This window comes from Micromonospora sp. CNZ299, from assembly GCF_002754415.1.
Genome location: NZ_PEFG01000001.1, coordinates 3,532,246 through 3,589,916 on the forward strand (window position 1 = coordinate 3,532,246; position 57,671 = coordinate 3,589,916).

Here is a 57,671-nt window from a genome sequence, read left to right on the forward strand (position 1 = left end):
GGCCAGCCCGCCGAGCCCGCCGACCTGGTCGACGTGCCGCGCCTGGTGACCGCCTACTACGCCGAGCATCCGGATCCCACGGACCCGGCGCAGCAGGTCTCCTTCGGCACCTCCGGGCACCGCGGCTCCAGCCTGCGCAACGCGTTCAACTCCGACCACATCCTCGCGGTCACCCAGGCGCTCTGCGACTACCGGCGGGAGCAGGGCCTGGACGGGCCGCTCTTCCTCGCCCGCGACACCCACGCGCTCTCCGCGCCGGCCGCGGTGGACGCCCTGGAGGTGCTCGCCGCCAACGGGGTCACCGTGCTTTTGGACAGCCGCGACGGCTACACCCCCACGCCGGCGCTGTCGCACGCGATCCTCACCCACAACCGGGGCCGCACCAGCGGGCTCGCCGACGGCATCGTCATCACCCCGTCGCACAACCCGCCCGACGACGGCGGTTTCAAGTACAACCCCACCAACGGCGGGCCGGCCGACACCGACGTCACCAGGTGGATCCAGGACCGGGCCAACGCCATCCTCGCCGCCGGGCTCAAGGAGGTCCGTCGGATCACCTACGCGCGTGCTCGGGCCGCCGACACCACCGGGGAGTACGACTTCCTCGCCCACTACGTCGACGACCTGCCCTCGGCGATCGACGTCGACGCCATCCGCGATGCCGGGGTCCGGATCGGCGCGGACCCACTGGGCGGGGCCAGCGTGGCGTACTGGGGTGAGATCGCCGAGCGGCACCGCCTGGACCTGACCGTGGTCAACCCGACGGTCGATCCGACCTGGCGGTTCATGACCCTGGACGGCGACGGCAAGATCCGGATGGACTGCTCCTCGCCCAACGCGATGGCGTCACTGATCGCCGCCCGCGCCGACTACCAGATCTCCACCGGCAACGACGCGGACGCCGACCGGCACGGCATCGTCACCCCGGACGCCGGCCTGATGAACCCCAACCACTACCTGGCGGTGGCGATCGGTCACCTGTTCCGTACCCGTACCGAATGGGGTCCGGACGCCGCGGTGGGCAAGACGCTGGTCTCCTCGTCGATGATCGACCGGGTCGCCGCGGACCTGGGTCGGCCGCTGCTGGAGGTGCCGGTCGGCTTCAAGTGGTTCGTGCCCGGCCTGCTCGACGGCGCGGTCGGCTTCGGCGGTGAGGAGAGCGCGGGGGCGTCGTTCCTACGCCGAGACGGTTCCACCTGGACCACCGACAAGGACGGCCTGCTACTCTGCCTGCTCGCCTCCGAGATCCTGGCCACCACCGGGCGCAGCCCCAGCGAGCACTGGGCGGAGCTGGCCGAGAGGTTCGGCGCGCCCTCGTACGCCCGGATCGACGCCCCGGCCACTCGGGAGCAGAAGGCCGTGCTCGGCAAGCTCTCGCCGGACCAGGTCACCGCCACCGAGCTTGCCGGCGAGCCGATCACCGCGACGCTGACCACCGCCCCCGGCAACAACGCCCCGATCGGTGGCCTCAAGGTCAGCACGAAGTCCGGCTGGTTCGCCGCGCGCCCGTCCGGCACCGAGGACGTCTACAAGATCTACGCCGAGTCCTTCCAGGGCCCCGACCACCTCAAGAAGATCCAGGAAGAAGCCAAAGCCCTGGTAGACCAAGCCCTAACCGCCTAACCCCGGACCCCGGCTTACCCAGTTGATCAAGAGGTTTGAGTCACGTCGGGCGGCGTGTCATGACGCAAACCTCTTGATCACCCGGGTAAAGGGGTGGGGTGGGTTAGCAGGGTGGGGGGATTTCCTGTTGGGTGCGTCGGCGTAACTCCTCGGGGAGCAGCTCGCGGAGCTGTTCGGGGAGGAACGGCAGGTCGAGCAAGGTCATCTTCAGCTGGTTGCGCTCCTGGTAGCGCAGCGGGTCGAAACGGACCACCAGGCCGGCGTTGCGGCGGTACGTGATGTCCACGGCCCCATCCGTCGCCGCGTCGCGGAACACCAGCCCGTCCATCTCCACCACGACCGGCGACGAGTCGGGTCGGATCTCCAGCCGAATCTTTTCGTCCGCCGAGAGCACCACCGACCGGGAAATGCCGGCCATCGGCGCCGACGGCGTGATCACCACCGAGTCGGCGGCGGGGGAGATCAGTGGACCACCGGCGGCGTAGCTGTAGGCCGTCGAGCCGACCGGGGTGCTGACCACCACGGCGTCGCTGCGGTAGTAGCCGTACTGCTGACCGTCGATGGCGAGGGTGACGCTGACGAAGCCGGACCCGGGCTGGCGCACCAGCGCGATGTCGTTGAACGCCACGACGTCGTCCCCGCACACGTCGCACGCCAGGCAGGCGTGCGACTCGATGGTGAAGTCCTTCGACAGCAGCCGGCTCAGCGCGTCGGGCAGTTCCGGCGGCTCGATCTCGACGAGAAACCCCAGATGCCCCAGGTGTACGCCGAGCACCGGCTTCGGGTCGCGGATGGCGGAGCGCAGCGCACCCAGCATGGTGCCGTCGCCGCCGACGCTGATCAACGCGTCGGCCCGGGCGGCGACCTCGTCCGCCGGCACCGGTTCGACGCAGGACGGCACCCGGTGCCGGTCCTCCTCGCGCACGATCAGCGTCTTGCGGTGGCGCGTCGCCCACCGTTCGATGATCCCGACCACCTCGGTGACATCCCGGGTGGGGTGCAGCACAAGTCCCAGCCCCGACACCCGTACAGCTCATCACATCGGTGGCGGGCGCACCCGGCGTACACCGGAAGGTGTGGTGGCACGCCGAGGGCGTACCCGCAGGTGTACGGCGGCGACCGTGGTCGGTCCGGAGCGGAGCGGCGCTCGGGTGTTCCGTCACCTCGGCTCGACGGGATCGTTACGGAGGTGTTTGATCCGATCACGTTGTGCCATGTTCTCCGCCGATTGCTCAGTAAGTGAGGTCGACAGGTGCCCAGTCGCGTTCGCACGATGATCCGCAGGGTCCAGGACCACCTCGCCGGCTCCCGTGATCCGGAGGCGTTCGCCCGGTCACTTGGTGTGAAGCTGAACGGCCGGGTCAAGTTCTACGCGGTGAACCGTGCGATGTTCGGGTCCGAGCCCTGGTTGATCACCATGGGGGACAACGTCTACATCACCGCCGGGGTCCAGTTCGTGACCCATGACGGGGGCACCCTGATCCTGCGCAAGGACCATCCCGAGCTGGACTGGACGGCCCCGATCACCATCGGCAACGACGTCTACATCGGCATGCGGTCGATGATCCTGGCTGGGGTCAATATCGGTAACAGGTGCGTGATCGGGGCGGGGTCGATCGTCACCCGCGACATCCCGGACAACACCGTGGCGGCCGGAGTGCCGGCTCGCCCGCTGCGCACCACCGACGAGTACCTGAAGCAGTTGCAGGCCAAGTCGCTGGGCATCGGCCATCTCGCCGTCCAGGCGAAGCACGAGGCGATCAAGAAGATCTACGGGGTCACGACGGTCTGACGCTGCCGACGTCCCACCAGCCCGGGCTTTGCGACGCGCCCTAGGCCCGCCGGTAGGCGACCCGGGGCGGGGGCAGTTGGTGAACGCCGTCGATCGTGATCGTCCCCAGTGCGCCGGTCACTCCGGTCGACTCGTAACCGAACCGATCGCCGGTCATGGCCGCCGAGCTGGTACCGAGGTTCAGCGTTGCGGCGCTGGCGGTGGCAATGGCCCGCAACGTGGGCGGGGTGGTGGGGCCTGCCTGCCACACGTGCCCGTACCAGTGCCAGCCGACTGGTAGGACCACCGGGGCGGCCAGGACAGATTCCTTCACCCCTGTGGACGTGACGTCGAGTGTGCCGAAGTCGGCGATCGGGCGAACCAGCACCGGTCGGCCGGTCGTCGGGTCGTGGCTGTACACGCCGTGCCGCAGGACACCTGTGCCCGCTCCCGTCACCTCGATGCACACCCGGTCGACCGGGGTGGCGTCGGCCAGGTACATCGGATGCAGCAGGAGGCGCTGGTAGGTGCCGGTGTAGGTGGTGCTGAGGGTCGCGCCGGCCACGGGCAGGAAGTAGCTACCCACCCCGTCCGTCGCCCCCGGCAGGGCCTCCATGCGTGGCCGGTCCGGCTCCGCGCGCCACATGCCGTACCCGGGGGACGTCGACACCTCGTACGGGATCCCGTCGGCGGTGATCCGGTCCGGGACCCGGAGGTTCGTCGGCCCGGCCGGAACGAGCTTCCGGTTCAGCAACTCTGTCGCCAGCATTCGAGCGCCCTTGACCGCACCGACCCGTTCGATCATGACGAAGTCGTGGGTACCGTCCGACACTGTGATCTCGGTGGCGGTCATGGGTGGGGCCAAGTACCGGCGGTAGGCGGTGCCAGCCGCCGACTCCCCGGGTTCGAGAGTGCGCCCCCACACCAGCTGCGGATAGTTCTTCTTGAAGCTGGAGCTGATGAACCAGCCCTTTGCAGTGGTGTGCCTGACCCGAATCTGGGGATGCCCGTCACCGATTGGCAGCAGGCCGACGGTGATGCCCCACTGCGGGATGCCATTCGCGTCGACCGCCCACTGGGTCATGCTGCTCGCCGGCATCAGCGGGTTCTTCAGGGTCGCCGGGGTGATATCGGTGAGCGCGGGAAGCGTGTTGATATCTGCCCAACCCGACCAGTCCAGGGTGCCAGCGACTCCCACGTTCGGCATGAACTGCCGGCGGGTACCGCCCGTCGGCGCGGTCAGCGGGAAGCACTGGGTGACACCCATGTTCAGAGTGAACTTCTGCAGAGCGGTCACCCGCTGGGCGACGATCAGCGTGCCCCGCGACCAGCGGTACATATTGGCGACGTGGCACAGCGAGGGTACCTGCGACATGATCGTGGAGATCGGTGTGCCGATGTTCGCCTGCGCGGTGTCGATCATTCCTTGGTACGACGAGATGGTGTACGACTCCTCGATCGTCAACGCCTGCCCCGTCGACGTGCCGTCGGGGACCGGCCGGCCGTCCAGCTCGACGGTCACCGTGCGGGAGTGGGTGGCGGGGAAGATCTGCACGGCCGGAATGAGGATGTTCTGGATCGGCACGGTGGCCGCGTGGGACGCACCCGACAGGTGGGTGAGCTGCGCTGATGGTGGGGTCATCACGCCCCGGGCGATGCCGTCGATGACCGTGTACGGGTTACCGAACAACAGGTTGCCGCCGTCGATGATTGCCAACAGGGTGTAGACGCGCGTCCCGTCGGTCCACCGCGAGCCCACGTCGGCCGTCGTCTTGCCGTGGTTGGCCAGGGCGATCCGGTTGCCGATGCTGTAGCCGTGGTTGCCGCCGACGTACGACCAGCCGGTGTTGATCGGACAGTTGTCGTCCGACGTGTCGTGGATCTTCGTGCCGATGGTCGAGGGTACGACCGGCCAGACCTGGGCGTCGGTCGCGGTCGTCGGTACGAGCATGACCTGCGGGAGGCCAGCGTGCCACAGGCCGACCATGGCGGCGGGAGGGTACGCCAGATTCGCCGGCATCATCACGTCGCGGGTGTTGTCGAACCGGGACCGGATGGAGAGTGTGTTGCCGCCCCGGTACACAGTCAGATCGATCATGGTTAACACCTCTGGCACTCATCCTCGCCCCGCCTCGTGGCCGCTGCCATCGACGAAAGGGTGAGCTGCGCTCCCGTTCGTGTTGGTGCTTGCGTCAGTTGCGCCGTCTAGCCGGATTTGCCCCTCTACGTTGCGGGCTTCCCGTTACTGCACGCTGCCTCGCTCGATGTACAGGTGGTCGGTCCATACCCCCGAGAGGTTGTTCATGCGCATTCTGATCACTGGCGGGGCCGGTTTCATCGGTTCGAACCTGGCCCGCGCCGCGTTGGTCGATCCTGCGGTGAAGGAGGTGGCCATCCTCGACGACCTGTCGGTCGGACTGCGGGGCAACCTCGACGGGCTGGATGTCGACTTCGTCGAGGGGTCGATCCTGGATCCCGGTGCGCTGGACGCCGCGATGGCCGGGCGGGAGGCCGTCGTCCACCTGGCGGCGCTGCCCAGCGTGCCCCGTTCGCTGAGCGACCCGCTCGCCTCCCACCACGCGAACGCGACGGGCACGCTCATGGTCCTCGAGGCGGCGCGACGGCACGACGTCGGCCACGTCCTGGTCGCCTCCTCCTCGTCGGTCTACGGGATGAACCCCGCGCTGCCGAAGGAGGAGCTCACTTGGACTCGGCCGATGAGTCCCTACGCCGCCAGCAAGCTCGCCACCGAGGCGTACGCGCTCGCCCACCAGGCATCGTTCGGTCTGCCGACACTGGCGTTCCGGTTCTTCAACGTGTTCGGCCCCGGGCAGCGGCATGACCATGCCTACGCTGCGGTCATCCCCCGGTTCGTCCACGGCGCCCTGCGCGGGGAGCCCGTGGTGCTGCACGGCGACGGCACCCAGTCCCGCGACTTCACCTTCGTCGGCACCGTGTGCGAGGTCATTCTCGACGCACTCCGTCGGCGCGTACACCACCCGCACCCGGTCAACCTTGCCTTCGGCGCGCGGGCGAGTCTGCTGCAGGTGCTTGACGAACTCACCGAGTTGCTGGACCGCCCGATCGCCCGCGAGTATGCGCCGCCCCGCGTCGGGGACGTCCCCCACTCGTTGGCGGACAACACCACGCTTCGGGCGCTGTTCCCGGACGTCGTGCCGGCCGACAGGACCGACGGGCTCCGGGCGACGATCGAGTGGATGGCCGGGCTGTTGCACGTCGAACACGCCGCACAGCGGTGACCCAGAAGTCAACGAGCAGGGCAGAGCGGGCCCAACTCACCGCCGACCCGCCCCTCCCACCCCCCGACCCCGGCGCACCGGCCACGACGGAGGTCCAATCCCGACGCGGCCTGTCGCGGCTCCTGTCCTCGGGACGCGACCACAGACTCAGCGTGGACATCGCCACATCCCTGGTCGCCAAGGGGGTCGGTCTCGCCGCGCCCCTGGTCATCACCCCGGCGTGCTTCCGGTACCTCGGCGACCAGCGCTACGGCCTGTGGATGGCGATCACCGCGCTCACCGGGATGGCCTGGTTCGCCGACCTGGGGCTCGGCAACGGCCTGCTCACCCGGCTCAGTCTTCTCGCCGACGACCCCCGCCAGCGGGCACGGGAGATTTCCAGCGCGTACGCCACACTCGGTGTGGTCGCGTTGGCCCTGCTGGCCGGACTCGTCCTGATCGAACCCGTGGTGCCCTGGTCCCGGATGTTCGGCGTCACCGACCCCGCCATCGCCGCGGAGGCGTCGGCCCTGGCCCTGCTCTGCTTCGGGGCCTTCGCGATCAACGTTCCGCTCTCCCTGATCCAGCGGGTCCAGTACGCTCGCGCGCAGGTCATCCAGAGCAACGCGTGGCAGGCGGCCGGTGCCCTGTCCTCGATGGTGGCCGTGCTCGCCGCGATCGCCGCCGGGAGTAGCCCGCTGACGGTGATCGCCTGCGCCGTGCTGGGCGTCCCGCTGACCAACCTGATCAACACCGTCGTCTACTTCTGGCGGCAGGAGTCCACCGCACGACCGCGACCCGGGCTGGTGCACCGGGCCACGGCGGTGGGTCTGCTCCGGCTGGGCCTCCAGTTCTTCGCGCTCTCGGCGATGTCGTCGATCGCGCTGAACGTGGACAGCCCGCTTATCGCACACGTGCTCGGGCTCAGCGTCGCCGCGTACTACGCGGTCGTCGGGAAGCTCTTCGGCGTCCTGTCACTGTTCGTCGCGTTGGTCGGGATGACGGTCTGGCCGGCAAACGGGGCCGCCCTCGCCCGCGGCGACACCGCCTGGGTACGCCGGACCACCCGACGGATGGTGCTGCTCAACGGCCTGATCGTGGGGACAGCCGGGCTCGTGCTGGTCGTTCTCGGTCATCGGCTGCTCGACGTGTGGGTCGGTGGGGTCGACACGGCGGTGGTGCCGGTCGCCGTCCTGGCTGGGCTTGCGCTCTGGTCGTTCCTGGTCGCGGTCGCCTCCCCGCTGCTTCTCGTACAGAACAGCATCGGTCTCCTCCGCCCGCAGTTCGTCGGCTGGGCGGCCTTCCTGCTGCTCGCGACGGCGCTGAAGCTCGCAGGGCTGCGGGAGTTCGGGCTGGTGGGCCTGCCGCTGGCCGGCTGCCTGGCCTACCTGCTCACCATCTGGCCCGCCGCCATCGCGGGGTACCGGCGCGCACTGGCCAGGTCGGACCGTGTCACCACGCGCAGCGGGTCCGAGGTGGCGGTGTGACCGTCCGCCGTCCAGGCCGGCGGGGATCGTCAGCCGGCCGGTCCTCTTTCAACAGCTAGGGGAGTCCTTCGATGAAACAGGCGCAGATCGTCATCGACGCCGCGGGCGGGGCGGGCGGCGGTGCCGGACGTCTCAAGACGGAACTCGACGCCTTCCTCGCCGATGGCGCCGCCCCGATCCGGGTCATCGGACGGGACCGCCACCTCACGCCGTCGTGGCTGGTGCGGCGCGAGGTCGTCGCCGCAGGCGCCCCCGTGCTCGTCTCGCTGAACAACGTCTCGTTCGCCTGGCGCGGCACCGAGCGGCGGGTGCTGGTGCACAACGCCCTGCATTTCCTGGCACCCAGCGAGGGGCGGCTGTTGACGCTGCAACCCCGGTCGCTGCGGGCGCAGATTCCTGTGGTCCGGCGGATGCTGCATCGGGCCGACGTGATCGCCGTTCCGTGCTCGGCCATGGCGCAACGGGTTGCCGACCGGGTGCCGGCGGTACGCGACCGGCTGCTGGTGCTCGCGAACCCGGTCAGCCCGGTCGGCCCCCGGGTGCCCACGGACGAGGTGTCGATCCTCGTCCCGGTTGTGCCGTCACCGTTCAAGAACGTGGTCGCGGAGGTCCGCGTGCTGCTCGCCGCGCTGGACCGACGCCGGCACCCGGCCCGGGTCCGGATGACCGCGCACCCCCACGATCTGCCGGATGACCTGGCCCGGCATCCGCGACTGGATCTGCTGGGGCAGCTGTCGCACCACGAACTCTCCGAACACTGGCGCCGGACGACGGCCGTCTTCTTTCCGTGCCTGGTGGAGTCCTTCGGCTACCCGCTGGCCGAGGCACGCGTCTACGGCCTACCGGTGCTGGCACCGGACAGCGCGCAGTCCCGCGAGGTCGCGGGCAGTGCCCTGACCCCGTACCGCACTGCGGACGTGGCGAGCCTCGCTGACGCGCTCGACGAGATCGACCGGACGGTGGTCCCGGAACCGGACGCGTTCGAGCGGGGCGCGTACTTCACTCGGCTGCTGGGACTGGATCGGGAGCGGCCGGGCCGCCAGGTCGACAGGTCGGCGGCAGCCGTTGCCCGGGCGGTCCGCCCGTGACGAGCAGCCGAACGGCAGCACAAGGGGGCGGAATGTCCGAGGACGTGTTCGGCAGCGTCGGCGTCGGCCCGGGGAGTCGGAGCGACGACGGCCGGTGCCGGGTGCTGCGGGTCCTCGGCGAGCTGAACTTCGGGGGTACGGAGATGCGGACCGCCGAGTTGCTGCCCCGTCTCGCAGCCGCCGGGACGGAGGTCCACTTCGTGACGCTCAGCGACCGGATCGGGCCCGGGCCCCTGGCCGAGGCGGCCGTCCGACACGGTGGGTCGGTCATCCCGATCCCGCTCGACGCCCGGTTCCCGCTGCGCTTCCTCCGGCTGCTGCGGCGGCTGCGCCCGGACGTGGTGCACGTGGACTGCGCGAACTTCTCCGGCGTGCTTCTCTGCCTCGCGCTGCTCGGCCGCGTACCCACCCGGGTCGCCCACTTCCGGGGTGACGACAACCAGCACCGCAACCTGCGTCGGCGGGCGCAGCGGTGGGTCTGGAGACAGCTCCTGCGAGCGTCGGCCACGGACATCCTGGGAGTCTCGCCCAGCGCTCTCACCTGTGGCTATCACCGGGCCTGGCGCGACGACCAGCGGTGTCAGGTTGTGCTCAACGGTCTGGACCTCGACCGGCTCCACCGGCCGACCGGTCACCACCTCCGGGCCCTGACCGGGGCCGGCCCGGACGACCTGCTCTGCGTGAGCGTGGGCCGGGCCTCGCCGGAGAAGCGGCGCTGGCTCCTGCCACCGATCCTGGCCGGTCTGCGCGATCAGGGCGTCGACGCCCACGTCGTCCTCATCGGCCCCTCGGACGACAACGACGAGGCCCGCGTGCGAGCCGCCGCCGCTGAACACGGCGTCGCCGACCGGGTACACCTGCTCGGCCCACGCGACGACGTGGGCGGCCTGCTCCGCCAGGCCGACGTTGTCGTACACCCGTCCTGCCTGGAAGGCCTGCCGGGCGGTGTGCTGGAACCCATCGCCCTGGGGATCGGCACTGTCGCCGCCGACCTGCCCGGTGTGCGCTTCATCGACGAGCACCTGCCCGGAGTCACCATCGTCGACACCGACGCGGCGCCGGCGGTGTGGGCGGCGGCGGTGGCGAGCGCCGCCGGCCACACCATGGCGACCGATCCCGACACGGCTGGCAGACGCTTCCAGTCGAGCCCCTTCGCGATTGAGGCGGCAGTCGAGACGCACCTGGCGATCTACCGGCGGCGGCTGCCCGAAGGCCCGCCGTCCGTACCCGTTGTCAAGAACAGAAGTCGGCTGCCCGCCGCTTCGGAACGGTGAGACAGATGAACGACCAGACGACGGTGCTCGGCACCGACCACGGGAGGCTCGACGGCCCGGCGCGGCGGACAGAGCAGCCACGTCCGCTCCTGATCGGCCACTACCGCTTTCCGTACGGTGACGCCACCTCCAACCGGTTGCTGCAACTCGCCCGGTGTGCGGCGCCGCACGGCACCCACACCCTGGTGGTCAACGACTGGCCGTCCGACGGGTCCGTGCCACCGCAGCGCGACGAGGTCGCCGGCATCGAGCTGATCACGCTGCGGACCTCGGGCGGGAACCGTGTCACCCGGATGTCGGCCCGCCTCGCCCGTCCGGTCCGGGTGGTGCGGGCGATGCGCCGTCGGGGTGTGGTGCGCGGTGACGTCTCGGTGGTGCTGTTGCCGATGGCCATGATGACCCTGGGCAACTGGGCGGTGCTGCGGTTCGCGCTGCGCTGCCCGGTGGTGGTGGACGCGAGCGAGCGGCACGACCGTCGCCAGTTCCGGCGCGGCTGGCTGGCCCCGTACTTCGTTCGGCACCGCTGGTCGACCTTCCTGGCCACCCGCCTCGTCCACCGGGCCATCGCGGTGTCGACCACCCTCGGCGGCTATTTCGAACGGCGTGGCCTCGACGTGCTGGTGGTGCCGCCGCAGGTGGACTGCGACGAGTTCGCCGAGCCGCGGCCGTCGTCGCTGACCGCTGGGCTGCGGTTGCTGTACGCCGGCACCCCCGGCCGCAAGGACATGCTCGACGTCATCCTCCGCGGGATCAGCCGACTGTCACCGCAGGACCAGGCACGGGTACGCCTCACCATCGCCGGGGTCACCCGCCAGGACGCCGCCGCGCTGTCCGACCTGGACGTATCGGTGCTGGACTCGGTGTCGGCCGAGGTGACGTTCCTCGGCCGGGTGCCGCGCGACACGGTGCTCACTCTGCTGTCCGAGGCGCACTTTTCGCTGTTGGTGCGCCCCACCGGGGGATACGCCGCCAACGGCTTCCCGTCCAAGGTGCCGGAGAGCCTCTCCGCCGGATGTCCGGTGATGCTCAACTACACCAGCGACCTCGCCGCGTACGTGCGGGACGGCGTGGAAAGCCTCGTGCTCGACGGCAACGGTCCAGAGGACGTCCAGCGCGGCATCGAGCGGGCGTTGCGCCTGCGGGACGAGGACTGGGCGGCGATGAGCCGAGCGGCCCGCAGGACGGCCCGCGAGTCCTTCGACCACCGGGCCTGGCGGGCACGGGTGACGGCCTTCCTCGACCCCACGGGTGCGGCGAACTGACGCGCGGGTTCCGAAACGACCGACGGCCGCCCCGGTGGGGCGGCCGTCCGGCATTCCTGGTCGGGCGTTACCGCACGGGCACCCGTTCCCGCCGGGCCGAACCGTGCGCACCGGCCGGCTGCCGCCGACCCGTCGAGCTGTGCGGGTACGGTCCGCCGTTGGCACGTCCCGAGATGTACACGGCGGCGGGAACCCCGGAGAAGTGGCGCCCCGAGCGGGTCTTCACCAGGACGCCGGCCACGGCCAGCCAGAACACGTACGGGTAGGGCTGACCCATGCCGAACATCGTTGACTCGGTGACCTGGATCAGCAGACCGGTGACGATGAGCCAGACCAGACCCGAGTTGAGTGCGCCGATGGGGGCCAGCAGTACCGCCCGCATCGCGGCGAGCAGGAGCAGGAGCAGCGGGGCGACGCCGATGACCCCCAGCTCCAGCAGCCACTGAAGGTAGCTGTTGTGCACCAGGTTGACGCTGACGTCGAAGAAGCCGTTCTGACGGGTCTGTTCGAACAGGTGGATTCCCGACGCGTAGCCGAAGCCCAGCGTCGGACGGCTCTGCCACAGCTCGTAGGCCGCCTGCCAGGTCTGGGTGCGTCCGTTGGAGAGATCGCCGTTGTCCGGGTCGGTGAACCGGGCGGCGAAGGTCTGCGCCCAGGTCGAACCCACGACGCTGGGGACCATGCCGAACAGGTACGCCAACCCCAGGCCCCCGACCGCTACCACCAGCAGGCGTGCCATCGGCCCGGCACCGTGCCGGAGCACCACCCAGAGGCCGCCGACGACGACGGCGATCAACGCGGTGCGGGACTCGGTGAGCGGGACGGCGATGAGCGCCGGCACGACGCCGAGCAACTGTGCCCGCTTGCGCGACTGCTGGTAGAGCGCCCAGCCGAGCGGAATCGTCAGGGCACAGATGATGCTCAGCATGTTCGGGTTGGCGTACAGACCCTGGAAACGGTCGTTGAATGAGGTGGCCGACGCGCGACCGGCGATCCCGTAGCCGAGACTGACAACGAGCGACAGGCTGAGCACCGCGTAGACCACGTGCAGGTCGGTGGCCACGGCCGCTGTGTCGGCCCACCGGCGGCGCAGCAACACGTGGGCGAGCGCGGCGAGGAGCAGCAGCGCGACGCCCTGCTGGAGGGTGTGCAACGGGGCGATCGACCACACGCTGCTCAGCGTGGCCAGCCCCGCGGTCGCCCAGAGCGCGGCGATGAACAGGCGCGTCCAGTTGTCGGCTGGCCGGATCCGGCTGTCCCGCCCGTTCAACGCGCAGACGATCAGGCAGCCGACCGCGAGGTACCGCGCGTAGAAGCTGAAGGTGACCAGCGACGGCATGTTCGACGAGGCGCAGACCAGCAGGATCGTCGCCACGGCCAGGATCCGTCGGAAAGCGTCGAGGCGCCGCGTGAGATAGAGCGCGGCGATCAGGAGCGCCACACCGGCGGCGATCATCGGTTCGTCCAGGGCGAAGGCGGTCGTGACCGCCGTGAGACAGACTGCCCCGACGACGAGGGCGACGAGGCCAAGGCGTTCTACCACGTGATGTCCTTCGGCTCCTGCCGGCCTGGATCGGCGTCGGCTGGTGGTCCTGGTCGACTGCGGGGATGGGGCGAGGAGAGTGGCCCCACCGGTCCGTCGTTGTCGCGCAGATGTGTCAGCGGAGAGGCCGGCCGGCAGCCGACCCCTGGTGTACGTGCGGTCAGACCGGCGCGGTCTGTCGGCTCGCCAGTGCCTCGGGGATGCTCCACCTGGCTCGCGCGTCGTGCATCAGCCGGATCATGTCCGGCCATGCCGGCGGCCGGTAACCGGTGGCCTGCGCCAACGCGTCGGCGCGCATCGACCGGTCGATCACGAAGTCGACGTCCGGCAGCAACTCGCCCCGCCAGCCGTACACGTCGGCGACCAGCCGGAGGAGGTCGTACTTCGAGATGGGCTCCGCGGCGAGGTGGTACAGCCCGGTCAGGTCCTCGCGGGGCAGGATGACCTCGCGCAGCAGTCGGGCGAACTCGACGGTTGTCACTCCGCTGTAGATCGCCCTGGTGAACCCGCGCACCAGACCCTGTTGGGAGAGGAACCAGTCCAGCAGCGACCGGTTCGTGGTCAACTCGTGCCCGATGATCGAGGTGCGCAGGGTGAGCGCGGGAGCCGACCTGGTCTCGCCCAGCAACTTGGACTGCCCGTAGAGGTCGGGTGGGTCCGGCAGGTCGTCCTCCAGGTAGCCACCGCGCCTGCCAGAAAACACGCAGTCGGTGCTGACGTGCACGAGCCGGTTGCCGAGTTGAGCGCAGGCGTCGGCCAGCAGGTGCGGGAAGAGCGCATTGAGCATCACAGTGTGGACGGCATCCTGGACATCCGGGCGCTGCTTGATCACGCCGACACAGTTGACGACGACGTCCGGGCGGATGTCGTCGATCACCTGTCGCACCTGGTCGAACCGGCTGACGTCGAGGGCGGGGGTGATCCGGGCGAGCAGCTCGGGCGAGAAGAGGTGCGCGCGGCCCTCCATGCTCCGCGCGGCGCCGTACACGTCAAGCCCTGGATCCTCACTCAGCTCCCGGACGAGTGCGTGGCCCAGCATCCCGGTCGCTCCGAGGACGAGGACGCGTCGGGTCATCGTGACTCCCTGTCCCGGCGGGTGCCGCTCCTGGCCCGCCGTGCCGCTTCGGTGAGCAGGTCGGCGAGGACCTGCACGTTGGTCGCCTGACTCATGTGGGTCAGGTAGTGGTGCCGGCCCGCCCGCCCCATCGCCCGCAGCCGCGACCGCGGCGTCTGCCTGGCCTGCCGGACGACCTCGGCCAGGCTCGCCGGGTCCTCCGGTCGGGCGTCGAAGCCGGCGCCGGCGTGCCGGACGACCCGGGCGGCGTCGCCGGGCGCGCAGGCGAGCACGGGCTGGCCACAGGCCAGGATCGACTGGACCTTGCTGGGCAGTGTGATGCTGAACAGCGGATCGTTCGCCAGGGATACGAGGTGCAGGTCGGCGGCTGCCATCCGGGCCGCCAAGCGGTCCGGCGGGACCTGGTCGAGGAAGTGGACGTGACCGGGTCGGCTCCGTGCCGCCTGCGCGATCAACGCGTCCTTCTCCACCCCGTCGCCGACCAGGACCAGGTGGACGTCCGGCAGGTCGTGCAGCCGGGCCACGGCGTCGATCACGGTGTCGAGTCGCTGCGCCGGGCCGTGGTTGCCCGCGTACATCAGCACGAAGTCGTCGTCGCGCAGGCCGAGCCGGGCGCGTAGGCCGGGCTCCGGTTCGGTCGGCTGCATGACCTTCTCGTCGGCCCAGTTGTAGACCACCGAGACCTTCTCGGCCGGGACGCCCCGGGCGATGATCGTGTCCCGCAGGCCGGGCGCCGGGACCGTGACGTGATCGGCCCAGCGGTACGTCCAGTCCGTGAACCAGCCGAGGCTCGCCTCCGCGAGCCGGCGGGCCACCCCGTCGGTGAGGAAGCCGGTGGCGAAGATGGAGTCCGGCCAGAGGTCCAGCACCATGGTCACGTACGGGGTGCCCCAGCGTCGCCGTGCCGTCATGGCCGCGGCCGTGGCGGTGACCGGCGAGGAGTAGACCAGAGCGACGTCGGCGTTGCGCAGCACGGACGCGCCGAGCAGGGACGAGGACGCCGCCCAGCTCAGGTAGTTGGCGGCCCGGCCGACCGCGGACCGGTCGTGGCTCGGGTGCAAAGGCGTACGGACGACCCGGGAGCCGTTGCGCAGCTCGACGGTCCGTCGGCGGGCCGAGTATCCGTCGTACACGACGCCCTTCGGATAGTTCGGCACCCCGGTGAGCACGTCGACGTCGAAGCCTTGTCGGCGCAGCGAGTCGCTGATGCCTTCGGCGAAGGGCGCCGGTTCCGGGGGGAACCACTGACTGACCAGTGCGACCCGGTCGGGCCGTCCGCCATTTCTGGCCGGGGCGCTCACGCCGCGACGGCGTCGAGGTGCGCCCGCACCTCCGGCAGGTTCAGGAGCAGCGACTCGATCTCCGGAACGACGAGACGCCGGGTGTTGTGCGAGTTGAAGTCCTGGGTGCCCCGGTCGACGCTGCCCTCCTCGAAGTAGAGGGCGTAGTTGAGGTCCCGGCTGTCCACCGGCACCCGGAGGAACTCCCCGAAGTCCTCGGCGCGGGACAGGTCCTCGCGGCTGGCGAGGGTCTCGTAGAGCTTCTCGCCATGCCGGATCCCGAGGACGTTCATCTTGACGGGGACCCCGAACAGGTTGCACAGCGCCGTCGCCAGGTCGCCGATGGTGCAGGCGTCTGCCTTACGGATGAAGATGTCGCCGGGCTGGCCGTGCCGGAAGGCGTGCTCCACCAGGTCCACCGACTCTTCCAGCGACATCAGGAAGCGGGTCATCGTCGGCTCGGTCACCGTCAGCGGTGTCCCCTTGCGGATCTGGTCGATGAACAGCGGGATCACCGAACCCCGCGAGTACATGACGTTGCCGTAGCGCACACAGCAGACGCGGGTCCGGGCGGCAGGGTTGTTGCGCGCGTGAGCCTGCGCCACCTTCTCCATGAGCGCCTTCGTCATGCCCATCGCGTTGACCGGGTAGACCGCCTTGTCGGTGCTCAACAGCACCAGAGCTTCGACGCCGTTGCGCTCGCACGCGTCCACGACGTTGGCGCTGCCCAACACGTTGGTCCGCAGCGCCTCCAGTGGAAAGAACTCACAGGAGGGGACCTGCTTGAGAGCAGCGGCGTGGAAGACGAATTCGGTGTCCCGGCTGGCCTTGGCCACGGAGTCGTAATCGCGTACGTCGCCGACGTAGTAGCGGACGCGGTCGTCGCGGATGCGGTGCCGCATCGCGTCCTGCTTCGACTCGTCGCGGCTGAGTACCCGCACCTCGGAGGCCCCGGCGTCGAGCAGGCGACGGACCATGGTCTGGCCGAAGGAGCCAGTCCCGCCGGTGATCAGGAAACGTCGGTCCGAAAGCGAGGAAATCACTTCTCCTCCAGCCCTCTCCGCCATTTCAGGGGAGTTCGCAGTTTTCATAGATCCGGACCATACCGTCCTAAGCAGACCAATGACCCAGGAAGCCGGATAACCCCTGACAAATTTGGTAAGCGACTAATTTTCATTAAAAATGCCGCTACCACCGGCTATCTCGACTCGTTTGTCCAACGATCGAATTGCCGGCCCGAGACGGAGTCCGGCGCAGTCATCGGCGAAGGGTGGACACATGACACGGGTGATGACCGTGGTAGGGACCCGACCAGAGATCATCCGGCTGTCCCGGATCATGACCGCGCTCGACGAGACCGTGGAGCACGTGCTGGTCCACACCGGGCAGAACTGGGACGCGACCCTCTCCGATGTCTTCTTCAAGGAGTTGGGGCTGCGGGAGCCGGACCGGTCGCTGCGGGTGGACACGTCCTCGCTGGGACGGGTTCTGGGCGGCGTGCTGACCGGCATGGAGACGGCCATCACCGAGTTGAGGCCGGACGCGCTCCTGGTCCTCGGCGACACGAACAGCAGCATCGCCGCCCTGATGGCACGGCGGATGCGAGTGCCCGTCTATCACATGGAGGCCGGCAACCGTTGCTTCGACCTCAACGTCCCGGAGGAGACCAACCGGCGTCTGGTCGACCACATCGCCGACTTCAACCTGGTCTACAGCGAGCACGCCCGGCGCAACCTGCTCGCCGAAGGGCTTCACCCGCGCCGCATCCTGCACACCGGCTCGCCCATGCGTGAGGTGCTGGACCACTACGCCGCGGACATCGCAGGTTCCGGAATTCTGCGCCAGCTCGATCTCGAACCCGACGGCTACTTCGTGGTCAGCGCCCACCGGGAGGAGAACGTCGACCAGCCGGCCCGGCTGCGTCGGCTGCTCGACTGCCTCCGCGCCGTACGGCAGACCTGGGGGCTGCCGGTGCTCGTCTCCACCCACCCCCGCACGCGAAAGCGGCTGGAGGCCCTGACCGACGTCGACCTCAGCGCCGACGGCATCACCTTCCACGAGCCGTTCGGTCTGTTCGACTACGTACGCCTGCAGAGCCAGGCCCGGTGCACCCTCTCCGACAGCGGCACCATCAGTGAGGAGGCGGCGATCCTCGGCTTCCCGGCGGTCACCCTGCGCGACTCCATGGAACGTCCGGAGGCACTCGACGCGGGCGGAATCATCATGACCGGCCTCGACCCGGAGGGCGTGGTCGAGGCCATCGGGGTCACCGTTGCCCAGGTCGCGGCACGGGGCGTGCCCTGTCCGGCCGACTACCAGGTGCCGGACACCTCCCGGCGGGTGGTCGACTTCATCCTCTCCACGGTCCGCCGGCACCACGACTGGGCGGGCATCCGCCGCTGAGACCGGGACGCCATCAGGGCCGGCGACCGCACCCCCGCGGTCGCCGGCCCTGATGCGTCAGCCCAGTCGCGCGATCAGCGCGACTGCAGTGGTACGCCCAGAGGACCCTCCACCACCGGGTCGGTCGGCTGGGTGCAGAGCAGTGCGAGGTGCTCGACGACCTTCGCCGCGTCCTCGTACGGGTCGAGCCCGCTGACCTCCATCGGGTCGAGTGGCGGCACGGCCACGTGGGACACCAGGGGGTGCAGCGGTCGGGTGTCTACCTCGCCGGTCCCGAGCAGATCCTCGTGCAGCTTCTCGCCGGGCCGCAGACCGGTGTAGACGATGGGCACGGAACTGGACGCCTGGTCGGCCATCTGGCGTGCCAGGTCGACGATCCGCACCGGGTCGCCCATGTCGAGCACCAGCGCCTCCCCGTCCCGGCCGATCTCGGCGGCCTGAAGCACCAGGTGGACGGCCTCCTGCAGGGTCATCAGGTAGCGGGTGACGTCCGGGTGGGTGACGGTCAGCGGCTTGCCGGTCTCGATCTGCCGTTGGAAGGCCGTCACCACCGAGCCGCGACTGCTCAGCACGTTGCCGAACCGGACGCTGAGGAACGTGCCGGGGAACCGGGACGCGGCGTGTGCCGTCAACCGCTCGGTGATCCGCTTCGAGTAGCCGAGGACGCTGATCGGATCTGCGGCCTTGTCCGTGGAGATGTTGACGAACTTCGCCACGTCCTGGCAGGCGTCCAGCACCGACAGGGTGCCCCAGACGTTGGTCTTGATCGCCTCGCCCGGGTGCCGCTGTAGCAGCGTCAGGTGCTTGAGCGCCGCCGCGTGGAAGATGATCTCCGGCCGGCGCTCCCGGATGATCCGCCGAATTCCCTCGTCGTCGCGAAGGTCGGCGAGGATCAGTTCGGGCCCGTCCAGCATGGCCCGCCCGGCGAGCGACATCTGAAGACTGTGCAGGGCCGACTCGTCCCGGTCGAGCATCATCAGTTCGCCCGGGTTGGCCTTCATCACCTGACGGCACAGCTCGGAGCCGATCGACCCGCCGGCGCCGGTGACCAGGATCCGCCGGCCGGTCAGGCTGTTGGTGCTCAACGACAGGTCGCCGACCACCTGCCGTCGGCCGAGCAGATCGCTTACCTGCACGTCCCGGACGTCGGTGACGGTGATCCGGTGGTCGACCAGGTCCCGCACCGGTGGCAGCACCTTGAAGACCGCTCCGGCCTCCAGGGTGGCCTCGCGGATCTGGCGGATCAACGCGGCGTCCGCGTTGGCCACCGAGAAGATCACGGTGGTGGCTCCGGTACGCCGGACCGAGGTGCCGACGTCCTGCCGTCCACCCAGCACGCGCACCCCGCCGATGCGCAGGTCGCGCTTGTCGGGGTCGTCGTCGAGCGCGCCGACCGGCAGGTACCGGCCGCGCGGGTCGCTGAGCATCGCGCGCAGCAGGCCCTGGCCGGCGTCACCCATCCCGAACAGCAGCACGGGCGTCGACGACCGGACGTCCGGCCGCATGGCGAGATCGCGGCGGTGCCGGTACGCGAACCGGGCCCCGAGCATGAAGAGCAGGGCCAGCGCGCCGCCGACCAGCGGGGTGCTCGCCGGAACCGGTCGCTCGCCGGACGGCAGCAGGGCGAGCAGCACGATGCCCCCCGTCGTGATGGCGGTCCCGGCGACGCCCTGAACCTCCTGCAGACTGCCCAGCGGGTGTCGTCCGGAGTAGAGCCGGCGTAGCGCCGCCACCGCCACGTGTACGACCGCCGCCACGACGCCGACCGCTGCTGCCCGTCCCAGTTGTCCCGGGGGCGGCTGGAACTCGAACCGGGTCCACGCGGCCGTGACGAATCCACCGACCCAGGCGGTGGTGTCGGTGGCGAGGAACCCGGCCGTGCGCTGACGGGCCCTGGCCCGCCGCGCCTGCCGGTCCGCGTGCTGCGTGTTCTCGGTGTCCTGCGGCATGTGCTGGCTCCCTGTCCCGTCGCACGCTCCTTCCGCCCACACGACGGAAGGAGCCTCTAGGCTCTTTGTTCTTGTTACATGCCAAAGCGGCGCTATTGGGCGCTTTCGGTGTTTGTGAGCTGAATAGGCTGTGGGTCAGGTGCCTTCAGCGGGCCGGAACGCCCTTGACCGTCACCTGATCGGGTACGTCCCGGACGACGCAGGCACCGGCCCCGACCGTGCTGTCCCGTCCGATCCGCAGGCCCTGGAGCACTGCGGCGGTGGTCCCGATCAGCACGCCCTCGCCCAGGTGGCAGTCACCGGACACGGCGGCGAGCGGGTTGACCGAGACGTAGTCCGCGAGGCGGCTGTCGTGTCCGACGGTGGCGTTCTGGTTGAGATGGACGTGCCGGCCGAGGGTGACGTTCGTGGTGACCCTGGCTCCCGCGAAGGCGACGAAACCCGGCCCGTACTCGGTGTCCGGCCCGATGGTGGCGTACGGGTGGACGAGACTCGCGGCCTCGGTGTCGTACCCGTCGATGCGGCCGCCGATGGCGCGGCGGATCCGGGGATCGCCGATGCCGATGAGGTGTCGGGTGGCCGGGGGCGCGTCGCGCAGCCAGGCCACGTCCCCGAGGTACGGCACGTCGAGTCGCTGCAACCGTTTCAGGTTCTCTTCGCTGGGTCGGTCGTCGACGACGCCCAGCAGTTGCCAGATCGACCGGCTGGCGGCCTCGTTGACTGCCCGGGCGATGGTCAGCACCTCCCGGCCGTGGCCGCCGCAGCCGACCACCACCAGTCCCGTTGTCACGCGGCGGGCCCTCCCGTTCGAGCAGCCAGGAACTCGTCGATCGCGGCCAGCACCCGTGCGATCTGCGGCTCGGTCAGGGCGCTCCCGCTGGGCAGGGTGAGCCCGTCGGCGAAGAGCCGCTCCGCCGCACCGCTGAGCAGGCTCTCCGCGCCGGCGTGCATGGGCTGAAGGTGCATCGGCTTCCACACTGGCCGGGTCTCGATGTCCCGCTCGGCCAGGTGGGCCGCCAGGTCGTCGGCCTGCCAACCACACCGCTCCCGCTCGACGGTGATGACGGTGAGCCAGCAGTTCGACTCGGTGTCCTCGGCGCCGAGGAGCTGGACGCCCGGCACCGGGGCGAAGAGCTTGGCGTAGTGGTCGCGTAGTTGGCGGCGTCGCGCGATCATCTCGTCCAGCCGGAGCAACTGGGCCCGGCCGAGCGCCGCGAGGAGGTTGCTGAGCCGGTAGTTGTAGCCGGTCTCCCGGTGCTCGTAGTGTCGCGCCGGTTCGCGGGCCTGGGTGGAGAGGTGGCGGGCCCGGTCGAGAAGTGCGACGTCGTCGCTCACCAGCATCCCGCCGCCGGAGGTGGTCATGATCTTGTTGCCGTTGAACGACAGCACGCCGGCGTGCCCGAAGGAGCCGGCGGGCTGCCCCCGGTGACTCGCCCCGAGTGCCTCCGCAGCGTCCTCCACAAGGGGGACCTCGGCCTCGTCGCAGACCGGGACCAGCGAGAGATAGTCGACGCAGCTGCCGAACATGTCCACCGGGACGATCGCGCCAACCCGCTCGCCGCGCGATCGCAGCCGACGCAGCAGGTCGGCGGTGAGATCGACGTCGAGGTTGCCGGTCCTGGGGTCGCAGTCCACGAAGACCGGACGCGCGCCGATGTAGTGGACCGCGTTGGCGGTGGCGACGAAGGTGAGCGTGGGCACGATGACCACGTCACCAGACGTCACGCCGACCCCGAGCAGAGCCAGGTGCAGGGCGGCGGTGCCGGAGCTGACCGCCACCGCGCCGCCGGTGCCGACCCGCTCGGCGATGTCGTGCTCGAAGGCCTGCAGGTCCGGGCCGGCCGGCGCCACCCAGCCGGAACGCAGGGCCGCGACCAGGTACGACTCTTCGAGAGGGCCGACGTCGGGCGGGGACAGGTGGATCGTCTGGCTCATCGGCCGGCTCCCCAGCGGGTCGTCACGCCGGTGTCCGGTCGCGCTGCGGAGGTGCCGGACGGCGAGGCGGCGTGCCGAGGAACTCCGGCGCGGTCGCGGACCCGGCCGCGTTGATTCCCTCGCGGCGCAGCACGGTCCGCACGGTCGCGGCGAGAATCGACAAATCCACCCGGAGGTTGTGGCTCTCCACGTACCGCACGTCGAATTCCAGCTTCTCCTCCCAGCTCAAGCTGTTGCGCCCCCGCACCTGGGCCAACCCGGTGACGCCGGGCCGGACCTCGTGCCGTAGGGCCTGCCGGGGGGAGTAGCGGCTGAGGTATTCGGGCAGCAGCGGCCGCGGGCCGACCAGGCTCATGTCGCCGCGCAGCACGTTCCAGAGCGTGGGCAGCTCGTCCAGACTGGTGGCGCGCAGCCAACGCCCGAGTGGGGTGAGTCGATCGCGGTCTCCGACCAGGCCGAGGTTCGGGTTGGGTGGTCGCATGGTGCGGAACTTGACCAGCTCGAAAGGTTGTCCGTGCAGTCCGGCGCGGCACTGGCGGAAGAGCACCGGGCGACCGAGACCCATCGCGACCAGAGCCGCCACCACGATCAGCAACGGCGTGACCAGGATGAGAAGGACCGCCGCCACGACGACATCGGCTACTCGCTTGCCCCGCTTCGGGCTGCTCCGGGGCAGTGACAGATCGGCGTCCACGAGACCATCAGGCACCGGCACGGTGTGACCTCCCACGTGATTTACACAAAACGTACTCATTTGTAATAACAGGTACACATGACGCGGTGTCACCGAATAGCGACAGTCAGTCCGCATTCCCCCGATCAACCCCGAAACCCCGCAGTCGGACACGGCCAGATCAGAGGCCTTGTGCAGCTCCTGGCGTCGACGGGCCGAGCGGTAGAGTCGCGACGGCCGGTCAGGCAAGCGAAGAACTGGCCGGTCGGGCGAGGGGGATGGCGTGCTGCATCTGAGGGTGATCGCCCCGGTGGACCGGTCGACGGAGGTCGTCGACCTGCTCTCCGCGGAGGCGGGGGTGACTCACCTCGCCGTGCTGCCTGGTGCCGCCCGGCAACCACCGGGTGATCTCATCCTCTGCGACGTGGTGCGGGAGAGCGCCGACGGCGTGCTGCGGGAGTTGCGGCAGCTCGGCGTGGAAACCAGCGGCGGCATCGCGGCCGACGACGTCGAGCTGACCATCTCCGCGGCGGCCGACCGGGCGGCGGAGGAGGCACCGGGCAGCGGCGCGGACGCGGTGGTCTGGGACGAGATCGCCGCGAAGACCGGTGAGCAGACGGAACTGTCCGGCACCTACCTCGTGCTGATCGTGGTGGCCACCATGATCGCCGGCATCGGGGTGCTGCTGGACCAGCCGATTCTCATCGTCGGGGCGATGGTGGTCGGTCCGGAGTTCGGCCCCCTCGCCGCACTGTGCGTGGCGTTGCTGCGCCGCCAGCTCGGGGTGATCGGGCGCTCGGTGCAGGCTCTCGTGGTCGGGTTCCTGGCGGCCATGGTGGCGACCGTGCTGAGCACCTGGGCGCTGACCGCGGCTGGCCTGGTCAGTCGGGAGATGCTGCTCGCCGAACGCCCGCTCACCGACTTCATCTGGCGGCCGGACGCGCTGTCCTGGGTGGTCGGTCTACTCGCCGGTGTGGCCGGGATGCTCTCGTTGACGTCGAAGAAGTCCGGCAGCCTGGTCGGGGTGCTGATCTCGGTGACCACGGTCCCGGCCGCAGCGAACGTGGCGGTGGCCGCCGCCTACGGAGCGTGGGACGAAGCGGGCGGCTCGGCCCTCCAACTGGTGATCAACCTGGCTGCGATCGTCCTGGCCGGGCTGCTCACCCTCGTGGTGCAGCAGGTCTGGTGGTGGGGTCTGGCTCGCCGGCGCCGCCGTCCAGCAACCGGGTGAGCAGCGTCCGTAACGGGATGGACTCACCGTCGCGGCCACCGGCCCCGACCACCAACGGCGCCGGGCTGGGCTCCGGGTCGACGCCGAACAGTCGGGCCCGCAGACCGCCGGGCACGGTCAGCAGGTGGAACCGGCCGTCCACGTCCACCGCCCGGGTCTCGGCCCGGTCGACGTACCAGCCGGTCAGCCTGGTCCGGTAGCGACCGCGCCCGTCGTAACCCCGGGCGACCAGCCGGGTGGTGCGCAGCCCTCGCCGGGTCGCCTCGGCCACGAACCAGGCCACCAGCTTCGCCGCCTCGGCCTGCTCGGCGGCCCGCCGCCGCGCGTCCGCGTCGGCATGTGCCCGCACCGCCTGCTGCCGCTGATCCCGCCACGTCCGGCCGTCCGGCTCACTCACGACGCCGACGGTACGCGACGCGGCTCAGTCGAGGACGGCCCGCAGGGTGCGCCGGGCGATCGCGGCCATCACCAGGTTGGTCTCGACGTAGTACGGCAGCGCGTTGATCGCCTGCTCCAGCGCCCATCCGCGCCCGCGCTCCCACGTCGCATCGTCCACGCCGAGCGCCCGCCGGTACGTCTCCCGCGACCCGGCGTCGAACAGGTTCCACGCCGGCATCAGGTCCACCGCCGGGTCGCCCACGTCGACGGCGCCGAGGTCGATGACCGCGGCCAGCCGGCCGTCGCGAACCAGCAGGTTGCCCGGCATCAGGTCGGCGTGGATCCACACGTCGGCCACCTGATACCGCGGGACGGCCTGGCAGCGGTCCCACACCTCGGCGAGCCGAGCGGTGTCGGTGAGCTGGACGCTGCTGGCCAGGGCCGACCGCACTCCGCTGTCCTGGTCGGCCAGCGGGCCGCCCCGGCTGGACCCGGACCAGGTCCGGCCACCGGTGTCGATGGCGTGCAGTGCGGTGACGACGCCGGCCAGGTCCCGGGCGAAGGCGTCCAGGTCGCCGAAGCGGCCGGGGTGGATCGGCTCTCCGGGGATCCAGCGGTACGCCGTCCACGGCCCCGGGTACCCCTCGCCCGGCTCACCGAGGCCGAGCGGCTCGGGCACCGCGATCGGCAGGTGCCGGCCGAGTAGCCGGGCGTGCTCCTGCTCCCGCAGCAACTCGGCCCGCAGCTCGGGGTCGGCCGTCGGTTGCAGGGGAAAGCGCAGGACGATCTCCGCACCGAGCCGGAAGAGAGCGTTCACCGTGCCGGTCGAGGGGAGCGGACGAACGGGGAGCGCCCGCCACTCGGGAAACTGCTCGGCGACCAGGGCGGCCACCACCTCGGCGCTGATGTCGAGCTGATCGGCGTGCATCTTCACCGCGAGATCATCACGCATCGCTGCGCTGCCAGGCGAGCCGATTTCCCCCGGGGTCCGCATCCTTCCTCCGTGGCTCCCTCACTCCGAATGCGCATGCAGATTCTGGGGGCCCGATGCAGGCGGCCCCCTGTCGAGCTGCCCCAGATCTGGACCGCCGCCACACGGACTCGCCCCACGAGTGGGGCACCTCGACAGGTCTCCGTGAGGACCCGGGCCGTGCCGTGGAGCACCGGGCAGGCCGGCGATCGAGGTCGACAGAATCTTGGGTGCTCGGGATGCCGCCCGCGTGGGCGGCATCCCGAGCTTGTCGAGCGAGGGCTGCGCGCCCCGCTGGTTGATCAGGCCAGGCCGGCGCGGCGCAGGGCCTCCGCCATCGCGTCGTTGGCCGGTGCCGGCGCACCCTGCCGCTGCTGCCCGCCGCGGCCACCCTGACCGCCGCGACCACCCTGCGCGCCACGACCACCCTGGCCGCCACCCTGCCCGCCACGGGAACCCTGGGCGCCGCGACCACCCTGACCGGCAGGACCACCCTGCGGCCCGCGCTGCGCCGGGCCGCCACGCCCCTCCTGGCTCGTCCGACCACCGCCACCGGCAGCTCCCGGCTCGTCCTCCAGGCGCAGGGTCAGCGAGATGCGCTTACGGGGTACGTCCACGTCGAGCACCCTGACCTTGACCACGTCACCGGACTTCACCACGTCGCGGGGGTCCTTCACGAAGGTCCGGGACAGCGCCGAGACGTGCACGAGACCGTCCTGGTGCACCCCGACGTCGACGAACGCGCCGAACGCGGCCACGTTGGTGACCACGCCTTCGAGCACCATGCCCGGCGTCAGGTCGCCGATCTTCTCCACCCCTTCGACGAAGGTGGCGGTGCGGAACTCCGGCCGAGGATCCCGGCCCGGCTTCTCCAGCTCGGCGAGGATGTCGGTGACGGTGGGCAGACCGAACCGGTCGTCGACGAAGTCGGTGGCGCGCAGCCCCCGCAGGATGGTGCTCTTACCGATCACCGAGCGCAGGTCCTGACCGGTGGTGGAGAGGATCCGGCGCACCACCGGGTACGCCTCGGGGTGCACGCTGGAGGAATCCAGTGGGTCGTCGCCGTCGGGGATGCGCAGGAAGCCCGCGCACTGCTCGAACGCCTTCGGACCGAGCCGCGCCACCTTCTTCAGCTCGGTACGCGACCGGAACGGCCCGTTGGCGTCCCGGTGCAGCACGATGTTCTCGGCCAGCCCGGCGCCGATCCCGGAGACCCGGGTCAGCAGCGGCGCCGACGCGGTGTTGACGTCCACGCCGACCGCGTTGACGCAGTCCTCCACCACCGCGTCCAGCGACCGGGACAACTTCACCTCGGACAGGTCGTGCTGGTACTGGCCGACCCCGATCGACCGGGGGTCGATCTTGACCAGCTCGGCGAGCGGGTCCTGGAGTCGTCGGGCGATGGAGACAGCGCCGCGCAGCGACACATCCATCCCGGGCAGCTCCTGCGAGGCGTACGCGGAGGCGGAGTAGACCGACGCGCCGGCCTCGGAGACCATCACCTTGGTCAGGTTGAGCTGCGGGTGCCGCTTGATCAGGTCGCCGGCCAGCTTGTCGGTCTCCCGCGAGGCGGTGCCGTTGCCGATCGCGATCAACTCCACCCCGTGTGCCCCGGCCAGCCGGGCGAGGGTCTCGACCGACGCGTCCCACTGCCGGCGTGGCTCGTGCGGATAGATCGTGTCGGTGGCGAGCACCTTGCCGGTGGCGTCCACCACGGCCACCTTCACGCCGGTCCGCAGGCCCGGGTCCAGGCCCATCGTGGGCCGGGTGCCGGCCGGCGCGGCCAGCAGCAGGTCGCGCAGGTTGGTGGCGAAGACCCGCACCGCCTCCTCCTCGGCCGCCTGCCACAGCCGCATCCGCAGGTCCGCGCCGAGGTGGATGAGGATCCGGGTACGCCAGGCCCAGCGGACCGTGTCGGTCAACCAGCGGTCGGCCGGCCGACCGGCGTCGGAGACCCCGAACCGGCCGGCGATGGCCGCCTCGTAACGGGTCGGGCCGGTCGGCGCGGCGTCGGACTCGCCGGCCTCCTCCGGTTCCATGGTCAGGTCGAGCACGCCCTCCTTCTCGCCCCGGAACATGGCCAGGATCCGGTGCGAGGGCAGCTTCGGGTACGGCTCGGAGAAGTCGAAGTAGTCGGAGAACTTGGCGCCCGTGGTCTCCTGCCCCTCGCGTACCCGGGAAGCCAGGCGCCCTCGCGACCACATCTGCTCGCGCAGCGTGCCGATCAGGTCGGCGTCCTCCGCGAAGGTCTCGATGAGGATCGCCCGCGCGCCCTCCAGCGCGGCGGCGGCGTCGGCGATGCCCTTCTCCGCATCGACGAACCCGGCGGCGGTGGCCCGTGGGTCCTGGGTCGGGTCGGCCAGCAGCGTCTCGGCCAACGGCGCCAACCCGGCCTCGCGGGCGATCTGCGCCCGGGTCCGCCGCTTCGGCTTGTACGGCAGGTAGATGTCCTCCAGCCGGGACTTCGAGTCGGCGGCCATGATCTGCGCTTCCAGGGCCTCGTCGAGCTTGCCCTGCCCGCGGATCGACTCCAGCACGGCGGCCCGCCGCTCGTCCAGCTCGCGCAGGTAGCGCAGCCGCTCCTCCAGAGTGCGCAGCTGGGTGTCGTCGAGCAGGCCGGTGGCCTCCTTGCGGTAACGGGCGATGAACGGCACTGTGGCGCCGCCGTCGAGCAGCTCCACGGCCGCCCGCACCTGACGCTCGGCCACGCCGAGCTCGTCGGCGATCCGCTGATGAACAGACTGGGTCACGATCTCGATCCGCCTTCGGGAGTGGGTACGCCTGCATTCTGCCGGGCGGCACCCGACGCTGTCGCCGCGCCCGGCCGGGGTGACCGGCGGCGGTGTCAGCGGCCCTGCGCTAGCGTGGCGATCATGGAAACACCTGCGGAGCCCCGCGCCCGGCGGCTCTTCGGCGGCAGCGCCCGGGCCCTCGGCGACCTGACGGCCAACCCGTTCCGCGCCGACCGGGACCGGATCGTCGGCTCGCCGTTCTTCGCCCGCCTCGGCGGTGTCACCCAGGTGATCAGCCCGGTCGGCTCCGGGCTGCTGGTGCACAACCGGCTCACCCACAGCCTCAAGGTCGCCCAGGTGGCCCGGGCGGTCGCCGAGCGGTTGAACGCCGACGAGCGGTGGCGTGACCTGCTGGACAAGCTCGGTGGCTGCGACCCCGACGTGGTGGAGGCCGCTGCGCTCGCACACGACCTCGGCCACCCGCCGTTCGGGCACCTGGGGGAGCGGGTGCTGGACCGGCTGGCCCGCCAGCGCCTCGGCCTCGCCGACGGGTTCGAGGGCAACGCCCAGTCGTACCGGATCGTCACCAGCACCGAGATCCGCGGCGCCGCCACCACCGGGCTGGACCTGACCGCCGCGGTCCGCGCGGCGATGCTGAAGTACCCGTGGACCCGGCTGGACCATCCCGACCCGCACCCGCGCACGATGGACCCGCCGCCGCGCGGGGCCACCCCTCCGCCGGACGACCCGGAGAGCGGCTCGTCGAAGTTCGGCGCGTACCGAACCGAACTCGACGACCTGCGGCAGGCCCGGGAGCCGTTCGCCGGCCGCATCCCGGACTGGCAGCAGACCGTGGAGGCGTCGGTGATGGACACCGCCGACGACATCGCGTACGCCATCCACGACGTGGAGGACTTCTACCGGGTCGGTGTGCTCCAACAGGGGTCGGTGTCCGCCGAGTTGATGGCGTGGCAGCGCGAGAGTGGGCACTTCCGGGCGATCACCGACGCGGCGCTGGCCACCGCGGCCCGGCGTCCGGGGGCGGCGATCGAGCGGTTGCGTCGGCAGCTGCACCGCAAGGACGCCTGGATCGCCGACGACGACGCGTTCGCCGCCGCTGTCGAGCACGTCCGCGAGGAGTTGGTCGACGGGCTGCTGGCGATGCCGTTCGACGGCTCGATCGAGGCCGAGCAGTACGTGGCGCGGTTCTCCGCCCGCTGGTCCACCCGCTTCGTCGAGGCGATCACGGTGACCGACCAGCCGTCGGTGCGCTCCGGCCACGTGCTGCTGGGCTGCGCGCAGTGGCACGAGGTGCAGGTGCTCAAGTTCGTCCACCACCGGTTCGTGCTGGCCCGACCGGATCTCGCCCTGCACCAGCGCGGCCAGGCCCGGCTGCTGGGCACCCTGGTCGAGGCGCTCTGGGAGTGGCTGCTCGACCCGGAGGAGGAGTCGCGACTGCCCCGCCGGCTGCACGACCTGGTCGAGCTGGCCGAGGCGGAACTGCACCCGCGGATCCCGGACCGGATCGGCCGCGCCCGGGGGCGGGCCATCGTGGACTTCGTCGCGCAGCTCACCGATGGTCAGGCGGTGGCCATGCTGGACGCGCTCTCCGGCCGCTCCGGCGCGCTCTGGACCGACGCCTTCGTGCTCTGACCCGGCTCAGGCGACCGACTGCCACCAGCCGTCGACGGCGGGCGGCTCGTCGACCACCACCCGCTCGCCGGGGCGGGGCACGGCGAGGCGCACGTCGCGGGCCTTCGCCTCGGCCCACAGCCGGTCCACCGGCTCGGACCAGTCGTGCAGGGCCAGGTTGAACGTCGCCCAGTGCACCGGGACGAACAGCCCGCCACGCAGGTCGAGGTGGGCGTCGACCGCCTCCTCGGGGAACATGTGGATCGTCGGCCAGGCCCGGTCGTACGCGCCGATCTGCATCAGCGTCACGTCGAACGGCCCGTGCTCGGCGCCGATCGCCGCGTACCCGTCGAAGTAACCGGAGTCGCCGGTGTAGAAGACCTTGCGGCGCGCCCCGGCCACCACCCACGAACTCCAGAGCGTGCCGTCGCGGCGCAGCCCTCGCCCGGAGAAGTGCTGGGCGGCGGTGGCGGTGATCTCCAACCCCGCGACCCGGTGGGACTCGGACCAGTCCAGCTCGATGATCCGCTCGGCGGGTACGCCCCAGCGGTCCAGGTGCGCGCCCACGCCGAGCGGCACCAGGAACGGCGCGGACTGCCCGGCCAGCAGCGCCCGCACGGTCGGCATGTCGAGGTGGTCGTAGTGGTCGTGCGAGATCAGGATGGCGTCCAGCGGCGGCAGCTCGTCGAGGCGTACCGGTGGCTCGTGCAGCCGGCGAGGACCGACCAGCCCGGAGGGGGAACACCGCTCGCTCCACACCGGGTCGAGCAGCACCCGCCGACCCTCGATCTCGATCAGCGTCGAGGCATGGCCGTACCAGACGATGTTCAGCTCGTCGGCGGTGTCGACGGTGTGGGGTGCGCTGGAGCGAAGCAGCGGCACGGGCGCGGTCGGGCGTCGCTTCTGCTTGCCGAAGATCAGCTCACGGACCAGGTTGCGGCCCGGCTCGGCGACCATCGTGCGGGTGCCGGCCTGGTTGTGGAAGGTGCCCTCACGGAACTGGGGCGAGCGGGCCGCCCGTTCGGCCCGGGCCCCGCTGAGCCGGCCGCCGAGCGCCGCCGGCACATCCCGGGCGACCCAGGCCAGCCCGGCCAGCGCCGCCAGCCCGGCCGCGCCCCGCATCCGCCGCCCGAGCGACCGTTCGACGTCCGTGCTCTGCGCTCGTGCCATTGCCGTCCCTCCGACGTGTCCGCCCTACACGGTAGTCACCCGGACCGGTCCGTGCCCCGGCGGTCGCCACGCCGGGTCGGTCACCGGCAAACGGCGACCGACCCGGGACGGTTTGACGGCGTGCGCTAGCCGCCGTTGCTGGGGCGCCGGGCGGTGATCCGGAACGTCCGGCCCACGCCCGCGATCCGGTCCACCGCGGCCAGGAACTTCGGGCCCATGGCTGCCCGGGCCTGGACCGCAGGGTGGGTGGCGCCGAAGTCCTCCGGGTTGGCCTGCCCGTCGGCGAAGAGCGCGTACGTGAGCACGGCCGCACCGGAGCGGTCGAAGATCACGCCGGCCTCGTGCCGGGCGTCGGCGTACCAGCCGGCCTTGGTGGCGATCCGGGCCCGCTCGTCCGAGGACATGGTGCGCCGGATGCCGTCGGTGAAGGCCACCGGGGAACGCAGGAGACCCAACAGGTACGTGGTCGAGGCGGGGGAGAGCAGCGTGCCGCCGACCAGGGCGCGCAGCAGGTCGTGCGTCTCGCGCGGGGTGCTGGTGCCGAGGAAGAACCGGTTCGGGTTGGCCACCGGCTGAACCTGGGTGTTCGGGAAACCCTTGGCGACCAGGATGGAGTTGATCTCGGCAGCCGGGGCGACCAGGCCGCACAGCCGCACCGCCGTGTCGTCCGAGACGGTCAGCAGATTGGCCAGCACGTGACCGAGGGTCACCATGCTCGGGTACGCGCCGTCCAGGCTGAAGATGCCGTCACCGCCCGGCACGACGATCGCCGCGCTCACCTCGACCTGCTGGTCCAGGGTGAGCAGCCCCCGGTCGACCTTGTCGAGCACCGCCGTCGCGACTGCGATCTTGTTGACGCTGTACGCCTCGATCCGTCGGTCCGCGTCGGCCTCCACCGCGACCACCGGCGTGCCGGCCGGGTCGGCGACGCTGACGTACGCCTGCCAGTTGCCGCCGGCCTCAACGCTGTGCTTGGCGAAGACGGCGGCCACCCGGCGGGCTGCCCGCGCCGGGGTGGTCGGGGTGCTCTCGGCGGCGCTCGCCGAGGACGCGGCGCCCAGCACCGTGCCGGCGGTGGCCACCGTGCCCAACCCGAGTGCCGTTCTACGGTTCAGTCGCATGGTCGATCGTCTCCCCCATCGTGGTGCGCCAGAGCGCTTGCTGGCCCACCACCCTAGGCGAGTTGATCGATCCACAATGCCCCCCGAACAGTCCCGAACAACTCCGAACAGGTCAGCCGAATCGTCGGCGCACTGCCGCTCCGACTGCGCTCGCCGGCCCGGACACGAGTTGCCGCAGGTCGGGCAGGTGGCCGCCGCGTACCGCCTCACCGGCCGGGTTCGGGGCGAAGACACTGCCGTCGTTCGCGGCGACCGGCCATCCACTCAGGCCGGCCAGCCGCATCAACGGCCCGACGAGAATGTCGTAGACGCCCGGCAGCACGGTGAACCCGACCCGCATCACCACGTTGAGCCGGCCCACGGACACCTCCCGACGGGGGCGGTCCACACAGTTCACGATTGCCCGGGCCACCCGGTGAGGGCTGGCGACCGGCGGCGGAGGTCGCCCGACCCGGCCCAGGTAGTTGGCCGCCTGCTGGTACACCGGTGTGTCCACGCTGCCCGGGTTGACCAGACACAGCCGGATCTCCGGGCTGTCGCGCAACTCCTGCTGCACCGTGCGGACCAGACCCTGCAAACCCCACTTGCTCGCCACGTACGCGCTCATGTTCGGGGCGGTGATGTGGCCGAGCACCGAGCCGGTGAGGACGACAGTGCCGGCCCCGGCGGCCCGGAATTGCCGCAGCGCCACCCGCACCGAGCCGGCGGCGCCGAGCAGGTCGGTCCGTACCACCTGGTCGAAGACCCGCCCGGGAAGCTCGTCGAAGCGACCGTAGGCCATCACCGCCGCCGTGTGCACCCAGACGTCGATGCGACCGAACCGCTCGATCGCCGCGTCGGCGAGCGCGTCCAGCGCGCCCGGCTCGGTGACGTCGGTCGGCACGGTCAACACGTCGACGTCGGCGCACTCCGCGCGTACCTCGGCCAGGGTCGTGGTGGCGCGAGCGGCGAGGACCAGACGGTCGCCGCGCTCGGCGAACTCCCGGGCCGTCGCCCGGCCGATCCCGCTGCTCGCGCCCACGATCACGACCACTCGGCTCACGGCACCGGCTGCATTCGTGACTGCGGGGCTCGCAAACCCGGCTCACTCCTCGCACTCATGGTTCGAGCACGACCTTGATGCAGCCGTCCTCCTTCTTCTGGAACATCTCGTACGCCTGCGGCGCCTGGGTCAGCGGCATCCGGTGGGTGCGCAGGTCCTCCACACCCAGCGGGTCGTCGTCGCCGGAGAGCAGCGGCAGGATGTCGTCGGTCCACCGGCGCACGTGGCACTGCCCCATCCGCAGCTGGATGCCCCGGTCGAACATCTCCATCAGCGGCATCGGGTCCACCTCGCCGCCGTACACGCCGGACAGCGACACGGTGCCGCCACGGCGAACCGCCTTGAGCGCGGCGTGCAGGACCGACAACCGGTCCACGCCCGCCCGGTCGGTCATCGTCTGGGCCAGCTTGTCCGGCAACAGCCCGGCGGCGGTCTGAGCCAACTTCCCCGCCGGCGAACCGTGCGCCTCCATCCCGACCGCGTCGATCACCGCGTCCGGGCCGCGACCGTCGACCAGGTCGATCAACGCGCCCGGCACGTCGGACAGCTCACTCACGTCGAGCACCTCGATGCCGTGCCGGCGGGCCAGCTCCAGCCGCTCCGGCACCAGGTCCAGCCCGATCACCCGGCCCGCGCCGAGGTGGCGGCCGATCCGCGCGCAGAACTGCCCGACCGGGCCCAACCCGAAGACGGCCAGGGTGCCGCCCGGCGGGGTGTCCGCGTACTTCACCGCCTGCCAGGCGGTCGGCAGAATGTCGGACAGGTAGAGGTAACGCTCGTCAGCGCCGGTCTGCGGGATCTTGATCGGCCCGAAGTGGGCCTGCGGGACGCGCAGGTACTCGGCCTGCCCGCCCGGCACCGAACCGTAGAGCGAGGTGTAACCGAACAGCGCCGCGCCCTTGCCCTCACTGGTGACCTGAGTGGTCTCGCACTGCGCGTAGAGCTGCCGCTGGCACATCCAGCAACTCCCGCAGGAGATGTTGAACGGAATCACCACCCGGTCGCCGGGCTTGAGCCCGGTCACGCCCGACCCGACCTCCTGGACGATCCCCATCGGCTCGTGGCCCAGGACGTCACCCGGCTTCAGGTACGGCCCGAGAACCTCGTACAGGTGCAGGTCGGAGCCGCAGATCGCAGTTGAGGTGATCTTCACGATCGCGTCGGTGGGTTCCTCGATCCGAGGGTCCGGCACCTCCTCGACCCGTACGTCCCGCTTGCCCTGCCAGGTCAGTGCCTTCATGTCCCTCGTCCCTTCTCACGCGGTCTCGAAAGACTGCTACCCGGGCTCGGGCACTTGAACCTGCTGCGCTCTCCGATGTCCGGGTTGTTCTCGGTTCTGTCTGTTGGTGGGTGGTCGCGCTCGGGGACCTGGGGGCGGCGTCTTCGTCGGTGGTTGCGGTCGGGGGCTGGGGGCGACCGTCCCCGGCTCCGGGCGGTCAGGCTTGATCCCTCCGCCGGGAACGGTCGCCCCCAGCCCCGTGGGTTGCCGCTGTCCGTCCGTTCCGTGCGTCGCCTTCGAGAACCCCGACCGGTGGGTGCGCTTCGTGCGCCACCCTCGGCAACCGCGGCCCGTGCAATCACGGGTCGATGTGTTCGGCTTGCACCTTATGTCGTGCCGCTGGGTGACTTCCGCGGGCCGCGATTGAGTTGATCGACTCGTGTTCCTTGAAGTCGCGGTATCGGAGGCGCTTTGACAGCCCGACTTCATGAAATCCGAGTGGATCAAGCAGGCGCGGCCAGTGCGGCGGCGCGGGCGGGTCGGGCCAGCGTGGCGTGGGCGGGGCGGGTCATGGCGGCGGGCAGCAGCGAGGTGTGGTGTCGCCAGGCAGGTCGGCGCGGGTAGGGCGACTGGCACGTGACGGCGTGTCGGCAAGGTTCAGGAAGGGTCCCCGATCGGAGCGACCGGCGTACCGCAGCGAAACCGCAACTCACGGACGACCCGTGACCAAGGTCAGGGCTGGGGCGACCGTCCCCGGCGGAGGGATCAAGCCTGACCGCCCGGAGCCGGGGACGGTCGCCCCAGCCCCACCGCAACCACAAACCGAACGCCGAACCAAAGACCGAACGCCGAGTCCCAAGGACCGAACGCCGAACCAAAGACCGAACGCCGAGCCAGAAACCGCACGCCGAGCCAAGGACGAACGCCGAACCGCCGTACCCCCGAAAACAGCGCAGGGGTACGGCGGTCCGGCGTCGTGCGGTGGCCTCAGGAACCGGGGGTGTTGCCGGCGCCCTTCGCGGTGGCCGCGAGGTAGTCGCGGTTGAGTCGGCCGATGGTGTTCAGCGGGATGCCCTTCGGGCAGGCCGGGGTGCATTCGCCAGCGTTGGTGCAGCCACCGAAGCCGGCCTCGTCGTGCGCGTCGACCATGTCGATCACCCGGGTGTACCGCTCCGGCTGGCCCTGCGGCAGCAGCGAGAGCTGGGTGAGCTTGGCGGCGGTGAAGAGCATGCCGGAGCCGTTCGGGCAGGCTGCCACGCACGCGCCGCAGCCGATGCAGGCCGCCGACTCGAAGGCGGCGTCCGCGTTGGCCTTGGCGACCGGGGTGGAGTGCGCCTCGGGCGCGCTGCCGGTTGGCGCGGTGACGTAGCCACCGGCAGCGATGATCTTGTCGAAGGCGCTCCGGTTGACGACCAGATCCTTGATGACCGGGAAGGCGCTGGCCCGCCACGGCTCGATGTCGATCGTCTCGCCGTCGGTGAACTGGCGCATGTGCAGCTGGCACGCAGTGGTGCCGCGCTGCGGCCCGTGCGCGTCGCCGTTGATCATCAGACCGCACATGCCGCAGATGCCCTCGCGGCAGTCGTGGTCGAACGCCACCGGGTCTTCGCCGGCGAGGATCAGCCGCTCGTTGAGCACGTCGAGCATTTCCAGGAACGACATGTCCGGGGACACGTCGTCGACCGGGTAGGTCACCATCCGACCCTTGTCCTCAGGGCCCTTCTGGCGCCAGATGCGCAGGGTCAGGTTCACTTGTAACTCCGCTGCGTGGGGTGGACGTATTCGAACTTCAGGTCTTCCTTGTGCAGCACCGAGGGCTCGCCGTCGGCGGTGAACTCCCAGGCCGCCACGTACGCGAACCGGTCGTCGTCGCGCTGCGCCTCACCGTCGGGCGTCTGGTGCTCGGCCCGGAAGTGGCCGCCGCAGGACTCCTCACGGTGCAGGGCGTCGATGCACATCAGCTCGGCCAGTTCGAAGAAGTCGGCCACCCGGCCGGCCTTCTCCAGCGACTGGTTGAGTTCCTCGCCGGTGCCGGACACCTTGACCCGCTGCCAGAACTGCTCGCGCAGGCCGCGGATCTCGTCGATCGCCTTGCGCAGGCCGGCCTCGCTGCGTTCCATGCCGCAGTGTTCCCACATGATCTGGCCCAGTTCCCGGTGGAACGAGTCCACGGTCCGGTCACCGTCGACCGCGAGCAGCCGCTGGACGCGATCCTCGACGTCGGTGCGGGCCTCGACCGCCGCCGGGTGGCTGGCGTCGACCTTCTCCAGCGGGCCGGAGGCCAGGTAGTTGGCGATGGTGGTGGGCAGCACGAAGTAGCCGTCGGCGAGGCCCTGCATCAGCGCCGAGGCGCCGAGGCGGTTCGCGCCGTGATCGGAGAAGTTGGCCTCACCGATCACGAACAGGCCGGGGATGTTCGACTGGAGGTCGTAGTCGACCCACAGGCCGCCCATCGTGTAGTGCACGGCGGGGTAGATCCGCATCGGCACCTCGTACGGGTCCTCGCCGGTGATCCGCTCGTACATCTCGAAGAGGTTGCCGTACTTGGCCTCAATGGCCTTGCGGCCCAGCCGGTTGATCGCGTCGGCGAAGTCGAGGTAGACGCCGAGCTTGGTCGGTCCGACGCCCCGGCCCTCGTCGCAGACGTTCTTCGCGGCGCGGGAGGCGATGTCGCGGGGGACCAGGTTGCCGAAGGAGGGGTAGATCCGCTCCAGGTAGTAGTCCCGCTCGTCCTCTCCGATGTCCTTGGGGCTGCGGTCGTCGCCCTTGGTCTTCGGCACCCAGACCCGGCCGTCGTTGCGCAGCGACTCGCTCATCAGGGTCAGCTTCGACTGGTGGTCGCCGGAGACCGGGATGCAGGTCGGGTGGATCTGCGTGTAGCAGGGGTTGGCGAAGTACGCGCCCTTGCGGTGCGCCCGCCAGGTGGCGGTGACGTTGCAGCCCTTGGCGTTGGTGGAGAGGTAGAAGACGTTGCCGTAGCCGCCGGAGGCGAGCACGACGGCGTCGGCCATCTCGGTGCTGATCTCGCCGGTGACCATGTCCCGGACGACGATGCCGCGGGCCTTGTCGTCGACGAGGACCAGCTCCAGCATCTCGTGCCGGGTGTTCATCTCGACGTTGCCCAGGCCGATCTGCCGTTCGAGCGCCTGGTACGCGCCGAGCAGCAGCTGCTGACCTGTCTGGCCCCGGGCGTAGAAGGTGCGCTGCACCTGGGCGCCGCCGAAGGAGCGGGTGTCCAGCAGGCCGCCGTACTCGCGGGCGAACGGCACACCCTGGGCGACGCACTGGTCGATGATGTTGACGGAGACCTCGGCGAGCCGGTGCACGTTCGACTCGCGGGAGCGGAAGTCGCCGCCCTTGACGGTGTCGTAGAACAGCCGGTGTACGGAGTCGCCGTCGTTGCGGTAGTTCTTGGCCGCGTTGATGCCGCCCTGTGCCGCGATGGAGTGCGCCCGGCGCGGGCTGTCCTGGTAGCAGTAGGACTTGACGTGGTAGCCCTGCTCGGCCAGGGTCGCCGCGGCCGAGCCACCGGCGAGGCCGGTGCCGACCACGATCACCGTCATCTTGCGGCGGTTGGCGGGGTTGACCAGCTTGGCCTCGAAGCGGCGGGTCTCCCAGCGCTTCTCGACCGGGCCGGCGGGAGCCTTGGTGTCGGCGATCGGGTCGCCCTCGGTGAAGAGTTCCATGTCAGGACACCAATCCGGTGAGTACGGCGAACGGGACCACCAGGTACCCGGCGCAGAGCAGCACGGCGAAGACCAGAGCTGCGGTACGCGCCCGACGCTCGCCGCGCGGCGTCTGCTGGCCGAGGCTGCGGAACGCGCTGAACGCGCCGTGGCGCAGGTGGAAGCCCACCGCGACGATGGCGAGCGTGTAGAAGAGCGTGACGTACCAGCGCTCGGGCGCGAAGTCGGCGACGACGTTGCCGTACGGCTTGCTGGCGTCGCCGACCGGATTCAGCGTGCCGGTGGTCAGGTCCAGGATGTGGTAGATCACGAAGAGCAGGATGATCACTCCACCCCAGCGCATCGTGCGGGCCGCGTAGCTGCCATTGACCTTCTTGCGGTGGGCGTACTTGACCGGGCGGGCGGCGCGGGCCCGCATGGCCAGCACTGTGGCGGCGACGATGTGGGCGACGACCGCGACCACCAGCACGGTGCGCAGGATCCAGAGGAACCAGACGCCGGGCAGCAGCGGCTTGCCGATGTCGCGCAGCCAGTGCGCGTAGTGGTCGAACGAGGTTTCCCCCGTGAACACCTTGAGGTTCCCGAGCATGTGGGCGATCAGGAACAGCGCCAGCAGGATGCCCGTCACCGCCATGACGGCCTTGAGACCGACGTTCGAGCGGATGGGCGACCGAGTTTTCGTCATTACCACGCAACCGACGCTAGGAGCACTTCGATCAGTCGTCCAATGCATCAAACTCGTAGTGTTGATAGCCGTAGGCTATGTAGATGCAGCTCCATCAGCTTCGGTACTTCGTCGCGGTGGCCGAAGTACGACATTTCACCCAAGCCGCCGATCTTGTAGGCATCACCCAGCCTTCTCTCAGTAAGCAAATTCACGCTCTGGAGACCGACCTCGGGGCGCCGTTGTTCGAGCGGGTACGGGGCAACATCGCCCTCACCGCCGCCGGTGAGGTGCTGCTGCCGTTGGCCACCCGGATCCTCGCCGACGTGGACACCGCCACCCGCGAGGTGCAGGAGCTGGTGGGGTTGCGCCGCGGTCGGGTCCGGCTCGGCGCAACCCCGAGCCTGGCCACCTCGCTCGCCCCACCGGTGCTGCGCCGGTTTCGCGACGCGCACCCCACCGTCGACCTCAAGGTCGAGGAGGGTGGCTCCCAGGATCTGGTGCGCGACCTGCTCCGCGGCGACCTCGACCTGGCCCTCATCATCATGCCGGCCCAGGGCGCCGACCCCGGGCTGCGAGTCGATCCGATCCTGCGCGAGAGCCTGGTGGTGGCCTCGGTGGGGGAGGTGCCGACCGCGTCGCTGACCGGGGAGCTGCGGATCACCGACCTGAGGGACCAGCCGATGGTCATGTTCCGGGAGGGCTACGACCTGCGGGACGCGACCATCCAGGCCTGTCGGGAGGCAGGCTTCGAACCGACCTTCGCGGTGGACGGCGGCGAGATGGATGCCGTCCTCAGCTTCGTCGAGGCGGGGCTGGGCATCGCGCTGGTGCCGGGCATCGTCCTGGCCCGTCGCCCGGGCGTGCGGATCACCCCCCTCGCTCCGCCCGGGGTGCGGCGGACCATCGCGGTGGCCCGCCGCCGCGACATCGTGCCCACCCACGCCGGTCGGGAACTCCGGCGGATCCTGCTCGACTACATCCAGGCGGCGATCGACCGGGGTGAGCTGCCGCCCGGCGTGGACCCGCTCTGACTGCGCGTGGTGGCACCTACCGACGCGGCGGCACTGACGGCAGGGCGTCGCCACTTGGTGGCGCCCGGCTCCCGCTGCTGACCGTCGATTGTGGATTGATCATGATCTGGAACATAGGCTAACGTGCCTGCCGTGAATCGTTTTAGGCTTACCTGCACCGTCGTGGTCTCGGCCGCGCTGTTGGCCCTCGCCGGGTGTGGCGAGGAGGACAGCACGGCCGCCTCCGCGCCGTCCGCGTCCGCGTCTGACACCTCGACAACCCCTTCCGCCGCTGCGCCGTCCTCCTCGACGGGCGCCGCCGGCGGGGCGAGCGACAAGGAGCTCTGCCAGAACGCCAAGTCCGCGGGAGACGAGATGAAGGGGGCCTTCCTCACTGCCGTGCAGAGTGGCAAGGAGCCCGAGCCGGCCGTGTTCCAGGAGATCATGAAGGGCCTGGAGCAGAAGATGGTCGCGGCTGCCACCTCCGGGGGTGACAGCAAGGTGGCCGGGCTGATGCGGGACTTCGCCGCGGAGGCCGGAAAGGTGGCGGTAGCCGCCGACCCGGCCACCGCCGCCGCGAACCCCACCTTCGAGAAGGTTGGCGAGGACCTGAGCGCCGCCTGCAAGGCGGCTGGGGTCAAGGCCACTTTCTGACCGGCACCGCCCGACCACCTTCCCGCCGCTGCCCCCGCGACCAGATCCCGGTTCGCGGGGGCAGCACCGCATCTGTGGGAGCCCACCGCCTGGAGCGACGCTGAGCAGCGCCGACGGGCCCCCGCCGGCCACATCCGTCGCCGCGGGTGCACACCCCGCCCGTCCTACCGACCCTCGGCCTCGTCCATCGCGCGGTAGATCCGTTGCTCCGAGACGGGGTACGGGGTGCCCAGCGCCTGGGCGAAGACGTTCACCCGCAACTCCTCGATCATCCAGCGGATCTGCCGGACGGCGGTCTCCTGCCGGCGAGCCGGCGCAAGGGCGGCGAGCAGGTCGGCGTACTCCTTCTGCACCGCCGCGATCCGGTCCTGCTGCTGGCGGTCCCGCTGCGGGTTGCCGCCGAGGCGGTCCAGCCGACGTTCGATGGCGGTGAGGTAGCGCAGCAGGTCGGGCAGGCGCGCGTACCCGGTCTCGGTGATGAACCCGGCGTGCACCAGCCCGGCGAGCTGGCCGCGGATGTCGGCCAACGCGGCCACCACGGCGAGGTTGCGGGTGGCGCCGAGGCGTTGCTCCACGGCGTACGCGGCGGCGAGGACCTTGCGTACCCGGTCCATCACCTCGACCACGGTGTCGACCAGGTCGGCGCGGACCTTCTCGCGCAGGGCCGCGAACCCGTCGGCGTCCCATGCCGGCCCGCCCGCCGCGCCGATCAGCCGGTCGATGGCCGCGCCCGCCGCGTCCTCGATCAGCTCCTGCACGCCGCCGTGCGGGTTGCGGCTCAGCGCCAGCTTCGCCTCGTTGTTCAGCCGCCCCTGCAGGAACCGCGCCGGGGACGGCACGGTGAGCCGCAGCAGCCGGCGGGTGCCGGCCCAGTGCGACGCCTCCGCCTCAGCGGGGGAGTCGAACACCTTCACCCCGACCGTGGCGCCCTCGTCGACCAGCGCCGGGTACGCGGTCACCGCGTAGCCGGCGCGGACCTGCTCGATGCTGCGGGGCAGCGTGCCGATGCTCCACTCGCGCAGCCCGGTCCGGGCCACCTCCGGCGCGGCGGCCGCCACCACCTGGCGTACCTCCTGGCGCAGTTGACGTTGCAGGGCCGGCAGGTCCTTGCCCTCGGCGACCGGCTTCTCGTCGGCGTCGAGCACCCGGAAGGTGACCCGCAGGTGGGCGGGAAGCTTGCCCGGCTCCCAGGCGTCGCGGGGGACGGTGACGCCGGTCATCCGGCGCAGCTGGCGGGTGAGCGCGTCCAGCAACGGCTCCTCGCCCGGGGTGATGGCAGCGAGGGCGGCGCGGGCGTAGTCCGGCACCGGGACGAAGTTGCGGCGCACCGCCTTGGGCAGCGTACGGATCAGCGCGATCACGGTCTCCTCGCGCAGCCCCGGCACCTGCCAGTCGAAGCTCTCCGCCGGCACCTGGTTGAGCAGCGGCAGCGGGATGTCGACGGTGACGCCGTCGGTCGGCGTGCCCGGCTCGAAGCGGTACGTCAGCGGCAGCGTCACCCCCTGGGTCTGCCACTCGTCCGGGTAGTCGTCCTCGTCCACCCCCGGCCGGCCGTCGTTGATCAGCAGGTCACGGGTGAAGGTGAGCAGGTCGGGTTGCTCCCGGCGGGTCTTCTTCCACCAGCTGTCGAAGTGCCGCCCGGAGGACACGTCGGCCGGGATCCGCTGGTCGTAGAAGCCGAAGATGGTCTCGTCGTCGACCAGGATGTCCCGACGACGGGCCCGGCTCTCCAGCTCCTCGATCTCGGCGAGCAGCCGCTTGTTGTCCGCCCAGAACTGGTGGTGGGTCTGCCAGTCGCCCTCGACGAGGGCATGCCGGATGAACAGCTCCCGGCTCAGCGTCGGGTCGATCCGCCCGAAGTTGACCTTGCGTGAGCTGACCAGTGGGACGCCGTACAGGGTGACCTTCTCGTAGGCCATTACCGCGGCCTGCTTCTTCTCCCAGTGCGGCTCGCTGTAGCTGCGCTTGACCAGGTGCTGCGCCAGCGGCTCGACCCACTCCGGCTCGACCCGGCCGGCGATGCGGCCCCACAGCCGGGACGTCTCCACCAGCTCGGCGGCCATCACCCAACGCGGCGGCTTCTTGAACAGCGCCGAGCCGGGGAAGAGCGCGAACTTTGCCCCCCGCGCACCCAGGTACTCGTGCTTCTGGGCGTCCTTGAGCCCGATGTGCGACAGCAGGCCGGGCAGCAGCGACTGGTGGACCTTCGGGGTGTCGATCTCCTCCGGCAGGTCCGCGCCGCCACGGCGGCTCTCACCCCGGCCGGCGTCCGCGCCGTCGGCGGTGTCGCGCGCCGGCCGCCCACCGCGTCGGTCGCCCTCGGACGGGGTACGCAGCACCTGACGCAGTTGGCTGACGATGTCCTGCCACTCGCGGATCCGCAGGTAGTTCAGGTACTCCGCCTTGCACATCCGGCGGAACGCGCTGGAGGACAGCTCCCGCTGCTGCTCGCGCAGGTAGCGCCACAGGTTGAGGTAGGCGACGAAGTCGGACTCCTTGTCGGCGAACCGGGCGTGCGCCTGGTCGGCCTGGGCCTGCTTCTCCGCCGGCCGCTCGCGCGGGTCCTGGATGGAGAGCGCGGCGGCGATCACCAACACCTCGGTGGCGCAACCGTTGCGTTCACCCTCGACCACCATCCGGGCCAGGCGCGGGTCGACCGGCAACTGGGCCAGGCGCCGGCCCAGCGCGGTGAGCCGCTTCGCCGGGTCCGCCTCGGTCGGGTCCAACGCGCCCAGCTCGTGCAGCAGGTTGACGCCGTCGGTGATGTTGCGCTTGTCCGGTGGGTCGATGAACGGGAACGCGGCGAGGTCGCCGAGCCCGATCGCTGTCATCTGGAGGATGACCGACGCCAGGTTGGTGCGCAGGATCTCCGGGTCGGTGAACTCGGGACGAGATCCGAAGTCCTGCTCGTCGTAGAGGCGGATGCAGATGCCGTCGGAGGTGCGGCCGCAGCGGCCCTTGCGCTGGTTGGCCGACGCCTGGGAGACCGGCTCGATCGGCAGTCGCTGCACCTTCAGGCGACTGGAGTAGCGGGAGATGCGGGCGGTGCCCGGGTCCACCACGTACTTGATGCCGGGCACGGTCAGCGAGGTCTCCGCGACGTTGGTGGCGAGCACCACCCGGCGTGAACTGTGCGCGGCGAAGACGCGGTGCTGCTCGGCGGAGGAGAGCCGGGCGTACAGCGGCAGGATCTCGGTGCCGAGCAGCGAGCGCTTCTTCTGCACCAGCTTGCCCAGCGCGTCGGCGGTGTCCCGGATCTCCCGCTCACCGCTGAGGAAGACCAGGATGTCACCGGGGCCCTCGGCGGCCAGCTCCTCGACTGCGTCGCCGATCGCCTGGATCTGGTCGCGGACGTTCTCCTCGTCGCCGTCGCCGTCCTCCTCGCCCTCGGCGAGTTCGACGAGTGGCCGGTAGCGCACCTCCACCGGATAAGTACGCCCGGAGACCTCGACCACCGGCGCGGGCACGCCCTCCGGCTCGTCGGCCGTTGGTGGCCCGGCGAAGTGCCGGGCGAACCGGTCGGTCTCGATGGTCGCCGAGGTGATGATCACCTTGAGGTCGGGTCGGCGGGGCAGCAGCTCCCGCAGGTACCCGAGGATGAAGTCGATGTTGAGGCTGCGCTCGTGCGCCTCGTCGATGATCAACGTGTCGTACTGGCGCAGCATCCGGTCGGTCTGCAACTCGGCCAGCAGGATGCCGTCGGTCATCAGCTTGACCAGGCTGCGCTCGCTGACCTGGTCGGTGAAGCGCACCTTGTAGCCGACCAGGTCACCCAGCTCGGTGCCCAGCTCGTCGGCGATCCGGTCGGCCACCGTGCGGGCTGCCAACCGTCGGGGCTGGGTGTGCCCGATCAGGCCGTGCACGCCGCGCCCCAGCTCCAGGCAGATCTTGGGGATCTGGGTGGTCTTGCCGGAGCCGGTCTCGCCCGCCACGATCACCACCTGGTGATCACGGATGGCGGCGGCGATGTCGTCCTTGCGCTCGCTGACCGGCAACCCCGCCGGGTACGTGATCACGGGCACCGCCGCTCGACGGTTGGCGAGCCGTTGCTCGGCCCGGACCAGGTCGGCGGTGATCTCGGCCAGCGCCGCCTCCCGGCGCTGCGGGTCGCGCAGCTTGCGGGCACCGTCCAGCCGCCGCTGGAGCCGGCGCTGGTCGCGGAACATCAGAGGGGTCAGGCGGCGGTGCAGCTCGCGAACCGGGTCGGTCGCGACGGAGGCGGTTGGATTCTGCATGTCGTGCCCAAGGATAGGCAGCCCGGCGGCGTACCGCCCCTGGGTTACCCCGCAGCCGGTCCGTGGACGTCCCTGGGCGGCACCTAGAGTGGGCGCTCGACGTCGAGCGCAGGGGGCCGAGATGGAGCTGCGGGACACCGACCGTGCGTTGGTGCAGGCCGCCACCGCGGTCGCCAAGCTGCGCTGCCGCAGCCAGCACCACACCGTCGCGTCGGCCGCCCGGACCGCCGACGGGCGGGTCTTCACCGGTGTGAACGTCCAGCACGCCACCGGCGGGTCCTGCGCGGAACTCGTGGTGATCGGCACTGCCGCCACGCAGGGCGTCACCGAGCTGGAGACGATCGTTACGGTCGCCGACCGGGGCCGCGACGTCAACGAGCCGTGCGGCGACTGCCGGCAGGTGCTGGCCGACTACTTTCCGGCGCTGCGCGTGATCACCGGAGAGCTGGACGCCCTGCGGGTGGTCGAGATCGGTTCGCTGCCCGGCTGAATCAGTCGCCCGCCGCCGCCTCCAGCATCGACCGGGGGATCGGCACGCCCTCGAACCGCACGTTGCCTTCCGGCACCATCCAGCTCATCACCCGCACGTCCAGCCGTCCGGCCCGCACGGCCGGGTCGTTGGCGTAAAGGTCACGCGCCTCGTCCGGGGCGATGGAGAGCACGACGAAGCCCCGCAGCCGGTCGTCGTCGGTGTCCAGGAAGGGCCCGGTCGCGAGCACCAGCCCCTGCTCCACGAGCCCCGCCTGGTGGGCCAGGTGCGCGTCCTGCAACCGGTCGATCGCGTCCTGCGGCAGCTCCGGCGGGTGGGACGGTAGGGCCAGGAGGACGACCGTGTGCTGGTCGAATCGCATGAGCCCACCCTAGGTGCGCGGCCCCCCGTCGCGCGGGCGTCTGCCCTGCTCAGCGGGTCGCGGATCGATAAGCGCCAGTTAGGCGGCCCCCACCTGAGCGGCTAAGGTAAGGCGAACCTAAGCGTGAACGTGCAGGAGACTCGTGACCACCCTCGCCACCCGGCCGACCCAGGCCACCAGCCGGTCCGGCACCCGCACCGGCCGCCGGGTGGCCGTCACCGTCGGGTCTGCGCTGGTGCTGCTGCTCGCCGTACTGGCCAGCTTCGCGCTCGGCAGCCGGCAACTCGGCATCGACCAGGTCTGGCACGCTCTCGTCGCACCGGATGGCGGCGATGCCAGCACGATCGTCCGTGAGCTGCGGATGCCCCGCACCGCGCTCGGCCTCACCGTCGGGCTCGCCCTCGCGGTGGCTGGCGTGTTGTTCCAGGCGCTCACCCGCAACCCCCTCGCCGAGCCCCGCATCCTCGGCATCAGCGCCGGCGCGTCGTTCGGCGTGGTGCTCGCCATCTCCGTCTTCGGCATCAGCACGCTCGCCGGGTACGTCTGGTTCGGCATCGCCGGGGCACTCATCGCCGGGCTGCTGGTCTTCGCCATCGCCACTCGGGCCCGCGAGGGCGCCAGCCCGGTCACCCTCGCGCTGGTCGGCGCGGCCCTCGACGCCAGCCTGGCCTCCGGGGTGTACGCGCTGCTCAGCATCGACGCCCGCACCTTCGAGGAGTACCGGTTCTGGGTGGTCGGCGGGCTGGCCGGCCGGGACCTCTCGGTCGCCGCGCAGGTGCTGCCCTTCGTCCTCGCCGGGCTGGTGCTTGCCACCCTGGTCGCCCGAGGTCTGGACGCGCTGGCCCTCGGCGACGACGTGGCCCGGGGCCTCGGCCACCGCATCGGCCTGGTCCGCCTCGGCGGTGGGCTCGCCGCCGTGCTGCTGACCGGTGCGGCGGTGGCCGCAGCCGGACCGGTCGCCTTCGTCGGGTTGGCCGTGCCGCACCTGGCCCGCGCCCTGGTCGGCGCGGACCACCGCTGGACCCTCGCCGTCTCCGCCCTGCTCGGGCCCGCGCTGCTGCTCGGTGCCGACATCGTCGGCCGGGTCGTCGCCCCACCCGGCGAGATACCGGCCGGGATCGTCACCGCGCTGATCGGAGCGCCGCTGCTGGCCATTCTGGTCCGCCGCGCCCGGGTGGTGACCGCGTGACCACCACCCAGCGCTCCTCGGGTCCGCCCGCCCGGGCCGGCCTTTCACCCACCGCGTCACCGGAGGGCGGCTCTGCCCGACTGCCCGGTCGGTCGCTGCTGCGGATCGGCCCGGTCAGCCTGGTCATCCGTCGCCGGGCGGTGCTGGTGGCCGCCGTGCTGACCGTGCTGCTCCTGCTGGCCGTCGTGCTCAGCCTCTCGCTGGGCACCCCGTACGTCGCCCCGGCCGACGTGCTGCGCGCCCTCTCCGGCGCCGGCACCCCGTACGACCTCGTCGTCTTTGATCTTCGGTTGCCGCGGGTCGTGCTGGCGGCGACGGCCGGCGCCGCCTTCGGCATCGCCGGCACCCTGATCCAGAGCGTGGCCCGCAACCCGCTCGCCAGCCCGGACGTCATCGGCATCACCCAGGGCGCCGGTCTCGCCGCGACGGTGGCCCTGACCAGCGGCATGGCCGCGGTGCTGGTGGCACCCACCGCGCTGGTGGGCGGGCTGCTCGCGGCGGTGCTGCTGTTCGCCCTCGGCGCCCGGCACGGGCTGGCCGCGCAGCGATTCGTGCTCGCCGGTGTGGCGGTCGCCTTCGGCTTCCGGGCGCTCACCGAGGTGGTCATGCTCACCGCCGACCCGATCGACGGCCTCCGCGCGCAGATCTGGCTGATCGGCACCCTGGCCGGCAAGGGCTGGACCGAGGCGGCCTGGATCGCCGGCACCCTGCTGGTGCTGCTGCCGGTGCTGGCCTGGGCCGGCTGGGCGCTGAACAGCACCGCCCTGGACGACGACACCGCCCGCGGCGTCGGGCTTCGCCCGGTGGCCCGCCGGATCGGCCTGGCCGGCACCGGCGTCCTCGTCGCCGCGATGGTCACCGCCCAGGTCGGCGCCGTCGACTTCGTCGCGCTGGTCGCACCCCAGGTGGCCCGTCGACTGGTACGCGCCGAACGGCCACCGCTGGTCTGCGCCGCGCTCCTCGGCGCGCTGCTGCTGGTGCTGGCCGACCTGGCCGGCCGACGCCTGCTCGCACCCACCCAACTGCCCGCCGGTGTGCTGACCGCCGCCATCGGCGGCCCGTACCTGATCTTCCTGCTGCTGCGCGGACGGCGGCGGTCGTCGTGACGCCTCAAGGAGTCGTGTGATGCTCTCCACCCGCGACCTGGTCGCCGGCTACGACGAGCGGACCGTGCTCGACGGGCTCGACCTGGACCTGCCCACCGACGCGTTCACCGTGATCGTCGGCCCGAACGCGTGCGGCAAGTCCACCCTGCTGCGCACCATGGCCCGGCTGCTCACCCCGCGCCGGGGCACGGTGCTGCTGGACGGCACCGCGATCCGCGAGCTGCCGACCCGGGAGGTGGCCCGCAGGCTCGGCGTCCTGCCGCAGAGCCCGCTGGTGCCCGAGGGCGTCACAGTGGCTGACCTGGTCGGGCGCGGCCGGCAGCCCTACCAGCGTTGGTGGCGGCAGTGGTCGCCGGAGGACGGCGCGGCCGTCGACCAGGCGATGACCCTGGCCGACGTGACCGACCTGGCCGACCGGCCGGTGGACAGCCTCTCCGGCGGTCAGCGGCAGCGGGTGTGGATCGCCATGACGCTCGCCCAGGACACCGACGCCCTGCTGCTGGACGAGCCGACCACCTTCCTCGACCTGGCCCACCAGGTGGAGGTGCTGGACCTCCTGCACCGGCTACGCGTCGAGCGGGGCCGCACCGTGGTCGCCGTGCTGCACGACCTGAACCAGGCCGCCCGCTACGCCGACCACCTGGTCGCGATGCGCGCCGGTGCCGTGGTGGCCGCCGGGCCGCCCCGGGAGATCCTCACCGCCGACCTGGTCCGCGACGTCTTCGGGCTGGCCTGCGTGGTCGTGCCCTGCCCGGTGACCGGCGCGCCGCTGGTGGTGCCCGCGTACACCGGCGGCAACTCCGCCGCGTCCGCTGGCGGTGCCGTCGCGTCCGCCGGTGCGGGAGACCCTGATTCGTCGACGGCGTCCGTACCGGACGCCCGACCCACCACCGGCGACGCGGCCACCCCGCTCGCCGGTTCGCACCCTTCGAAAGGACTCTGATGCGTCGTCTCGTCGCCGCTCTCGCCGCGGCCGTCGCCCTCGGCGTCGGCCTCACCGCATGCGGTGAGAGCGACCCGGTCGCTGGCTCCACCACCGGGGAGACCCGGGAGATCACCCACGCCATGGGCACCACCAAGGTCCCGGCCGAGCCCAAGCGCGTCGTCGTGCTCGACACCGACAAGATCGACACTGCGCTCTCGCTGGGTGTCACGCCCGTCGGTGCGGCCACGGCCGGCGAAGCCAAGAGCTGGCCGACCTACTTCGGCGCTGACAAGCTCGCCGGCATCAAGGAGGTCGGGGTGCTCACCGAGCCCGACCTGGAGGCCATCAACGCCCTGAAGCCGGACCTCATCCTCGGCAGCAAGTTCCGCCAGGAGAAGTTCTACGACGAGCTGGCCGCGATCGCGCCGACCGTGTTCACCGACAAGGTGGGCATCACCTGGAAGGAGAACCTCCTCCTGGACGGCAAGGCGCTCGGCCGCGAGCAGCAGGCGAAGGACCTGCTCGGCGCGTACGAGAAGCGGGCCAAGGACTTCGGTGCGACCCTCGGCGACGCCGCCTACCGCAAGGTGTCGATCGTGCGGTTCCTGCCCGGCAACATCCGGGTGTACGGCCCGGACTCGTTCTCCGGCATCGTCATCGGCGACACCGGTCTGGGCCGCCCCGAGCGGCAGTTGCTCGCCAACAAGGAGGACAAGCGCTTCGACCTGGTCAGCCCCGAGCGGGTCAACGAGGTCGACGGTGACGTCATCTTCGTGACCGCGTACGGCGACAAGGCCGCCGCCGAGCAGACCAAGGTCGCGGGCGGGACCCTCTGGAAGGGACTCAACGCCGTCAAGGCCGGCAAGGCGTACCCCGTCTCCGACGAGGTCTGGATGACGGGCATCGGCGTCGGTGCCGCCAACAAGATCCTCGACGACCTGACCAAGTACCTCCCCGCCGCCTGACAATCCCTCAGCGCCTCGCGCACCGCGAGCCCCGCGCCGCGCGCGTCGCGAGCCCGCGCTCCGCGCGCGCCCACCCCAAGATCCGCGCAACTTCGGTGAAAGTGCTGCCTCACGACCTGGTGAGGCAGCAAGATCCCTGAAACTGCGCGGATCTTGGCGCGCGTGGGTGGGGTGTGTGGGTGTGGGGGTGGGTGGGGGCCTGGTTCCGGGGCGGGGTCAGCGGGAGCGGGACCGGAGGGCTTGACGGAGTTCGGCGAGGAAGCCGTCGAAGTCCTCGCGGAACCGTTTCGCGGTGACGTGCAGGACGATCCAGTCCTCGCCGAGCAGGCGGTTGAGGCGGCGGCGGTCCCGGTGGAACTGCTCGGGATCGTCGTGCCACAAGCCGTCGTACTCGACGGCAACCTTGAGATGTGGCCACGCAAGATCGAGGCGGGCCACGAACCTGCCGTCTCGCTCGACGACGAACTGGGTCACGGGTGCCGGCACCCCGGCGAGCACGATCCGCACCCGCAGCCGCGACTCCGGGGCTGATTCGGCGCCGGCGTCGGCCAGCTCAGCTACCCGCATCATCCGTCTCCAGCCTCGGTTGCCGGCTCTCGACCGGGAGCCTGCGTGAAGCTCAGGGATCACCACCAGCCGGTGGCTGGCGAGGCGGTCCACGATGGCGACAGCCTCCTCGGTCGGCAGCCCACTGGGCCAGGTCCCAACATGTGCGAGTCGGCGTGGTCAGCGGAATGCCCTGACGTATCGCGACGTCGGTCGCTGCGATCTCGCTGGCGTGCACGACGAGCCCCGAGACGGGACCGAACCGCTGAGCGGCGGGCACGAGCACGTCGAGGGGCTCGTGATCGGCAACCGATGCCGCGCCGTAGAACGCCGCCGCACTGCGACCAGCGATCACCACACCCGGTGGCAGCACCCAGTGCACCGCGGCGACGCAACGAGTGCGATGGGTGACCTGCAGTCGGGCATCCGCGTAGACGTCGCGGAACAGTGGGCGCCATGCCCTGCTGCGCAGCTCCGTTCGGGTGAGCAGGCCTTGGGCAACGACACGGGAGCCGCGAAAGACGCGCCCCTGGAGGCTCGCAGGCCGTCGTGGGGAAACAGGCATGACGACACCTTGACCGGCAGAGGTGTGCGCCTGCAGCCCCTGTGGATAACCCCGACCAGGTACTGAACACCAAGATCCGCGCAACTTCGCTGTTCTTGCTGCCTCCTCACGACGTGAGACAGCAGCATCCCCGAAGTTGCGCGGATCTTGGGCGGATAGAGCGCGGCGGGCGGGTTGGAGGGTTGGGGGTGGTGGGGGTGGTGGGGGTGGTGGGGGTGGTGGGGGGTGGGGTGGGTGGTGGCGGTGGGGTGGGGTTAGGCGGCGGTGGACCAGATGGCGCGGAAGGCGGCGGCTTCGCCGGACAGCCAGCGCTCGATCTGGTCGGGCTTGGCGTCGCTGGGCATGCGGTGGGCCTGGCCGCGACGGATGTCGACAAGGATCGGCTCGGCGTGGGGGAGGACCGCGTCCATGTGTCGGGCCATCAGGTGCAGGGTGGCGAGCACCGATTCCTCACTCGGTGGGGCCTCGTCGAAGTGCAGCCGGACCGCTTCGGCACGGCCGTCGGCGTGGCGTACGCCGAAGTGGGGGTTGATCTTGACCGGTAGGTCACCCAGCATCGCCAGGGCATCGCGGGTCTGGGCGAGGTCGACGGCTGCCGGATCGCCGAGGGAGTGCAGCCAGGCCGTGGCGCCGGGGACGAGCGCCTGGTAGAGCGGGCGCCAGCGTGGCTTGACCACATCGACCACGCCGGTCAGGTGCGTGCCCCCGGTGTGGAAGGCGATGTCGGCCTTGAGCGCCTTGACGAACTGGCCGTGCGGGTTGAAGCCGGACCTGCTGGCGCGCTGCTTGCGCAGCCCGCCCACGAAGGTCGCCTTGGTGGGGCCGGTGCGGTCGACGTAGCGGGTGAAACCGAGCAGTGTGGCGTAGGGGGTGAGGGGCGTGGAGGCGGGCACTGTCACGAGCGTCCTCCCAGGTCAGGAACTCGATTAGTACATACATTCTAATCGACGGGTGTGACATCGCCCAGCGAATCCGGGGTCCGGAGATGTGCGGTTTCCGGAGGACCCGCGCTGCCGGCCGGCCCTCACTCGGCGCGGGGTGTGTCCAGGGTCGTCAGGGCGGCGGTCAGGCGGTCGATCCCGAACGCGAAGGCCTCGTCGAGGTCGCCACCGAGGTTGAAGGCACCCGCCAGTTCCATGCTGATGAAGCCGTTCGCCCAGGCGGTGAACATGCGCGCGGCCGACAGGGCGTGCTCGGGCCCGGCGAGTTCCGCGGCGAGGCGCAGGGCGGGGGCGCTCGCCCGGGTGAGGATGTCGAGGCTGGGCCTGGTGTCTGCGGGGCCGGTGGCGAAGATCAGGTGGTAGCCCGCGGGTTGGGCGTGGGCGAACGCGCGGAAGGCGTGGGCCAGCTCGGCGAGGTCTCGGCCCGGATCGCCGCTGCCGGCGACGGCGCCGAGCTGCTCGCCGAGGTCGTGCACTGCTGCTTCGGTGACGAGCCGGATGAGGTCGTCACGGTTGCGGACCCGTTTGTACAGCGAGGGGGCGCGGACGCCGACCCGCTGGGCGACCGCCTGCATGGTCAGGCCCGGAAGCCCTTCGGACTCCAGGATCTGGCGGGCGGCCGCGACGATGTCGGCGAGGGACGTCCGGTCGGGAGTCGGCATGGGGTGTTCCTTCCGGGGGTGGGCGACGTTCGTCACCCATCATAGCTATGGCCCTTAGGCATCATGGCTATGTATCGTAGCTATCAGGGAACGACATCACCTCGGAGGAAGTCATGAAGCTCGGGCCGCACCTGCACCGCATCGGCAACGACATCGTCGCCGCGTACCTCGTCGAGACCGACGACGGCGTGACCGTCGTGGACGCCGGCCTCTCCGGTCACTGGCCGGAGCTGCTGGCGGAGTTGTCCGCCATGGGTCGCTCGCTCGCCGACGTCCGAGGTCTGATCCTCACCCACGGCGACACCGACCACATCGGCTTCGCCGAGCGGCTCCGGCGCGACCACGGCGTACCGGTCTACGTGCACGAGGCGGACGCCGCCCGAGCCCGCGGCGAGATCAAGTCCAAGGCGCCCTTCGGGACCTTCAAGGTGGGTGCCGTGGCCAGCTTCCTGATGTACGCGGGCCGCAAGGGTGGGCTGCGCACGACGTACCTCAGCGAGGTGATCACCGTGCGGGACGGTCAGGTGCTCGACCTGCCCGGCGCTCCGCGCGTCATCGGGATGCCCGGCCACTCGCCGGGCAGCATCGCCGTGCACGTGCCGATCGCCGACGCCGTGTTCGTCGGCGACGCGCTCACCACCCGACACGTGCTGACCGGCCGGTCGGGCCCGCAGCCGGCGCCGTTCACCGACGACCCGGCCCTGGCGCTCGCCTCGCTGGCCCGCATCGAGGACCTGCGGGCGACGTGGATCCTCCCCGGCCACGGCACCCCCTGGAACGAGGGTGCCGTCGAGGCGGTGCGCCGGATCAAGGCTGCCGCCCAGGCCGGGTGATGGCGGGCGTCAGAGCTGGCCGACGTCCGTGATCCGGACGACCGCGGCGCCGACCTCGTCGGAGGCCACCAGGTCGATCTCTGCGCTGATGCCCCAGTCGTGGTCGCCGTTGGGGTCGTCGAAGCTCTGCCGGACGGTCCACCGCTCCCGCCCCTGCTCGATCATGAGCAGTGCCGGCCCTCGGGCGTCCGGCCCGACGCCGATCGAGTCGTACTCCTCGAAGTACGGCGCAAGCGCGTCGGCCCACGCGTCGTAGTCCCAGCCGTCCTCGGCGTCCAACTCGGCGAGCAGGTCCCAGCGGCGCAGCGCGGCCAGCTCGACGCGGCGGAACAGCGCGTTGCGCACCAGCACCCGGAACGCCCGCGCGTTGCGCGTCACCGCCGGCGGCCGGTCGGTCAGCGCGGCGTGCGCCAGGGCCACCTCGGCCACGTCCGACGGGTTGCGCAGCCGCTCCCACTCGTCGATGAGGCTGGAGTCGACCTGGCGGACCAGCTCGCCCAACCACTCGATGAGGTCGATCAGCTCCTCGGTCTTGGCGTCCTCGGGCACGGTCTGCCGCAACGTCTTGTACGCGTCGGCCAGGTAGCGCAGGACCAGGCCTTCCGAGCGGGTCAGCCCGTAGAACTGCACGTACTCGGTGAAGGTCATGGCCCGCTCGTACATGTCGCGGACGACGGCCTTGGGGGAGAGCTGGTGGTCGGCGACCCAGGGGTGCCCCTGCCGGTACATCTCGTACGCGGCTTCCAGCAGCTCCGCGAGGGGCTTCGGGTGGGTCACCTCGTCGAGCAGTTCGAGGCGGGCCTCGTACTCGATGCCCTCTGCCTTCATCGCGGCGACCGCCTCGCCGCGGGCCTTGAACTGCTGCGCGGACAGGATCTGCCGGGGGTCGTCGAGGATCGACTCGACCACGCTCAGCACGTCGAGCGCGTACGACGGGGACTCGGCGTCGAGCAGCTCGATCGTGGCCAGGGCCAGAGGCGAGAGCGGCTGGTTGAGGGCGAAGTCGAGCTGGAGGTCGACGGTGAGCCGGATGCGCCGGCCGGTCTCGTCCGGCTCGGGCAGCTCCTCGACCACCCCACCGGCGCGCAGCGCCCGGTAGATCGCGATGGCCCGGCGGATGTGCCGGCGCTGGGCGGCGGGCTCCTCGTGATTGTCGGTGAGCAGGTGCCGCATCGCGGTGAACGCGTCCCCGGGCCGGCCGATGACGTTGAGCAGCATCGAGTGGCTGACCTGGAAGCTGGAGGTCAGCGGCTCCGGCTCGGCGTCGACCAGCCGGTCGAAGGTGGGCTGGCCCCAGCCGATCGAGCCCTCCGGCGGCTTCTTGCGGACCACCTTGCGCCGCTTCTTCGGGTCGTCGCCGGCCTTGGCGAGGGCCTTCTCGTTGTCGATGACGTGCTCGGGGGCCTGCACCACGACCCGGCCGATGGTGTCGTAGCCGGCCCGGCCCGCCCGCCCGGCGATCTGGTGGAACTCCCGGTTCTTGAGCAGCCGGGTACGGACCCCGTCGTACTTCGACAGGCCGGTGAACAGCACGGTGCGGATCGGCACATTGATGCCGACGCCGAGGGTGTCGGTGCCGCAGATGACCTTGAGCAGGCCGGCCTGGGCGAGGGTCTCCACCAGTCGGCGGTACTTCGGCAGCATGCCGGCGTGGTGGACGCCGATGCCGTGCCGGACCAGCCGGGAGAGCGTCTTGCCGAAGCCGGCGGTGAACCGGAAACCGCCGATCGCCTCGGCGATCATGTCCTTCTCGGCGCGGGTGCAGACGTTGACGCTGGTCAGCGCCTGGGCGCGTTCCAGCGCGGCGGCCTGGGTGAAGTGCACCACGTACACCGGGGCCTGCTTGGTCTCCAGCAGCTCCTCAAGTGTCTCGTGCAGCGGCGTCATCGCGTACGAGAAGATGAGCGGGACCGGCCGCTCCGCCGAGCGCACGACGGCGGTCGGCCGTCCGGTGCGCCGCGTCAGGTCGTCGACGAACCGGGTGGTGTCCCCCAGAGTGGCGGACATCAGGATGAACTGGGCCTGCGGCAGCTCGATGATCGGCACCTGCCACGCCCAACCCCGGTCGGGCTCGGCGTAGAAGTGGAACTCGTCCATGACCACCTGGCCGACGTCGGCCTTCACACCCTCGCGCAGCGCCAGGTTCGCCAGGATCTCCGCCGTGCAGCAGATGATCGGGGCATCGGCGTTGACGCTGGCGTCGCCGGTGAGCATGCCGACGTTCTCGGCGCCGAACACCTCGCAGAGCGCGAAGAACTTCTCCGACACCAGCGCCTTGATCGGCGCGGTGTAGAAGGTCGTCCGGCTGTCCGCGAGTGCCGCGAAGTGCGCGGCGATGGCCACCAGGCTCTTACCTGAGCCGGTCGGCGTGTTCATGATCAGGTTGGCGCCGGAGACGATCTCGATGACCGCCTCCTCCTGATGGGGGTAGAGGTCGAGGCCGCGCTCCTTCGCCCAACCGGCGAATGCGTCGAAGAGGGTGTCGGGGTCGGCGCTTCTCGGAAGCGCGGCGGTGAGCGTCATAGCCTGTCCATGGTGCCTGGATCATGCCCCGCTACGCCAACCCGGTGTCCGCCGGACCCCCGTGCGGGGCGGCGGGTCCGGGCCACCGGTCCGGGCCGGCGCGTCACCGTCGGCGGTAGATCAGGTCGGCGACCGGCCGGCCGGCCGTGATCGCCCGCCGCTCGAACTTCGTCACCGGCCGGTGTGCCGGACGCGGCGCGAAGCCGCCGTACGTGTCCACCAGCCCCGGGTCCGCCTCCAGGGTCTCCCGCATCGACTCGGCGTACTCGGCCCAGTCGGTCGCGCAGTGCAGCGTGCCGCCGGGCCGCAGCCGGGACCGCAGCAGCGCCACGTGCGCCGGCTGGATGATCCGCCGCTTGTGGTGGCGGGTCTTCGGCCACGGGTCGGGAAAGAAGATGTGCACGGCGTCCAGCACGCCCTCCGGCAAGCCCTTGACCAGGGACAACGCGTCGCCCTCCGCCACCCGTACGTTGCGCAGGCCACCGCGCTCCACCAGGTCGAGCAGGTTGGCGATTCCCGGCGTGTGCACCTCAACCGCCAGATAATCTCGATCCGGGTCGGCGGCAGCCATCGCGGCGGTGCTGTCGCCCATGCCCGAGCCGATCTCCAGCACCACCGGCGCCCGGCGACCGAACAGGTCGGCCAGGTCGACGGGCACGACCGGTCCGTCCGGCACATCCAGGCCGTACGCGGGCCAGAGCCGGCCCAGCGCATCGGTCTGCCGGTCGCTCATCCGACCCCGACGGGGGTGGAACGTGCGGATCGTCCGGCTCGTGGGCGGGACGGCGGGGTCATGGTCGGTGGCGGTCACAGCGACCCGAGCGTACGCGACGCCGTCGACGGATCGGGTGTGATGTGCGACCGGAAATGAGAGGATCCAACTGGTACGGCAGGTCGGGTGCTCCGCTGCCCGACACGGCCGACGCGGCGTCGAGAGGGGGCATGGTGACAGTGACCCGTGGCGGCGTGACCCTGTCGGTGCTGGCCGTGCTCGTCGGGCCCCTGCTGGCCGCCGCTCCCGCGCTAGCCGCTCCGGCACCGGTCGCCTCGGTGCTCGCCGCTCCTGCGCCCGTTGCTCGGGTGCTCGCCGCTCCCGCGCCGCAGCCCGAAGGCCCGCCGGGTGGCACGTCCCAGCCATCGCCGGTGGACATCTTCGTCGAGGTGAGCCCCAGCACGGTGCAGCCCGGCTACCTGGTCGGCATCCGCGCCAGTTGTCGGGACAACTCGGTGGGCGCCACAGTCGTCTCCGACGCCTTCGGCGCGGTCGGCGTGCAGCCGCAGCGCGGGGTGCTGACCGCCGCGCCGATGGTGCGCGATCGCACTCGCCCCGGCAACTACCGGGTCAAGTTGGAGTGCCGCGACGGCGAAACTGCCTCGACCATGCTCCAGGTGGTCAAGAAGGTGCCGTCCCAGCCCAGTCGCGGCCCGGCCACCGGCTTCGGCGGGGGCGCTGGCGGGATGACCGGCAAGCTGCTGCTGCCCGGCGGCGCGGCGCTGACCATAACCGGCCTGATCCTCGCCGTGACGGCGCTGCGCCGGCCGCGCCCGGTCCACGGCGCTACGCGGCGCTGAGCCTGCCATGGCGATCTTCCGCCCCCCGTCGCCGCCGGCCGGTCCCCGCCAGCCCGGCGCCTCCGGCTCGCCGTCAGGTCCGCGCCCGTCTCCCGGTGGGCGTCCGTCTTCGGGTGCCGGCCCGTCCCCGGGTGCGCGCCCGTCTCCCGGTGCGCGCCCGTCGCCCGGTGCTCGCCGCTCGCGGGACGATCGCTGGCCGGAGGACGACCGCCTACCGCTGGACGACCCGTGGCCGGAGGACGACCGCCTACCGCGGGACGACCGCCCGCTGGTTGTCGACCGCCCGGCGGTGGCTGCTCGCCCGCCGACCGCCGTCACGCCTCGGCGCAGCCGTCCTCCCGGTCGTAGCCCCTGGTCCGTGCCGCTGGCCGTGGTGCTGGTGCTGGCCGGGGTCTTCGCCACCGGGGCAGGGCTGGGCCACTCGGTCGGCCCGTTCGACTTCGCCCCGGCCGGCGGCGACCAGCCGGCCCGTAGTGAGTCGGTCGGGTTGGCCGCCAGCCGCCCGGTGCGCCTGACGGTCCCGGCGATCAAGGTGGCGGCGCCGGTGGCACCCGTCGGGCAGGCACGGGACGGCTCGATCGCCGTACCGCCTCTGGAACGCCACAACGAGACCGGCTGGTACGACCGCGGGCCCACACCCGGCG

Annotated in this window: 47 protein-coding genes (2 of these 47 only partly in view); 20 read left to right on the forward strand and 27 right to left on the reverse strand. The window is 71.0% G+C overall.

Going from position 1 to position 57,671, the window contains the following annotated elements; translation table 11 throughout:
• Nucleotides 1-1,623, forward strand: the 3' portion of a protein-coding gene (gene pgm, locus CLT68_RS16525; protein ID WP_099851970.1) for a phosphoglucomutase (alpha-D-glucose-1,6-bisphosphate-dependent). 18 nt of this gene lie to the left of the window's left edge; 1,623 of the gene's 1,641 nt are visible here — the last part of the coding sequence; its start codon lies off the left edge, out of view; the stop codon is at nucleotides 1,621-1,623.
• 103 nt (nucleotides 1,624-1,726) lie between these two features.
• Here pgm and CLT68_RS16530 read toward each other — a convergent pair whose 3' ends face one another.
• Complete coding sequence (locus CLT68_RS16530) at nucleotides 1,727-2,638, reverse strand: NAD(+)/NADH kinase (RefSeq protein WP_393391241.1); 912 nt, start codon at nucleotides 2,636-2,638, stop codon at nucleotides 1,727-1,729.
• 258 nt (nucleotides 2,639-2,896) lie between these two features.
• On the opposite strand from CLT68_RS16530, the gene CLT68_RS16535 reads away from it, so the two are divergent.
• The gene (locus tag CLT68_RS16535) at nucleotides 2,897-3,415 is read left to right on the forward strand and encodes a DapH/DapD/GlmU-related protein (RefSeq protein WP_099851971.1); all 519 of its coding nucleotides are present in this window, start codon (nucleotides 2,897-2,899) and stop codon (nucleotides 3,413-3,415) included.
• Nucleotides 3,416-3,455: 40 nt separating this feature from the next.
• Here the strand turns inward: CLT68_RS16535 and CLT68_RS16540 are convergent, their stop codons facing one another.
• The gene (locus tag CLT68_RS16540) at nucleotides 3,456-5,492 is read right to left on the reverse strand and encodes a hypothetical protein (protein ID WP_099851973.1); all 2,037 of its coding nucleotides are present in this window, start codon (nucleotides 5,490-5,492) and stop codon (nucleotides 3,456-3,458) included.
• A gap of 205 nt (nucleotides 5,493-5,697) precedes the next feature.
• Here CLT68_RS16540 and CLT68_RS16545 point away from each other — a divergent pair, with 205 nt between their 5' ends.
• The 5 genes from CLT68_RS16545 (at nucleotide 5,698) to CLT68_RS16565 (ending at nucleotide 11,744) form a co-directional block, all read left to right on the forward strand.
• On the forward strand, nucleotides 5,698-6,654 hold the full coding sequence (locus CLT68_RS16545) for an NAD-dependent epimerase/dehydratase family protein (protein WP_099851974.1): 957 nt from the start codon (nucleotides 5,698-5,700) through the stop codon (nucleotides 6,652-6,654).
• Between the two features lie 152 nt (nucleotides 6,655-6,806).
• Nucleotides 6,807-8,120 (forward strand): oligosaccharide flippase family protein, encoded by a 1,314-nt coding sequence (locus tag CLT68_RS16550; protein WP_158240893.1) that lies wholly within the window; start codon nucleotides 6,807-6,809, stop codon nucleotides 8,118-8,120.
• Between the two features lie 71 nt (nucleotides 8,121-8,191).
• Nucleotides 8,192-9,208: a glycosyltransferase gene (locus CLT68_RS16555; protein WP_099851977.1), complete on the forward strand. Its 1,017-nt coding sequence runs from the start codon at nucleotides 8,192-8,194 to the stop codon at nucleotides 9,206-9,208.
• A 32-nt stretch (nucleotides 9,209-9,240) separates the two neighbouring features.
• Entirely contained in the window at nucleotides 9,241-10,482 is a 1,242-nt protein-coding gene (locus tag CLT68_RS16560) for a glycosyltransferase family 4 protein (protein ID WP_099851979.1), read from the forward strand.
• A 5-nt stretch (nucleotides 10,483-10,487) separates the two neighbouring features.
• Complete coding sequence (locus CLT68_RS16565; protein ID WP_099851980.1) at nucleotides 10,488-11,744, forward strand: glycosyltransferase; 1,257 nt, start codon at nucleotides 10,488-10,490, stop codon at nucleotides 11,742-11,744.
• A 67-nt stretch (nucleotides 11,745-11,811) separates the two neighbouring features.
• Here the strand turns inward: CLT68_RS16565 and CLT68_RS16570 are convergent, their stop codons facing one another.
• The 4 genes from CLT68_RS16570 to CLT68_RS16585 form a co-directional block, all read right to left on the reverse strand.
• Nucleotides 11,812-13,287, reverse strand: a complete 1,476-nt coding sequence (locus tag CLT68_RS16570) for an O-antigen ligase family protein (RefSeq protein WP_099851982.1) — start codon at nucleotides 13,285-13,287, stop codon at nucleotides 11,812-11,814.
• A gap of 160 nt (nucleotides 13,288-13,447) precedes the next feature.
• Nucleotides 13,448-14,362, reverse strand: a complete 915-nt coding sequence (locus CLT68_RS16575) for a dTDP-4-dehydrorhamnose reductase family protein (RefSeq protein WP_099851983.1) — start codon at nucleotides 14,360-14,362, stop codon at nucleotides 13,448-13,450.
• Complete coding sequence (locus CLT68_RS16580) at nucleotides 14,359-15,663, reverse strand: glycosyltransferase family 4 protein (protein WP_099851985.1); 1,305 nt, start codon at nucleotides 15,661-15,663, stop codon at nucleotides 14,359-14,361. Before CLT68_RS16580 ends, CLT68_RS16575 begins: the two co-directional genes overlap by 4 nt.
• Nucleotides 15,660-16,685, reverse strand: coding sequence for a polysaccharide biosynthesis protein (locus CLT68_RS16585; protein ID WP_354980502.1), 1,026 nt, complete (start codon nucleotides 16,683-16,685; stop codon nucleotides 15,660-15,662). The genes CLT68_RS16580 and CLT68_RS16585 overlap by 4 nt, the downstream gene beginning before the upstream one ends.
• Before the next feature lie 235 nt (nucleotides 16,686-16,920).
• Here CLT68_RS16585 and wecB point away from each other — a divergent pair, with 235 nt between their 5' ends.
• Nucleotides 16,921-18,045, forward strand: coding sequence for a non-hydrolyzing UDP-N-acetylglucosamine 2-epimerase (gene wecB / locus CLT68_RS16590; protein WP_099851989.1), 1,125 nt, complete (start codon nucleotides 16,921-16,923; stop codon nucleotides 18,043-18,045).
• A 74-nt stretch (nucleotides 18,046-18,119) separates the two neighbouring features.
• On the opposite strand, the gene CLT68_RS16595 is transcribed toward wecB, so the two are convergent.
• The 4 genes from CLT68_RS16595 to CLT68_RS16610 all read right to left on the reverse strand — a co-directional run bounded on the left by CLT68_RS16595 (nucleotide 18,120) and on the right by CLT68_RS16610 (nucleotide 22,638).
• The gene (locus CLT68_RS16595) at nucleotides 18,120-19,994 is read right to left on the reverse strand and encodes a nucleoside-diphosphate sugar epimerase/dehydratase (protein WP_099851990.1); all 1,875 of its coding nucleotides are present in this window, start codon (nucleotides 19,992-19,994) and stop codon (nucleotides 18,120-18,122) included.
• A 145-nt stretch (nucleotides 19,995-20,139) separates the two neighbouring features.
• Nucleotides 20,140-20,784: an acetyltransferase gene (locus CLT68_RS16600; protein WP_099851992.1), complete on the reverse strand. Its 645-nt coding sequence runs from the start codon at nucleotides 20,782-20,784 to the stop codon at nucleotides 20,140-20,142.
• Nucleotides 20,781-21,929, reverse strand: a complete 1,149-nt coding sequence (locus tag CLT68_RS16605) for an aminotransferase class I/II-fold pyridoxal phosphate-dependent enzyme (protein ID WP_099851994.1) — start codon at nucleotides 21,927-21,929, stop codon at nucleotides 20,781-20,783. Before CLT68_RS16605 ends, CLT68_RS16600 begins: the two co-directional genes overlap by 4 nt.
• 22 nt (nucleotides 21,930-21,951) lie before the next feature.
• A complete protein-coding gene (locus tag CLT68_RS16610; protein WP_486482202.1) occupies nucleotides 21,952-22,638 on the reverse strand; it encodes a sugar transferase in 687 nt (228 codons plus the stop codon).
• Between the two features lie 247 nt (nucleotides 22,639-22,885).
• Here CLT68_RS16610 and CLT68_RS16615 point away from each other — a divergent pair, with 247 nt between their 5' ends.
• Nucleotides 22,886-23,833, forward strand: a complete 948-nt coding sequence (locus tag CLT68_RS16615) for a DUF389 domain-containing protein (RefSeq protein ID WP_099851997.1) — start codon at nucleotides 22,886-22,888, stop codon at nucleotides 23,831-23,833.
• On the opposite strand, the gene CLT68_RS16620 is transcribed toward CLT68_RS16615, so the two are convergent.
• The 3 genes from CLT68_RS16620 to CLT68_RS16630 form a co-directional block, all read right to left on the reverse strand.
• Nucleotides 23,763-24,230 (reverse strand): hypothetical protein, encoded by a 468-nt coding sequence (locus CLT68_RS16620; RefSeq protein ID WP_099851999.1) that lies wholly within the window; start codon nucleotides 24,228-24,230, stop codon nucleotides 23,763-23,765. The genes CLT68_RS16615 and CLT68_RS16620 overlap by 71 nt on opposite strands.
• 24 nt (nucleotides 24,231-24,254) lie before the next feature.
• A complete protein-coding gene (locus CLT68_RS16625; protein ID WP_486482203.1) occupies nucleotides 24,255-25,163 on the reverse strand; it encodes an aminoglycoside phosphotransferase family protein in 909 nt (302 codons plus the stop codon).
• 320 nt (nucleotides 25,164-25,483) lie between these two features.
• Nucleotides 25,484-27,931, reverse strand: coding sequence for a Tex family protein (locus CLT68_RS16630; RefSeq protein WP_099852000.1), 2,448 nt, complete (start codon nucleotides 27,929-27,931; stop codon nucleotides 25,484-25,486).
• A 123-nt stretch (nucleotides 27,932-28,054) separates the two neighbouring features.
• Between CLT68_RS16630 and CLT68_RS16635 the strand changes: the two genes are divergently transcribed.
• On the forward strand, nucleotides 28,055-29,566 hold the full coding sequence (locus CLT68_RS16635) for a deoxyguanosinetriphosphate triphosphohydrolase family protein (protein ID WP_088951603.1): 1,512 nt from the start codon (nucleotides 28,055-28,057) through the stop codon (nucleotides 29,564-29,566).
• A 6-nt stretch (nucleotides 29,567-29,572) separates the two neighbouring features.
• On the opposite strand, the gene CLT68_RS16640 is transcribed toward CLT68_RS16635, so the two are convergent.
• The 7 genes from CLT68_RS16640 to CLT68_RS16670 all read right to left on the reverse strand — a co-directional run bounded on the left by CLT68_RS16640 (nucleotide 29,573) and on the right by CLT68_RS16670 (nucleotide 38,468).
• The gene (locus CLT68_RS16640) at nucleotides 29,573-30,715 is read right to left on the reverse strand and encodes an MBL fold metallo-hydrolase (protein ID WP_099852002.1); all 1,143 of its coding nucleotides are present in this window, start codon (nucleotides 30,713-30,715) and stop codon (nucleotides 29,573-29,575) included.
• A gap of 125 nt (nucleotides 30,716-30,840) precedes the next feature.
• Complete coding sequence (locus CLT68_RS16645; RefSeq protein ID WP_099852003.1) at nucleotides 30,841-31,836, reverse strand: serine hydrolase; 996 nt, start codon at nucleotides 31,834-31,836, stop codon at nucleotides 30,841-30,843.
• Between the two features lie 112 nt (nucleotides 31,837-31,948).
• The gene (locus CLT68_RS16650) at nucleotides 31,949-32,878 is read right to left on the reverse strand and encodes an SDR family NAD(P)-dependent oxidoreductase (protein ID WP_099852005.1); all 930 of its coding nucleotides are present in this window, start codon (nucleotides 32,876-32,878) and stop codon (nucleotides 31,949-31,951) included.
• A 55-nt stretch (nucleotides 32,879-32,933) separates the two neighbouring features.
• Nucleotides 32,934-34,118 (reverse strand): zinc-dependent alcohol dehydrogenase, encoded by a 1,185-nt coding sequence (locus CLT68_RS16655; RefSeq protein ID WP_099852007.1) that lies wholly within the window; start codon nucleotides 34,116-34,118, stop codon nucleotides 32,934-32,936.
• Between the two features lie 966 nt (nucleotides 34,119-35,084).
• A complete protein-coding gene (locus tag CLT68_RS16660; protein ID WP_099852008.1) occupies nucleotides 35,085-35,849 on the reverse strand; it encodes a succinate dehydrogenase/fumarate reductase iron-sulfur subunit in 765 nt (254 codons plus the stop codon).
• Nucleotides 35,846-37,783 carry a fumarate reductase/succinate dehydrogenase flavoprotein subunit gene (locus tag CLT68_RS16665; protein WP_099852010.1) on the reverse strand — a complete coding sequence of 646 codons (1,938 nt, stop codon included), beginning with the start codon at nucleotides 37,781-37,783 and terminating at the stop codon, nucleotides 35,846-35,848. The genes CLT68_RS16660 and CLT68_RS16665 overlap by 4 nt, the downstream gene beginning before the upstream one ends.
• Before the next feature lies 1 nt (nucleotide 37,784).
• A complete protein-coding gene (locus CLT68_RS16670; protein ID WP_088947262.1) occupies nucleotides 37,785-38,468 on the reverse strand; it encodes a succinate dehydrogenase cytochrome b subunit in 684 nt (227 codons plus the stop codon).
• A gap of 83 nt (nucleotides 38,469-38,551) precedes the next feature.
• On the opposite strand from CLT68_RS16670, the gene CLT68_RS16675 reads away from it, so the two are divergent.
• Both CLT68_RS16675 and CLT68_RS16680 read left to right on the forward strand, forming a co-directional pair.
• Nucleotides 38,552-39,481, forward strand: coding sequence for a LysR family transcriptional regulator (locus CLT68_RS16675; protein ID WP_099852012.1), 930 nt, complete (start codon nucleotides 38,552-38,554; stop codon nucleotides 39,479-39,481).
• A 132-nt stretch (nucleotides 39,482-39,613) separates the two neighbouring features.
• Nucleotides 39,614-40,114: a hypothetical protein gene (locus tag CLT68_RS16680; protein WP_143743198.1), complete on the forward strand. Its 501-nt coding sequence runs from the start codon at nucleotides 39,614-39,616 to the stop codon at nucleotides 40,112-40,114.
• A gap of 164 nt (nucleotides 40,115-40,278) precedes the next feature.
• Here CLT68_RS16680 and hrpA read toward each other — a convergent pair whose 3' ends face one another.
• Nucleotides 40,279-44,349, reverse strand: a complete 4,071-nt coding sequence (gene hrpA / locus CLT68_RS16685; protein ID WP_099852016.1) for an ATP-dependent RNA helicase HrpA — start codon at nucleotides 44,347-44,349, stop codon at nucleotides 40,279-40,281.
• A gap of 121 nt (nucleotides 44,350-44,470) precedes the next feature.
• On the opposite strand from hrpA, the gene CLT68_RS16690 reads away from it, so the two are divergent.
• Complete coding sequence (locus CLT68_RS16690) at nucleotides 44,471-44,839, forward strand: hypothetical protein (RefSeq protein ID WP_099852017.1); 369 nt, start codon at nucleotides 44,471-44,473, stop codon at nucleotides 44,837-44,839.
• Between the two features lies 1 nt (nucleotide 44,840).
• Here CLT68_RS16690 and CLT68_RS16695 read toward each other — a convergent pair whose 3' ends face one another.
• Nucleotides 44,841-45,200 carry a YciI family protein gene (locus CLT68_RS16695; RefSeq protein ID WP_099852019.1) on the reverse strand — a complete coding sequence of 120 codons (360 nt, stop codon included), beginning with the start codon at nucleotides 45,198-45,200 and terminating at the stop codon, nucleotides 44,841-44,843.
• Between the two features lie 142 nt (nucleotides 45,201-45,342).
• Between CLT68_RS16695 and CLT68_RS16700 the strand changes: the two genes are divergently transcribed.
• From CLT68_RS16700 to CLT68_RS16715, 4 genes are read left to right on the forward strand one after another with little or no spacing between them, the layout of a single operon-like run.
• Nucleotides 45,343-46,389: an iron ABC transporter permease gene (locus CLT68_RS16700; RefSeq protein WP_099852020.1), complete on the forward strand. Its 1,047-nt coding sequence runs from the start codon at nucleotides 45,343-45,345 to the stop codon at nucleotides 46,387-46,389.
• Complete coding sequence (locus CLT68_RS16705; protein ID WP_486482204.1) at nucleotides 46,386-47,495, forward strand: iron ABC transporter permease; 1,110 nt, start codon at nucleotides 46,386-46,388, stop codon at nucleotides 47,493-47,495. Before CLT68_RS16700 ends, CLT68_RS16705 begins: the two co-directional genes overlap by 4 nt.
• 19 nt (nucleotides 47,496-47,514) lie before the next feature.
• Nucleotides 47,515-48,438 carry an ABC transporter ATP-binding protein gene (locus CLT68_RS16710; RefSeq protein WP_099852022.1) on the forward strand — a complete coding sequence of 308 codons (924 nt, stop codon included), beginning with the start codon at nucleotides 47,515-47,517 and terminating at the stop codon, nucleotides 48,436-48,438.
• Nucleotides 48,438-49,385 (forward strand): iron-siderophore ABC transporter substrate-binding protein, encoded by a 948-nt coding sequence (locus CLT68_RS16715; RefSeq protein WP_099852024.1) that lies wholly within the window; start codon nucleotides 48,438-48,440, stop codon nucleotides 49,383-49,385. Before CLT68_RS16710 ends, CLT68_RS16715 begins: the two co-directional genes overlap by 1 nt.
• A 216-nt stretch (nucleotides 49,386-49,601) precedes the next feature.
• On the opposite strand, the gene CLT68_RS16720 is transcribed toward CLT68_RS16715, so the two are convergent.
• The 3 genes from CLT68_RS16720 to CLT68_RS16740 all read right to left on the reverse strand — a co-directional run bounded on the left by CLT68_RS16720 (nucleotide 49,602) and on the right by CLT68_RS16740 (nucleotide 52,099).
• Nucleotides 49,602-49,955, reverse strand: a complete 354-nt coding sequence (locus CLT68_RS16720; RefSeq protein ID WP_099852025.1) for a hypothetical protein — start codon at nucleotides 49,953-49,955, stop codon at nucleotides 49,602-49,604.
• Between the two features lie 795 nt (nucleotides 49,956-50,750).
• Nucleotides 50,751-51,395, reverse strand: a complete 645-nt coding sequence (locus CLT68_RS16735; protein WP_088947271.1) for a hypothetical protein — start codon at nucleotides 51,393-51,395, stop codon at nucleotides 50,751-50,753.
• A 125-nt stretch (nucleotides 51,396-51,520) separates the two neighbouring features.
• On the reverse strand, nucleotides 51,521-52,099 hold the full coding sequence (locus tag CLT68_RS16740) for a TetR/AcrR family transcriptional regulator (protein WP_099852029.1): 579 nt from the start codon (nucleotides 52,097-52,099) through the stop codon (nucleotides 51,521-51,523).
• A gap of 113 nt (nucleotides 52,100-52,212) precedes the next feature.
• Between CLT68_RS16740 and CLT68_RS16745 the strand changes: the two genes are divergently transcribed.
• Nucleotides 52,213-52,932, forward strand: a complete 720-nt coding sequence (locus CLT68_RS16745) for an MBL fold metallo-hydrolase (protein WP_099852031.1) — start codon at nucleotides 52,213-52,215, stop codon at nucleotides 52,930-52,932.
• A gap of 9 nt (nucleotides 52,933-52,941) precedes the next feature.
• On the opposite strand, the gene CLT68_RS16750 is transcribed toward CLT68_RS16745, so the two are convergent.
• Nucleotides 52,942-55,455, reverse strand: coding sequence for a DEAD/DEAH box helicase (locus tag CLT68_RS16750; protein ID WP_099852032.1), 2,514 nt, complete (start codon nucleotides 55,453-55,455; stop codon nucleotides 52,942-52,944).
• A 103-nt stretch (nucleotides 55,456-55,558) separates the two neighbouring features.
• On the reverse strand, nucleotides 55,559-56,266 hold the full coding sequence (gene trmB / locus CLT68_RS16755; protein ID WP_099852034.1) for a tRNA (guanosine(46)-N7)-methyltransferase TrmB: 708 nt from the start codon (nucleotides 56,264-56,266) through the stop codon (nucleotides 55,559-55,561).
• A 131-nt stretch (nucleotides 56,267-56,397) separates the two neighbouring features.
• On the opposite strand from trmB, the gene CLT68_RS16760 reads away from it, so the two are divergent.
• Nucleotides 56,398-57,027 (forward strand): hypothetical protein, encoded by a 630-nt coding sequence (locus tag CLT68_RS16760; protein ID WP_099852035.1) that lies wholly within the window; start codon nucleotides 56,398-56,400, stop codon nucleotides 57,025-57,027.
• A 289-nt stretch (nucleotides 57,028-57,316) separates the two neighbouring features.
• A protein-coding gene (locus tag CLT68_RS16765) for a class F sortase (protein WP_486482205.1) crosses the window boundary here: on the forward strand, nucleotides 57,317-57,671 show its 5' portion. 311 nt of this gene lie beyond the right edge of the window; the window shows 355 of its 666 coding nt (coding positions 1-355); its start codon is at nucleotides 57,317-57,319; its stop codon lies beyond the right edge, outside the window.

Coding starts and splice junctions, on each gene's coding strand:
- CLT68_RS16535 (WP_099851971.1), top strand. CDS start 2,897: ATGATCCGCAGGGTCCAGGACCACCTCGCCGGCTCCCGTGATCCGGAG.
- CLT68_RS16540 (WP_099851973.1), bottom strand. CDS start 5,492: ATGATCGATCTGACTGTGTACCGGGGCGGCAACACACTCTCCATCCGG.
- CLT68_RS16545 (WP_099851974.1), top strand. CDS start 5,698: ATGCGCATTCTGATCACTGGCGGGGCCGGTTTCATCGGTTCGAACCTG.
- CLT68_RS16555 (WP_099851977.1), top strand. CDS start 8,192: ATGAAACAGGCGCAGATCGTCATCGACGCCGCGGGCGGGGCGGGCGGC.
- CLT68_RS16560 (WP_099851979.1), top strand. CDS start 9,241: ATGTCCGAGGACGTGTTCGGCAGCGTCGGCGTCGGCCCGGGGAGTCGG.
- CLT68_RS16565 (WP_099851980.1), top strand. CDS start 10,488: ATGAACGACCAGACGACGGTGCTCGGCACCGACCACGGGAGGCTCGAC.
- CLT68_RS16575 (WP_099851983.1), bottom strand. CDS start 14,362: ATGACCCGACGCGTCCTCGTCCTCGGAGCGACCGGGATGCTGGGCCAC.
- wecB (WP_099851989.1), top strand. CDS start 16,921: ATGACACGGGTGATGACCGTGGTAGGGACCCGACCAGAGATCATCCGG.
- CLT68_RS16595 (WP_099851990.1), bottom strand. CDS start 19,994: ATGCCGCAGGACACCGAGAACACGCAGCACGCGGACCGGCAGGCGCGG.
- CLT68_RS16605 (WP_099851994.1), bottom strand. CDS start 21,929: ATGAGCCAGACGATCCACCTGTCCCCGCCCGACGTCGGCCCTCTCGAA.
- CLT68_RS16625 (WP_486482203.1), bottom strand. CDS start 25,163: ATGCGTGATGATCTCGCGGTGAAGATGCACGCCGATCAGCTCGACATC.
- CLT68_RS16635 (WP_088951603.1), top strand. CDS start 28,055: ATGGAAACACCTGCGGAGCCCCGCGCCCGGCGGCTCTTCGGCGGCAGC.
- CLT68_RS16640 (WP_099852002.1), bottom strand. CDS start 30,715: ATGGCACGAGCGCAGAGCACGGACGTCGAACGGTCGCTCGGGCGGCGG.
- CLT68_RS16645 (WP_099852003.1), bottom strand. CDS start 31,836: ATGCGACTGAACCGTAGAACGGCACTCGGGTTGGGCACGGTGGCCACC.
- CLT68_RS16655 (WP_099852007.1), bottom strand. CDS start 34,118: ATGAAGGCACTGACCTGGCAGGGCAAGCGGGACGTACGGGTCGAGGAG.
- CLT68_RS16665 (WP_099852010.1), bottom strand. CDS start 37,783: ATGGAACTCTTCACCGAGGGCGACCCGATCGCCGACACCAAGGCTCCC.
- CLT68_RS16670 (WP_088947262.1), bottom strand. CDS start 38,468: ATGACGAAAACTCGGTCGCCCATCCGCTCGAACGTCGGTCTCAAGGCC.
- CLT68_RS16675 (WP_099852012.1), top strand. CDS start 38,552: ATGCAGCTCCATCAGCTTCGGTACTTCGTCGCGGTGGCCGAAGTACGA.
- hrpA (WP_099852016.1), bottom strand. CDS start 44,349: ATGCAGAATCCAACCGCCTCCGTCGCGACCGACCCGGTTCGCGAGCTG.
- CLT68_RS16690 (WP_099852017.1), top strand. CDS start 44,471: ATGGAGCTGCGGGACACCGACCGTGCGTTGGTGCAGGCCGCCACCGCG.
- CLT68_RS16695 (WP_099852019.1), bottom strand. CDS start 45,200: ATGCGATTCGACCAGCACACGGTCGTCCTCCTGGCCCTACCGTCCCAC.
- CLT68_RS16710 (WP_099852022.1), top strand. CDS start 47,515: ATGCTCTCCACCCGCGACCTGGTCGCCGGCTACGACGAGCGGACCGTG.
- CLT68_RS16715 (WP_099852024.1), top strand. CDS start 48,438: ATGCGTCGTCTCGTCGCCGCTCTCGCCGCGGCCGTCGCCCTCGGCGTC.
- CLT68_RS16720 (WP_099852025.1), bottom strand. CDS start 49,955: ATGATGCGGGTAGCTGAGCTGGCCGACGCCGGCGCCGAATCAGCCCCG.
- CLT68_RS16740 (WP_099852029.1), bottom strand. CDS start 52,099: ATGCCGACTCCCGACCGGACGTCCCTCGCCGACATCGTCGCGGCCGCC.
- CLT68_RS16745 (WP_099852031.1), top strand. CDS start 52,213: ATGAAGCTCGGGCCGCACCTGCACCGCATCGGCAACGACATCGTCGCC.
- CLT68_RS16750 (WP_099852032.1), bottom strand. CDS start 55,455: ATGACGCTCACCGCCGCGCTTCCGAGAAGCGCCGACCCCGACACCCTC.
- CLT68_RS16760 (WP_099852035.1), top strand. CDS start 56,398: ATGGTGACAGTGACCCGTGGCGGCGTGACCCTGTCGGTGCTGGCCGTG.